General features: G+C 72.7%; 48 protein-coding genes and 1 tRNA gene (1 of these 49 cut by a window edge). 27 read left to right on the forward strand and 22 right to left on the reverse strand.

Going from position 1 to position 56,088, the window contains the following annotated elements; genetic code table 11:
• The 7 genes from FLX08_RS22865 to FLX08_RS22895 form a co-directional block, all read left to right on the forward strand.
• A protein-coding gene (locus FLX08_RS22865) for a molybdopterin oxidoreductase family protein (protein ID WP_142621127.1) crosses the window boundary here: on the forward strand, positions 1 to 166 show its end. 2,039 nt of this gene lie to the left of the window's left edge; only the last 166 of its 2,205 coding nucleotides appear in the window; its start codon lies beyond the left edge, outside the window; its stop codon occupies positions 164 to 166.
• Complete coding sequence (locus tag FLX08_RS22870; protein WP_142621129.1) at positions 163 to 1,641, forward strand: FAD-dependent oxidoreductase; 1,479 nt, start codon at positions 163 to 165, stop codon at positions 1,639 to 1,641. Before FLX08_RS22865 ends, FLX08_RS22870 begins: the two co-directional genes overlap by 4 nt.
• Positions 1,642 to 1,674: 33 nt before the next feature.
• Positions 1,675 to 3,168, forward strand: coding sequence for an MFS transporter (locus FLX08_RS22875; protein ID WP_142621131.1), 1,494 nt, complete (start codon positions 1,675 to 1,677; stop codon positions 3,166 to 3,168).
• Between the two features lie 301 nt (positions 3,169 to 3,469).
• Positions 3,470 to 4,705, forward strand: a complete 1,236-nt coding sequence (locus FLX08_RS22880; RefSeq protein WP_142621133.1) for an ATP-grasp domain-containing protein — start codon at positions 3,470 to 3,472, stop codon at positions 4,703 to 4,705.
• Complete coding sequence (locus FLX08_RS22885) at positions 4,702 to 6,024, forward strand: MFS transporter (protein WP_208761604.1); 1,323 nt, start codon at positions 4,702 to 4,704, stop codon at positions 6,022 to 6,024. Before FLX08_RS22880 ends, FLX08_RS22885 begins: the two co-directional genes overlap by 4 nt.
• Before the next feature lie 13 nt (positions 6,025 to 6,037).
• Positions 6,038 to 6,835 carry a cupin domain-containing protein gene (locus tag FLX08_RS41445; protein ID WP_208761605.1) on the forward strand — a complete coding sequence of 266 codons (798 nt, stop codon included), beginning with the start codon at positions 6,038 to 6,040 and terminating at the stop codon, positions 6,833 to 6,835.
• 183 nt (positions 6,836 to 7,018) lie between these two features.
• Entirely contained in the window at positions 7,019 to 7,981 is a 963-nt protein-coding gene (locus tag FLX08_RS22895; protein WP_142621135.1) for an aldo/keto reductase, read from the forward strand.
• A 55-nt stretch (positions 7,982 to 8,036) separates the two neighbouring features.
• On the opposite strand, the gene FLX08_RS22900 is transcribed toward FLX08_RS22895, so the two are convergent.
• The 3 genes from FLX08_RS22900 to FLX08_RS22910 all read right to left on the reverse strand — a co-directional run bounded on the left by FLX08_RS22900 (position 8,037) and on the right by FLX08_RS22910 (position 10,765).
• Positions 8,037 to 8,732, reverse strand: coding sequence for a response regulator transcription factor (locus FLX08_RS22900; protein WP_244312818.1), 696 nt, complete (start codon positions 8,730 to 8,732; stop codon positions 8,037 to 8,039).
• Positions 8,733 to 8,746: 14 nt separating this feature from the next.
• Positions 8,747 to 9,778, reverse strand: a complete 1,032-nt coding sequence (locus FLX08_RS22905; protein ID WP_142621139.1) for a sensor histidine kinase — start codon at positions 9,776 to 9,778, stop codon at positions 8,747 to 8,749.
• A 99-nt stretch (positions 9,779 to 9,877) separates the two neighbouring features.
• A complete protein-coding gene (locus tag FLX08_RS22910) occupies positions 9,878 to 10,765 on the reverse strand; it encodes a UbiA family prenyltransferase (protein ID WP_167530539.1) in 888 nt (295 codons plus the stop codon).
• A 359-nt stretch (positions 10,766 to 11,124) separates the two neighbouring features.
• Here FLX08_RS22910 and leuA point away from each other — a divergent pair, with 359 nt between their 5' ends.
• The 4 genes from leuA to FLX08_RS22930 all read left to right on the forward strand — a co-directional run bounded on the left by leuA (position 11,125) and on the right by FLX08_RS22930 (position 17,900).
• The gene (leuA, locus tag FLX08_RS22915) at positions 11,125 to 12,858 is read left to right on the forward strand and encodes a 2-isopropylmalate synthase (RefSeq protein ID WP_244312819.1); all 1,734 of its coding nucleotides are present in this window, start codon (positions 11,125 to 11,127) and stop codon (positions 12,856 to 12,858) included.
• Between the two features lie 93 nt (positions 12,859 to 12,951).
• The gene (locus FLX08_RS22920) at positions 12,952 to 15,750 is read left to right on the forward strand and encodes a helix-turn-helix transcriptional regulator (protein ID WP_142621144.1); all 2,799 of its coding nucleotides are present in this window, start codon (positions 12,952 to 12,954) and stop codon (positions 15,748 to 15,750) included.
• Positions 15,751 to 15,821: 71 nt separating this feature from the next.
• On the forward strand, positions 15,822 to 17,147 hold the full coding sequence (locus FLX08_RS22925) for an APC family permease (RefSeq protein ID WP_142621146.1): 1,326 nt from the start codon (positions 15,822 to 15,824) through the stop codon (positions 17,145 to 17,147).
• A 108-nt stretch (positions 17,148 to 17,255) separates the two neighbouring features.
• Positions 17,256 to 17,900, forward strand: coding sequence for a phosphatase PAP2 family protein (locus FLX08_RS22930; RefSeq protein ID WP_142621148.1), 645 nt, complete (start codon positions 17,256 to 17,258; stop codon positions 17,898 to 17,900).
• 36 nt (positions 17,901 to 17,936) lie between these two features.
• Here FLX08_RS22930 and FLX08_RS42975 read toward each other — a convergent pair whose 3' ends face one another.
• Together FLX08_RS42975 and FLX08_RS22950 are read right to left on the reverse strand one after the other, a co-directional pair.
• Positions 17,937 to 20,207, reverse strand: a complete 2,271-nt coding sequence (locus FLX08_RS42975; RefSeq protein WP_425280636.1) for a DUF6596 domain-containing protein — start codon at positions 20,205 to 20,207, stop codon at positions 17,937 to 17,939.
• 147 nt (positions 20,208 to 20,354) lie between these two features.
• Positions 20,355 to 20,705 (reverse strand): YciI family protein, encoded by a 351-nt coding sequence (locus tag FLX08_RS22950; protein ID WP_142621150.1) that lies wholly within the window; start codon positions 20,703 to 20,705, stop codon positions 20,355 to 20,357.
• A gap of 616 nt (positions 20,706 to 21,321) precedes the next feature.
• On the opposite strand from FLX08_RS22950, the gene FLX08_RS22955 reads away from it, so the two are divergent.
• Both FLX08_RS22955 and FLX08_RS22960 read left to right on the forward strand, forming a co-directional pair.
• Entirely contained in the window at positions 21,322 to 21,966 is a 645-nt protein-coding gene (locus FLX08_RS22955; RefSeq protein ID WP_142621153.1) for a DUF998 domain-containing protein, read from the forward strand.
• A gap of 319 nt (positions 21,967 to 22,285) precedes the next feature.
• The gene (locus FLX08_RS22960; RefSeq protein ID WP_244312820.1) at positions 22,286 to 22,993 is read left to right on the forward strand and encodes an alpha/beta hydrolase family protein; all 708 of its coding nucleotides are present in this window, start codon (positions 22,286 to 22,288) and stop codon (positions 22,991 to 22,993) included.
• Here FLX08_RS22960 and FLX08_RS22965 read toward each other — a convergent pair.
• From FLX08_RS22965 to FLX08_RS23000, 8 genes are all read right to left on the reverse strand, one after another.
• On the reverse strand, positions 22,990 to 24,339 hold the full coding sequence (locus FLX08_RS22965; protein ID WP_142621157.1) for a sensor histidine kinase: 1,350 nt from the start codon (positions 24,337 to 24,339) through the stop codon (positions 22,990 to 22,992). The genes FLX08_RS22960 and FLX08_RS22965 overlap by 4 nt on opposite strands.
• Entirely contained in the window at positions 24,336 to 25,007 is a 672-nt protein-coding gene (locus FLX08_RS22970; RefSeq protein WP_142621159.1) for a response regulator transcription factor, read from the reverse strand. Before FLX08_RS22970 ends, FLX08_RS22965 begins: the two co-directional genes overlap by 4 nt.
• 51 nt (positions 25,008 to 25,058) lie before the next feature.
• A complete protein-coding gene (locus tag FLX08_RS22975; protein ID WP_142621161.1) occupies positions 25,059 to 25,682 on the reverse strand; it encodes a hypothetical protein in 624 nt (207 codons plus the stop codon).
• Between the two features lie 284 nt (positions 25,683 to 25,966).
• Entirely contained in the window at positions 25,967 to 27,109 is a 1,143-nt protein-coding gene (locus FLX08_RS22980) for a sensor histidine kinase (RefSeq protein WP_142621163.1), read from the reverse strand.
• A gap of 64 nt (positions 27,110 to 27,173) precedes the next feature.
• On the reverse strand, positions 27,174 to 27,812 hold the full coding sequence (locus FLX08_RS22985; protein WP_142621165.1) for a DedA family protein: 639 nt from the start codon (positions 27,810 to 27,812) through the stop codon (positions 27,174 to 27,176).
• Between the two features lie 253 nt (positions 27,813 to 28,065).
• Entirely contained in the window at positions 28,066 to 28,356 is a 291-nt protein-coding gene (locus FLX08_RS22990; protein WP_142621167.1) for a hypothetical protein, read from the reverse strand.
• Positions 28,357 to 28,575: 219 nt separating this feature from the next.
• Positions 28,576 to 30,057, reverse strand: coding sequence for an N-acetylmuramoyl-L-alanine amidase (locus FLX08_RS22995; protein ID WP_142621169.1), 1,482 nt, complete (start codon positions 30,055 to 30,057; stop codon positions 28,576 to 28,578).
• Positions 30,058 to 30,062: 5 nt separating this feature from the next.
• A complete protein-coding gene (locus FLX08_RS23000) occupies positions 30,063 to 30,962 on the reverse strand; it encodes a M23 family metallopeptidase (protein ID WP_142621171.1) in 900 nt (299 codons plus the stop codon).
• A gap of 100 nt (positions 30,963 to 31,062) precedes the next feature.
• On the opposite strand from FLX08_RS23000, the gene FLX08_RS23005 reads away from it, so the two are divergent.
• The 5 genes from FLX08_RS23005 to FLX08_RS23025 all read left to right on the forward strand — a co-directional run bounded on the left by FLX08_RS23005 (position 31,063) and on the right by FLX08_RS23025 (position 39,801).
• On the forward strand, positions 31,063 to 33,987 hold the full coding sequence (locus FLX08_RS23005; protein ID WP_142621173.1) for an AfsR/SARP family transcriptional regulator: 2,925 nt from the start codon (positions 31,063 to 31,065) through the stop codon (positions 33,985 to 33,987).
• Positions 33,988 to 34,020: 33 nt separating this feature from the next.
• Positions 34,021 to 37,188 carry a formate dehydrogenase gene (fdh, locus tag FLX08_RS23010; protein WP_142621175.1) on the forward strand — a complete coding sequence of 1,056 codons (3,168 nt, stop codon included), beginning with the start codon at positions 34,021 to 34,023 and terminating at the stop codon, positions 37,186 to 37,188.
• Positions 37,181 to 37,927 carry a 4Fe-4S dicluster domain-containing protein gene (locus tag FLX08_RS23015; protein ID WP_142621176.1) on the forward strand — a complete coding sequence of 249 codons (747 nt, stop codon included), beginning with the start codon at positions 37,181 to 37,183 and terminating at the stop codon, positions 37,925 to 37,927. Before fdh ends, FLX08_RS23015 begins: the two co-directional genes overlap by 8 nt.
• The gene (gene nrfD / locus FLX08_RS23020) at positions 37,927 to 38,862 is read left to right on the forward strand and encodes an NrfD/PsrC family molybdoenzyme membrane anchor subunit (RefSeq protein WP_244312821.1); all 936 of its coding nucleotides are present in this window, start codon (positions 37,927 to 37,929) and stop codon (positions 38,860 to 38,862) included. The genes FLX08_RS23015 and nrfD overlap by 1 nt, the downstream gene beginning before the upstream one ends.
• Positions 38,863 to 39,036: 174 nt before the next feature.
• Positions 39,037 to 39,801: an alpha/beta hydrolase family protein gene (locus FLX08_RS23025; RefSeq protein ID WP_142621178.1), complete on the forward strand. Its 765-nt coding sequence runs from the start codon at positions 39,037 to 39,039 to the stop codon at positions 39,799 to 39,801.
• Between the two features lie 130 nt (positions 39,802 to 39,931).
• Here FLX08_RS23025 and FLX08_RS23030 read toward each other — a convergent pair whose 3' ends face one another.
• Complete coding sequence (locus FLX08_RS23030; RefSeq protein WP_142621180.1) at positions 39,932 to 40,531, reverse strand: hypothetical protein; 600 nt, start codon at positions 40,529 to 40,531, stop codon at positions 39,932 to 39,934.
• 153 nt (positions 40,532 to 40,684) lie between these two features.
• Here FLX08_RS23030 and FLX08_RS23035 point away from each other — a divergent pair, with 153 nt between their 5' ends.
• A complete protein-coding gene (locus FLX08_RS23035; RefSeq protein WP_142621182.1) occupies positions 40,685 to 41,353 on the forward strand; it encodes a response regulator transcription factor in 669 nt (222 codons plus the stop codon).
• A gap of 1 nt (position 41,354) precedes the next feature.
• On the forward strand, positions 41,355 to 42,689 hold the full coding sequence (locus tag FLX08_RS23040) for a sensor histidine kinase (RefSeq protein ID WP_142621183.1): 1,335 nt from the start codon (positions 41,355 to 41,357) through the stop codon (positions 42,687 to 42,689).
• Between the two features lie 22 nt (positions 42,690 to 42,711).
• Here the strand turns inward: FLX08_RS23040 and FLX08_RS23045 are convergent, their stop codons facing one another.
• On the reverse strand, positions 42,712 to 43,122 hold the full coding sequence (locus tag FLX08_RS23045; RefSeq protein WP_142621185.1) for a hypothetical protein: 411 nt from the start codon (positions 43,120 to 43,122) through the stop codon (positions 42,712 to 42,714).
• A 191-nt stretch (positions 43,123 to 43,313) separates the two neighbouring features.
• On the opposite strand from FLX08_RS23045, the gene FLX08_RS23050 reads away from it, so the two are divergent.
• Together FLX08_RS23050 and FLX08_RS23055 are read left to right on the forward strand one after the other, a co-directional pair.
• Positions 43,314 to 44,594 (forward strand): sensor histidine kinase, encoded by a 1,281-nt coding sequence (locus tag FLX08_RS23050; RefSeq protein ID WP_142621187.1) that lies wholly within the window; start codon positions 43,314 to 43,316, stop codon positions 44,592 to 44,594.
• A complete protein-coding gene (locus FLX08_RS23055) occupies positions 44,579 to 45,226 on the forward strand; it encodes a response regulator transcription factor (protein WP_142621189.1) in 648 nt (215 codons plus the stop codon). Before FLX08_RS23050 ends, FLX08_RS23055 begins: the two co-directional genes overlap by 16 nt.
• Before the next feature lie 9 nt (positions 45,227 to 45,235).
• On the opposite strand, the gene FLX08_RS23060 is transcribed toward FLX08_RS23055, so the two are convergent.
• Both FLX08_RS23060 and selD read right to left on the reverse strand, forming a co-directional pair.
• Positions 45,236 to 45,775 carry a DUF6886 family protein gene (locus FLX08_RS23060; RefSeq protein ID WP_142621191.1) on the reverse strand — a complete coding sequence of 180 codons (540 nt, stop codon included), beginning with the start codon at positions 45,773 to 45,775 and terminating at the stop codon, positions 45,236 to 45,238.
• Positions 45,776 to 45,821: 46 nt separating this feature from the next.
• Complete coding sequence (gene selD, locus FLX08_RS23065; RefSeq protein WP_142621193.1) at positions 45,822 to 46,835, reverse strand: selenide, water dikinase SelD; 1,014 nt, start codon at positions 46,833 to 46,835, stop codon at positions 45,822 to 45,824.
• A 93-nt stretch (positions 46,836 to 46,928) separates the two neighbouring features.
• Here selD and FLX08_RS23070 point away from each other — a divergent pair.
• Positions 46,929 to 47,022, forward strand: a tRNA-Sec gene (locus FLX08_RS23070).
• 82 nt (positions 47,023 to 47,104) lie between these two features.
• Positions 47,105 to 47,629, forward strand: coding sequence for a hypothetical protein (locus tag FLX08_RS23075; protein WP_142621195.1), 525 nt, complete (start codon positions 47,105 to 47,107; stop codon positions 47,627 to 47,629).
• 133 nt (positions 47,630 to 47,762) lie between these two features.
• Here the strand turns inward: FLX08_RS23075 and FLX08_RS23080 are convergent, their stop codons facing one another.
• On the reverse strand, positions 47,763 to 48,524 hold the full coding sequence (locus FLX08_RS23080) for an IclR family transcriptional regulator (protein WP_142621197.1): 762 nt from the start codon (positions 48,522 to 48,524) through the stop codon (positions 47,763 to 47,765).
• Between the two features lie 78 nt (positions 48,525 to 48,602).
• The gene (locus tag FLX08_RS23085; protein WP_142621199.1) at positions 48,603 to 49,745 is read right to left on the reverse strand and encodes a pectinesterase family protein; all 1,143 of its coding nucleotides are present in this window, start codon (positions 49,743 to 49,745) and stop codon (positions 48,603 to 48,605) included.
• Between the two features lie 198 nt (positions 49,746 to 49,943).
• Between FLX08_RS23085 and selA the strand changes: the two genes are divergently transcribed.
• Both selA and selB read left to right on the forward strand, forming a co-directional pair.
• A complete protein-coding gene (selA, locus tag FLX08_RS23090; protein ID WP_142621201.1) occupies positions 49,944 to 51,308 on the forward strand; it encodes an L-seryl-tRNA(Sec) selenium transferase in 1,365 nt (454 codons plus the stop codon).
• 13 nt (positions 51,309 to 51,321) lie between these two features.
• Entirely contained in the window at positions 51,322 to 53,136 is a 1,815-nt protein-coding gene (selB, locus tag FLX08_RS42980; protein WP_142621203.1) for a selenocysteine-specific translation elongation factor, read from the forward strand.
• Between the two features lie 54 nt (positions 53,137 to 53,190).
• Here selB and FLX08_RS23100 read toward each other — a convergent pair whose 3' ends face one another.
• On the reverse strand, positions 53,191 to 53,616 hold the full coding sequence (locus FLX08_RS23100; protein WP_142621205.1) for a PPOX class F420-dependent oxidoreductase: 426 nt from the start codon (positions 53,614 to 53,616) through the stop codon (positions 53,191 to 53,193).
• 69 nt (positions 53,617 to 53,685) lie between these two features.
• On the opposite strand from FLX08_RS23100, the gene FLX08_RS23105 reads away from it, so the two are divergent.
• Entirely contained in the window at positions 53,686 to 54,303 is a 618-nt protein-coding gene (locus FLX08_RS23105) for a TetR/AcrR family transcriptional regulator (protein WP_142621207.1), read from the forward strand.
• Positions 54,304 to 54,418: 115 nt separating this feature from the next.
• Here FLX08_RS23105 and FLX08_RS23110 read toward each other — a convergent pair whose 3' ends face one another.
• Positions 54,419 to 55,708, reverse strand: coding sequence for a cryptochrome/photolyase family protein (locus tag FLX08_RS23110; RefSeq protein ID WP_142621209.1), 1,290 nt, complete (start codon positions 55,706 to 55,708; stop codon positions 54,419 to 54,421).
• A 68-nt stretch (positions 55,709 to 55,776) separates the two neighbouring features.
• Complete coding sequence (locus tag FLX08_RS23115; RefSeq protein WP_142621211.1) at positions 55,777 to 56,025, reverse strand: hypothetical protein; 249 nt, start codon at positions 56,023 to 56,025, stop codon at positions 55,777 to 55,779.
• Positions 56,026 to 56,088 lie beyond the last annotated feature (63 nt).

Genomic DNA, 56,088 nt, shown 5'->3' on the forward strand with positions numbered 1-56,088 from the left:
CGTGCCGACAATGCGGCCCGACGTGGTCTTCCTGCCGTTCCACTTCCCGGGCGCCCAGCGCGCCAACCTCGTGACGAATCCGGCGCTCGATCCCGTCAGCCGGATGCCCGAATTCAAGGTCTGCGCCGTACGGCTGACGCCGGCGGGCGAACGGGAGGCGCGGTGACTACCAGGGTGGTGATCGCCGGCTACGGCATGGCCGGCGCCCGGCTGGCGGAGGAGATCCGCCGCCGTGATCCGGCGGGAGAGCGCGTCGCGATCGTCGCGATCGGCGACGAGCCGCACCTGCCGTACAACCGGGTCCTGCTGTCGAACGTGCTGGCGGGCGCGATGTCCGCCGCGTCGGTGCGGCTGCAGGAGGAGGGCTGGGCCGCCGCGCACGGCGTCGAGGTGCACCGGGGCCGCGAGGTCGTCTCGCTCGACCGCGCCGGGCGCGGCGTCACGCTGGACGACGGCACGCGGGTCGGCTACGACGTGCTCGTGCTGGCGACCGGCGCGCGTGCGTGGGTGCCGCCCGTGGAAGGGCTGACCGGCGACGACGGCGGGCTCGCCCCCGGCGTGGCGACGTTCCGCACGCTGGACGACTGCGCCGCGATCACGGCCGGAACGCGCGGCGGCGTGCGGGTGGCCGTGCTCGGCGGCGGCCTGCTCGGCCTGGAGGCGGCGCGGGGCCTGGCGGAGCGCGGCAACGCGGTCACCGTCGTCCATCCGCGCCGCCACCTGATGGAGCGCCAGCTCGACGACGGCGCGGGCGAGGTGCTCGCCCAGGTCCTGCGCGGCCTCGGCGTGCGGGTGCTGGTGAACTCGCGCGCGGCCCGCTACCTGCCCGGCGACGGGCTGAAGCTGGACGACGGCCGGCTGGTCGAGGCCGACCTCGTCGTCGTGGCGGCGGGGGTGCGTCCGCAGACGGCGCAGGCGTCGGCCGCCGGGCTCGCCGTCGACGGCGGCGTGCTGGTGGACGACGACCTGCGCACGAACGACCCGCTGATCCACGCCATCGGCGACTGCGCCCGGCATCCCGGCACGGTCACCGGCCTGGTGCAGCCCGCCTGGGAGCAGGCCGCCGCGCTGGCCGCGCTGCTCACCGGCACCCGCTCGCCCTACCGCGGCACGAAGGTGGTGACCCGGCTCAAGGCGAACGGGGTGGACCTGGCCGCGCTCGGCGACGTGCACGCCGGGCCGGACGACCCGCGCGCCGAGGTGCTGTGGCTCAGCGAGCCGGCCCGGGGCCGCTACGCGAAGCTCGTCGTCCGCGACGAGCGGGTCGCGGGAGCCATCGCGCTCGGCGTGCCCGACGCCGCCGCCACGATCACCCAGTTCTACGACCGCGGCCTGCCCGTGCCGCCCGACCGGCTCGCGCTGCTGCTCGGCCGGGCCATGCCGTACGGCGAGGGCGGGGCGCCCGGCGGCGGCGACGCGGCGGCGCTGCCGGAGACGAGCGTGGTGTGCCGCTGCAACGCGGTCAGCAAGAACACGCTGGTCGCCGCGTGGCGGTCCGGAGCCCGCGACCTGACCGCCCTCGCCTCGGCCACCCGGGCGACCACCGGCTGCGGCACCTGCACCGACACCGTGTGCGGCATCGCCCGCTGGCTGGCCCGGGCCGACAAGGAGGAAGCCGCGGGGGTGGCGCATGCCCGATGAGATCCCGGCGACGACGCTGACGAGGAGACCCGCATGAGCGAGACCACGGCGGCCGCCCGGCGCGGCCGCGGCTGGATCGAACACTGGAACCCGGAGGACGAGGAGTTCTGGGAGACCACCGGCCGCAGGGTGGCACGGCGCAACCTGATCTTCTCGGTCTTCACCGAGCACCTGGGTTTCGCGATCTGGGTGCTGTGGTCGGTGGTGGTGCTGAGCCTGCCCGCCGCCGGGCTGCCGATGAGCGTGTCGGAGTCGTTCTGGCTCGTCTCCGCGCCCAACCTGGTCGGCGCGGCGATCCGGATCCCGTACACGTTCGCGGTGCCGCGCTTCGGCGGCCGGTTGTGGACGGTGATGTCGGCGGCGCTGCTGCTGGTGCCGTCATCGCTGCTGGCGTTCGTCGTGCCGAGCGGGTGGCTGGCCGCGCAGGACCACGACACGACGTTCTGGATCCTGCTCGCCTGCGCCGCCGTGGCGGGCGTCGGCGGCGGCAACTTCTCCTCCTCGATGGCGAACATCTCGTTCTTCTATCCGGAGCGGCGCAAGGGCTTCGCGCTCGGCCTCAACGCGGCCGGCGGCAACCTCGGCGTCGCCGTCGTCCAGCTCCTGGTGCCGCTGGTGGTCGTCGCCGGCGTGCCCGTGGCGGCGTCGGGCACACAGGTCCACCTCGCGTACGCCGGGCTCATCTGGATGCCGTTCATCGTGATCGCCGCGCTCGGCGCCTGGCTGTTCATGGACAGCCTGGCCGAGGCCAAGGCCGACCCCCGGTCGTACGCCTCGGCGCTGCGGCACGGGCAGACCTGGGTCGTGTCGCTGCTCTACATCGGCACGTTCGGCTCGTTCATCGGGTTCTCCTTCGCGCTGCCGCTGGTGATCAGGACGACGTTCCCGGAGTTCCTGGCCCAGCATCCGTTCATCCGCGACTACCTCGCCGGGCTGGGCTTCGTCGGGGCGCTGGTCGGCTCCGTCGCCCGTCCGCTCGGGGGCCGGCTGTCCGACCGGTGCGGCGGGGCCCGGGTCACGCTGGCCGTCTTCGCCGGGATGGTGGCGGCGACGGTCGCGGCGGCGGGCGGGGTGATCCGTCACGACTTCGGCCTGTTCTTCTGCTCCTACCTGGTCGTCTTCGCCTGCTCCGGGGTGGGCAACGGCTCGACGTACCGGATGATCCCGGTGATCTTCGGCGAGCTGGGGCGCAGGGAGGCGGCCATGCGCGGTCTCGACCCGGCGCTGACCGCGCCGGACTACAAGCGCAAGGCGGCGGCCGTGATCGGCATCGCCGGGGCGATCGGCGCGTTCGGCGGGTTCCTGATCCAGCAGGTGTTCCGCCTGGCGAGCACCGAGGCGGCGAGCGCGATGAAAGGCGTGACCGGCGCCGCGGCGGCCCGCGTCGCCCAGGAGCACGCGGGCTGGTCGCTGCCCGCCCTGTGGATCTTCGTCGGTTCCTACGTGCTGCTCGCCGGGCTCACGTGGTGGACCTACCTGCGGCGCGGGCCGAGCCGCGCGCCGAGCTTCGCCTACGCCCGGGTGTGAATTTTCGTAGCACCCCGGCGTAACCAAAGTTGTAGGCCGTCTGCCTCTTACGTCATCCGGCCTGGTCATTAGGGTGCGCGGCCGTTGTGGCGGCCATACGCGCGTGCCAGCGTGCTGGTCAGAGGGCCCGCGAAACGGTTCACCCGGGAGGGATTTCGATGGCACGTCGCATTCAAGTCGGCAAGCCGGCCAGGAAGCCCCAGTCGAACGCGCCCGACCTGCGCACCCCGTCGGGCCGCCGGCTGCCCTACTGACCTATCCGCTGAACACCCGCGTCCAGGAGAAAGAAGGGAGGGACCCGGTGAGCGACCTCGTCATGGTCATGCCCTACCGGGCGTTCGTCATCAAGGCCCGTGAGGAGGGGCACCGGATCTGCGCGGTCTGGGATCCCACCCTGCAGACGCCGGACTATCTGGCCGGCATCGCCGACCTGGCCGACGCCTTCGTGCTGACGGACTTCTCCGACCCCGTCGCGTTCGACCGGACCGTACGGCAGGCGGTGCGCGACTTCGACCCCGATTTCGTCTACCACATCGGCGCCGAGGAGAGCATGCTCGCGACCTACCGCATCGCGGAGGAACTCGGCAAGGCGGTCAACCCCGCGCGCTCGATCGAGCTGCTCAACGACAAGCTGCGGCTCCGGCGGCTGCTCGCCGAGCACGACCTGTCGCCGGTGCGCTTCGCCCACGCGGCGCGCTGGCAGGACGTGCCCGCCCTGCTCGACGGCTTCGAGCTGCCCATGGTGGTCAAGCCGACGGAGCTGGCCGGCAGCCGGGGCGTCTACCTGCTGCGCGAGCCCGGCCAGGTCGCCGAATGGGGCGCGCTGCTCGACTCGTACGGCTACGCCGGGCCGGTGCTGGTGGAGGAGTATCTGCGCGGTCCCGAATACAGCGTGGAGTCGCTCAGCGACCACGGCCGCCACCAGGTGGTGGGCGTCACCCGCAAGGTGCTCGGCCCGCCGCCGCTGTTCGTGGAGGCCGGGCACGTGCACCCCGCGCCGGCCGGGCCGGACACCGAGGCGATGGCCGAGCTGACGATCGAGATGCTGCGGCTGACCGGCTACCAGACCGGCCCGGCCCACACCGAGATCATCTGGACCGCGGCCGGTCCCCGGATCGTCGAGTCGCAGGCGCGGCTCGGCGGCGACCAGATCCCGCGCCTGGTGCAGCTCGCCACCGGGCTCGACATCGAGCGGGCCGTGTTCCGGATCCTCGACGGAAGGGCGCCGGGCACGGTGGAGCGCCGTGCGGTCGCCCACATCTCCTACTTCAGCCTGACCCCCGGCGAGGTCCGCGCCGTCTCCGGGGTGGAGGAGGCCAGGGCGCTCGACTACGTCGACATGCTGGAGTTCCCGTTCCGGCCGGGTGACCGGATCCCGGAGACGGTGGACTGGCGCACCCGGCACGGCTTCGTCGTCGTGACCGGGGAGACCGAGGAGCAGGCCGTCGCGCGGGCGCGGCACGTCCACTCGCTCGTCCGGGCCGAGGCGGGCGAGCCGGTCGGGGCCGTCGCGGCCGGAGCGGGCGTGACGTCGTGAATCTGGCCGCACTCCACCCGGCAGTGCTTCATCCCAACCTGCGCATCCGCATCGCGGTCGGCTTCCTGCAGCGCCTGCTCGACTCGATGGTCATGTCGTTCATGGCCATCTATCTCGCCTTCGAGTACGGCGTGGCGGTCGCGGGCGTGCTGGTCGTGACCGTCATGGTGCTCGGCGTCGTGGGCACGCTGGCGGGCGGGCACATGTCCGACTCCCGCGGGCGGCGGCGCACGCTGCTGCTCGGCGAGACCGGCGTCTGCCTGACGTTCGCGCTCATGGCCGTCGCCGACTCGCCCTCCTGGCACAGCCCGGCGATCGTCTACTGCGGCTACCTCGTCAACAAGTTCGCCGCGAGCTTCGCGATGCCGGCGAACGACGCGATGATCCTCGACGTCACGACCCCCGAGAGCCGCAAGCTCGTCTACACGATCAACTACTGGTCGATCAACCTCGCGCTGGCCGTCGGCGCGCTGCTCGGCGGCTTCCTCTACAACGGGCACTTCACGCTGCTGCTGGCCCTGGCCGCCACGGGCACGGTCGCGATCGCCGCGGCCACGTACTTCTTCATCGCGGAGACCAAGCCGGAGGACACCGAGCCGGAGGACAACGAGCCGGAGGACAACGAGCCGACCGAGCCGGGGGAGAGCGAGCCGCGCGGGTCGATCCTGCGGGACTTCGCCAACGGCTACCGGCTGGTGCTCCAGGATCGCGCCTTCGGCCGGCTGCTGATCGCCGCCACGCTGTTCATGTCCATCGAGCTGCAACTGATCAACTACATCGGCGTACGGCTGGCCAGCGACCTGCCGGCGCAGAACCTGCTGTCGATCGGCTCGTGGTCGATCCGCGTGGACGGCGTGGAGATGCTCGGCATCCTCCGCGCGGAGAACACCGTGCTGGTCGTGGCGCTCGCGCTCGTCGCCCACGTCGTGCTGCGCCGGGTGCCCGACCGGGTCCGGATGTACGCCGGGGCGGGGCTGTTCACCGCCGGATACATGGTGCTGGCCGTCAGCGACACCGGGTGGGTGCTGCTCGTGGCCGCGCTGGTGCTCACCGTGGGCGAGCTGATGGACGTGCCGGTGCGGCAGGCGCTGCTCGCCGACATGGTGCCGGCCGCGTCCCGCACCCGCTACATGGCGGTCTACAACCTCAACATCCGGGTGGCCCTGGTGGTCGCGTCGCTGTGCATCACGGTCGGCTCGGTGCTTCCCCCGTGGGGCATGGCCGCGCTGTACGGCGTCTTCGGCCTGGTGATCATCTGGCAGTACCACGCGATCCTCACCCCCTCCGCCGCCCGTGCCGAACAACTCGCGCGGGCGTGACCAGGGAGACGCCATGAATGTGACCGTGCAAGAGGCCGTGCAGGAGACCCGGCAGGAGACCCGGCGGGAGACCGGCGTGGTGCTGCGGGGCGCGGAGCTGGAGTATCGGCGGCACGGCGACTGCTGGGTGAGCCCGGTGGCCGGCCCGCACATCGGCGCGTGGCACTCCACGGTCGAGGCGGTCCGCATCCCCGCGGGCCGCCAATGGTCGCCGCCCGGCGCGGCGGCGGCCGAGCAGGTCGCGGTCGTGCTGGCCGGCGCGGGCGTCGGCACCGTGGGCTACGAGATCACCAGGATGCGCGCCGCCTCGGCGCTGTACTCGCCCGTGGGCAGCCCCTACTCCCTGTCGGCCGGCGACCGGGAGATGACCGTCTACGTCTGGAGCGCCGTGCCGTCCTCGGACGGCACGGCCCGCCTGGGCAGGCCGGGCCCGGGCCAGGCCCGGTTCCGCTCGCTGTGGAACGGCGAGACCTGGCTGACCCCGCCCGTGGCGAGCGTCCTGTTCCGGCCGGCAGCCGGTCGCGCGGGGCTCTGCCTGCGTTGCGGGATCATGCTGCCGGGCGAGACGCTCGGGGTCCGGCAGCACGAGGAGAGCGAGACCGTGTACTTCGTCTTCGAGGGTGAGGGGCAGTTCTACCTGCACGATCGGTGGGTGGAGCTGGGGCCGGGCGACGGCGTCTTCGCGCCGCCGGGCGTCCGGCACGGCGCCCGCAACCCCCACACGGGTCACCTCGCCAGCCGCTTCGTCGTGTTCGGCGGCTCCGTGGCCGAATTGCCGTCATATCTGGGCGATAATGTGCCGGATTTGTAGCGCGAACGGTCGCAGCGATAGGGAAAACTAGGGGTGGAAAATCCGCCTTGCGCAATCTGAGTGGTATCGGGTGCATCATCGAGTTTCTCGAATCTCCATTACTTTCAGCGGTGTCCAGGTGAATGACCAAGCGATATCGAAACCCTTCGAACGGTCACGGCGACCCGGCTCGCGGGCGGCGTCATGCGGCGCGTGAACCTCGGCGGGCAGGGCCTCGTCTCCACGAGCCTCGGGCTCGGCTGCACGGCGCTGACCGGCGCGTACGGCCCGGTCGACCACGATGAGGCGATGCGGGTCGTCATGCGCGCGCTCGACGGCGGCGTGTCGCTGATCGACCTGATCGACGCCGACGGCGAGGCCGAGCGCCTGGTGGGCAAGGCCGTCGCCCACCGGCGCGACGAGGCCCTGATCGCGGCCGCGCCCCGTGGCGCCGGATGGGACCGCGCGGTCGGATGGGCCGGTGCCGGCCGATGGGAGGAGCGAGACCGCGTGTCCCGCCCTGAGGACCTCGGCCGCGCCTGCGACGCGACCCTGGCCCGCCTGGGGATGGAGCAGATCGACCTGTTCGTGGTGGACCCCGGCGCCACCAGTGCGCCGATCGAGGAGACGATGGGCGTGGCCGGCCGGCTCCAGGACGACGGGAAGATCGCGCACATCGGCGTTCGCGGCCTCGACGGAAACCGGTTGCGGCGCGCGCACGCGGCGCGGCCCGTCGCCGCCGTCGCGGTGGAGTACTCCCTCTGGCAGCGCAGGGCGGAGCTGGAGGTGCTGCCGGTGGCGCGCGAGCTGGGGATGGGCGTCGTCGCCGGCCGGCCGCTCGGCCGGGGGTTCCTGACCGGCCGGATCACCTCGCCGGTGCAGCTCGGCCCGGGGGACGTACGCCGCCTGGACCCGCGTTTCTCGCCGGAGAACCTGGAGACGGAGCTGCTGCGGCTGCGCGACGCCCAGGGGGTGGCGGCCGACATGGACATCGGCATCGGGCGGCTGGCCATCGCCTGGCTGCTGGCGCGCGGCGACGACATCGTGCCGGTGCCGAGCACGCGCGACCTGGTCCACCTGGAGATGAACCTCACCGCGGCCGGCATCCTGCTGCCCGAGCCGGTCAAGGCCCGCCTCGCCGGGACGTACCCGCTGCGGGAGGAGTGAGCACACCCCGTACAGGTCAGCCGCGGCGGGGGCCGCGGCTCAGGGGAACGAGCAGTCAGGGGAACGAGCGCTGTCCCCGCAGGCCGGGGGTGTTCGGGCGGGGGCGGGGCGCGGGCTGGTCGCGGCGCGGCGAGATGAGCGAGGCGGCCAGCGCCTTGTTGACCGCGTCGATCCGGGAGACCGCGCCGAGCTTGGTGAAGATGTTGTGCAGGTGCCGCTTGATCGTCGCCTCGGTGAGCGTGAGCCGGGTGGCGATCTGGTAGTTGCTCAGCGCCTGGGCGGCGAGTTCGAGGATCTCCCGCTCCCTGTCGGTCAGCACCACCTGCGACCCGCCCCCCTGCACCTGGGCGAAGGAGTCGCGCGAGACGGCGAGCACGAGCCGGTCGGGCTCGTCCCTGACGCTCCTGACGGCCGAGATCAGCTCCTGGCGGTGCACGCTCTTGAGCAGGTAGCCGCGGATGCCCGCCGCGAGCAGCCGGCTCAGCAGCTGCGGCCCGTCGTACATGCTGAGGATGATGATCTGCGACTCGGGCGAGATCGCGCGCATGCGGGTCACGGTCTGCGTGGCGTCGTCGCCGGGGATCTCGACGTCGAGGAGGACCACGTCGGGGTGCTCCCGCTCGACCAGGGCCACCGCTCCCTCGGAGTCGCCCGCTTCGCCGACGACCTCGAAGTCCTCCTGGGTCTCCAGGATCTCGCGTAGGCCCTCCCTGAAGAGCGCGTGGTCGTCGATGATGGCGATACTAATCATTTTGTCCGATTCGCTCATGCGCTAAGCCCCGAGAAGGGCACGTACAGTTCGACGTGCGTGCCGTGGCCCGGCCTGCTGGTGATGGTGGTCGTCCCTCCGATGATCGCGGCCCGTTCCTGCATCGACATGAGGCCCACTCCGTCCGACCTGCGGCCTCCTTCGGCGAAGCCCAGGCCGTCGTCCTCCACCGACGCCCGCAGTTCGTGGGGGGCGAAGGCGACCCGGATGAGCACCTTGGTGGGGTTGCCGTGGTTGAGCGCGTTCCTCGTCGCCTCACGCAGGATGAGGAAGGACTCGTCACGCACCGTGGGGGAGGCCCATGTCTCGTCCCCGCTGACCCGCAGCCGGATGTCGACCTCGTCCATGTCCACGGTTTCGAGGTAGTACAGCAGGGCCTTCTCCAGGCTGTTGAGCGGCTCCTGCGGGTGCAGTTCGCTGGTGACCGCACGCAGGTTCTGCATGGTCTCCAGGATGGCCTGCTGGGCGATCTCCACTTTGGCGGTCGCCGTCGCGGGCTTGGTCGCCCGGTGCAGATCGTACAGCTCCAGTTGCCGGTGGGCGACGCTGAGGCCGTGCCCGAGCCGGTCGTGCAGTTCCCTCGCGATCCGGCGGCGCTCCTCGACCTGGGCCTCGTGGACCTTGTCGAGCAGGAAGCTGGAGTAGCTGGCCGAGGCCTCCCTGATCCGTGTCGTGATGCTGCGTTCCAGTCCGAGGACGACCAGCGTGAGCAGCCGCATCGACTCGCCGTCGCCGGGCATGCGCTCCATCAGGCAGGTCACGACCGCCTGGAACCACACCGACGCCGCGCGGAGCGACTCGTCCGGGTGGACCCCGCTCGCCGCCCTGGTCGCCCCCACCTCCCACGCGATCATCTTGTGGGAGTCGCCCACCTTGATGGTGCCGGCCCGCAGCGTCTCCGCCACGTCGTCGAGGATCTGCTCCGCGTTCGCCATCGCCTGCCGCAGCGCGATCGGGTCGCGGCTGATCGGGCTGTCCAGGGCCGCGAGGTTCCGTGCGTACGCTTCCAGAATCTCGGAGCGATGCACTTCAAGGAATGCCTCGAAGTCCGGGACCGCCGGTCCGAGTTCTCCGTCTCCCGCCAATGGACCCTCCGAGAGGAAGCGGACGAGTGCCTCCATCCTGGACTAAGCCGCACGCCCAGACAATAAGAATTGTGACACCAGTGGGAGAAGGACGGCCAAATGCACAGCGTATTGCGTTGTCATGAACGCCCGGTAGGGCAGTCGGCGGCGCACCCGGGACCCCTGGGAAAGCGGGGTAAGGGTCACCACGACGAGCAGCGAGGCGCCGGTGAGCATCGCGATCGGCGCCATCCCGAGCGGCACTCGCATTAGCACCGCGACGCCGCAGAAAGCGAGCGCGACGGACGCGGCGACCGCCGACAGCAGCAGCCTGACCGGCCATTCTCCGCGGCTCACCGCGAACGTCGTGCGCCCGGCGGAGCGGTCGCCCGCGATGTCGGGCAGGTCCTTCGCCGGCGAGCCGACCAGACCCATCCACAGCGAGGCCGCGACGGCGAACGCGGGCAGCGCCATCGCCTCCCGCCCGGAAGGGCCGGTCCCGCACGAGGTGTAGCCCGCGCAGTAGGACAGCAGGCCGGACACCCCGCCGATCACCACGGTGGCGCTGGACCACTTCTTCAACTGGAAGGGCGGCGCCGAGTAGAGGTAGCCGAGCACGAGCACCGCCGTGACCAGCCAGATCATCGGGCCGCCGAGCAGCAGCGCGCCGAGCAGGGCGGCCGCGGCGGCGGCCCAGGCGATGACCCGGGCCTGGGCGGGGTCGAGGTCGCCGCGGGCGATCGGGCGGTGCGAGCCGTTGACGCGGTCCTCCCGCACGTCCATCACGCCGTTGAACAGGTAGACGAAGAAGATCGCGCACTGCCACACCAGGGCCCCCGCCACGAGGCGGAACGGGTCGGCGGGGGCGAGCCCGGCGTCCAGGGCCGCGCCGGCGGCGAACCGCAGGAAGAAGATGGCCAGAACGGACGGGCGCGCCTCGGTCAGGCACATTCCGAGGATTCGGAAAGGCGAAATGGAAATGGCCGGGAACGCCGCTCTGCTGATCGACATGAACCGGAGTATGTGTCCGATTCAGGGGGGCGTTAAGGGGGCCGCCCGGGAGGTTGTACCGGGACTACAACTTTCGATACCCCTACCGATCGTACGGGTGATACGGGGCGCACTCTAGTTGCTTCTCTCTTGCCCCTTGACCAGGGCGCTTGTAGCTTCGGCAACGTACCGGTCAGCGAATCACCGGCCATTTGGACGGGCTTCCGGAAGGAAGTGGGCGCGATTCGCGGACAGCTTTTCGGAGAAACGGTCGGTCGCGAATTCGGTGGCATGGTCGCCGGATGAGAAAGGAATTCCTCATGAGCAGCTCTCCTTCCCGTTACTCGGCCTTCACCCCCGTCCGCCTGGCGGACCGGCGCTGGCCGGACCGGACGATCGAGGCCGCCCCGCGATGGCTGTCCACCGACCTGCGCGACGGCAACCAGTCGCTCGTCAACCCGATGAGCCCGGAGCGCAAGCTCGCGATGTTCGACCTGCTCGTACGGATGGGCTACAAGGAGATCGAGGTCGGGTTCCCGGTGGCGAGCCAGGACGACCACGACTTCGTGCGCATGCTGATCGAGCAGGACCGGATCCCCGACGACGTGCGGATCTCGGTCCTGGTGCAGGCGCGGGACGAGCTGATCCGGCGGACCGTGGAGAGCCTGGCCGGCGCGCCCCGGGCCAACATCCACCTCTACAACGCCACGGCCCCGCTCTTCCGCCGGGTGGTCTTCGGCATGACGCGCGACGAGTGCCGGGACCTCGCCGTCGAGGGCACCCGCCTGATGATGAAGTATGCCGAGGCCACCCTGGGCGACTGCGACCTGGGGTTCCAGTATTCGCCGGAGCTGTTCAACGAGACCGAGCCCGAGTTCGCGCTCGAGGTCTGCGAGGCGGTCATGGACGTCTGGCAGCCGGAGGAGGGCCGGGAGATCATCCTCAACTTCCCGACGACGGTGGAGCGGTCGCTCCCGCACGTCTTCGCCGACCAGATCGAGTGGCTCGACCGCAACCTGTCGCGCCGCGAGCACGTCTGCCTGTCGATCCACCCGCACAACGACCGGGGCACCGGCGTGGCCGCCTCCGAGCTGGCGCTGCTGGCCGGCGCCCAGCGGATCGAGGGCTGCCTGTTCGGCAACGGCGAGCGGGCCGGCAACGTCTGCCTGGTCACGCTCGGCCTGAACATGTACACGCACGGGGTCGACCCGGGCATCGACTTCTCCGACATCACCGAGATCCGGCGCACCGTCGAGTACTGCAACGAGATGCAGGTCAACCCCCGCCACCCGTACGGCGGCGACCTCGTCTACACGGCCTTCTCCGGCTCCCACCAGGACGCCATCAAGAAGGGCTTCGACGCACTGGCCGTGGAGGCCGCCGAGGCCGGCGTCAGCGTCGACGACCTGCCGTGGCGCATGCCGTACCTGCCGATCGACCCCAAGGACGTCGGCCGCACGTACGAGGCCGTGGTGCGCATCAACAGCCAGTCGGGCAAGGGCGGCGTGGCCTACATCCTGAGCGCCTGGCACGGGCTGAACCCGCCCAAGAGCCTGCAGGCGGAGTTCGCCCGCGTCGTGCAGGCCCACGCGGACGGCTCGGGCGGCGAGATCACCCCGGCCGTCGTCCGCGACCTGTTCGACGAGGAGTACCTGTCGCGGACCGAGATCACCGTGCCGCTCGGGCTCGGCGGCCGGCCGCTGCAGACCACGTTGTACATCGACGGCGCGCGCTTCGACGTCACCGGGCCGCGGGCCGACGCCATCCGCACCCTGGGCGCCCGGCTGGCGGTCTGGAACGTGGACGTGCAGATGGTGCACCGCACCGGCGTGGAGGCCGCGGCCGGCAGCGCGGAGGACCGCGAGGTCGCGGTCTACGCCGAGTGCGTGATCGACGGACGGCAGGTCTGGGGCGTGGGCCTCGACCACGACGTGGTCGCCGCCTCCTTCGCGGCCGTCCGCTCGGCGCTGGCCCGCGCGGGCGAGTCGAACGCGGAAGGCGCGGCGGAGCGGGCCGGCGAGAGCGTTTCCGCTCGAATGACGCTGGTCGGCTGACCGAGGCCAAACACCGAAGTTTCACAGATAAGTCACGGCAATTGTGAACCCGGTCGTTCGGCCGGGAAACGAACGGAATTCGGGAGGCTCATTATGGCCCTGGTGGAGCGGGAAGAGGTGTTGGCCTCCCTTGAGGACATGCTGGCCGACGCCGTCACCGGCAGAGGGAAGATCGCGATCGTCGGAGGTCCCGTCGCGACGGGCAAGACCGCACTGCTCAACACGCTGGTCGAGGACGCGCTGGAGCACGGCGCCCTGCCGCTGACCGCGACCTGCTCGCAGTCGGAGTCGGGACTGGCGCTGGCCGTGCTGTCGCAGATCCTGCACAACGCGCCGCTCACCCCCGAGGAGGAGGAGCGCACCCGCAACCTGCTGCACGAGGGCGCCCGCTGCGCCATGTCGGCCGACCCGCTCGCCGACTACGTCGACCAGGTGGACGCCCACATCGTGCACGCCCTGTGCATGGTGCTCCTCGAACTCGCCGAGCGGCACCCCCTCATGATCGTGGTGGACGATATCCAGCACGCCGACCGCGCCTCGCAGCTCTGCCTGGCCTACCTCGCCCGCAGACTGCGCTTCGCCCACATCCTGGCGATCTTCAGCCAGTCGGAGGAGTCGTGGAACGCCCCGTCGCTGTTCCAGACCGAGCTGCTGCGCCAGCCGCACTGCCGCCGCCTGCCGCTGTCGGCCCTGTCCCGCGAGGGCGTCGAGATCATGGCCGCCGACATCGTGGGCGACGACGTCGCCCGGCGGTTCGCCGCGGACTGGCACGCGGTCAGCGGCGGCAACCCGCTGCTCGTCGGCGCGCTCATCGAGGACCACCTCGCCGCGGCCGACGCCGGAGGAGCCCCGGCCGGGAGCGAGACGGACACGGGAATCGACGAGATCGTCACGGGCGACGCCTACCGTCAGGCGGTGCAGTCGTGCCTGCACCGCGGCCACCCGCTCGCGGCCCGCGTCGCCCGGGGCCTGGCCGTCGCCGGCGACCCCGGCCACCTCGACCGGCTGCTCGACCTCGACGCCGGCGTCGTCGTCCAGGCGCTCAACGCGCTGCACAACGCCGGGCTGGTCGGCGCCGACCTCCACCTGCGCCACCCCCAGGCGCGCGCCGCCGTGCTCGCCGACCTCGACCGGCACGAGCGGACCGACCTGCACCGCAGGGCCGCCGAGCTGGCGTACGGCCAGGGCGCCCCGGCCGCCGTGATCGCCGAGCACCTGCTGGCCGCCCAGCACAACGGGGGGCCCTGGGCCGTACCGATCCTGGAGGAGGCGGCCCGGCAGGCGCTCAGCGAGGGCCGCGTCGAGCCCGCCGTCGACTACCTGCGCCTGGCCGACGGGGCGTGCACCGACGACCAGCGCCGCGCCACCATCAAGACGACGCTGGTGCGGGCGGAGTGGCGGCTCAACCCCAGCGCCCCCGCCGCCCACCTCGACGAGCTCACCGACGCCATGCACCGCGGCCACCTGCGCGGCTCGGACGCGGTCGTGCTGGCCAAGGCGCTGCTGTGGCACGGCCGGTTCGACGACGCCCGCGACGTGCTCGACCACCTGGGCCGGATCGGCTCGATCATGGACGCGGAGACGGTGGCCGAGATCCGCGCCGCCCGGCCGTGGCTGCGCTGCTCCTACACGCCGTTCCTGGCGCACCTTCCGAGGGTCACCGACATGAGCACGCAGGCGCCGCCGTCCGCGCCGGTCATCGGCCGGCTGGAGGCCGCCACCGCGCTCGCGTCGGTGCTGACCAAGGGCCCGCACCCGCAGACGCTGGCCGACGTGGAGCGCATCCTGCGCGGCTCCCGCCTCGACGACATGTCGATGGACGCCGTCGAGTGCGCCCTGCTCGCGCTGATCTACGGTGAGCGGCCCGACCTGGCCGCCCCCTGGTGCGACCTGTTCTTCGAGGAGGCCGCCAGCCGGCGCGCCCCCAGCAGGCAGGCCCGCCTCGCGGCGCTGCGCGCCGAGATCAGCCTGCGGCAGGGCGACCTTGAGGGCGCCGAGAGCCTCGCCCAGATGGCCGTACGGCTCATCCCGCCGACGAGCTGGGGGGTCGCGGTCGGCGCCCCGCTGTCGGTGCTGCTCACGGCGGTGACCGCGATGGGCCGGCTCGACGAGGCGGTGCAGCTCGTGAACCAGCCCGTGCCCGAGGCCATGCTCCAGACCCGATACGGCCTGCACTACCTGAACGCGCGGGGCCGCTACCACCTGGCGACGGGCGACCTCGGCATGGCGCTGCGCGACTTCCAGACGTGCGGCGAGCTGATGGGCTCCTGGAGCCTCGACTCGCCGGGGCTGGTCTCGTGGCGCACGGGCGCGGCCGAGGCGCTGATCGGCATGGGCCGCGCGGAGCGCGCCCGGCCGCTGCTGGACGAGCACGTGGCGCGCTGCGCCCCCGGCCCGGTCCGCGCCCGCGGCACCGGCCTGCGGCTGACCGCCGCCGCGAGCGAGCCCCGGCAGCGTCCCCCGCTGTTGCGCCGCGCCGCCGACATGCTCCAGGCGAGCGGCGACCAGTATGAGCTGGCCCGCGCCCTGGCCGACCTGGCCGACGCCTACCAGGCGGTGGGCGAGCTGCGCCGCGCCCGTACGGTCGCCAGGCAGGCGCAGCGGATCGCCGAGGAGTGCGAGGCCGTTCCGCTGGTCAACGCGCTCACCCAGGGCGGCCCCGGGCAGCCGGCCGAGCCGCCCCGCACGGAGAGCGGCCCGTCGACGCTGAGCGAGGCCGAGCGCCGGGTGGCCGCGCTCGCCGCGGTCGGATACACCAACCGCGAGATCGCCGACAAGCTCTACATCACGGTCAGCACGGTCGAGCAGCACCTGACCCGGATCTACCGCAAGCTCAACGTCACCCGCCGCTCCGACCTGCCCGCCAGCCTCGAGTTCAGCACCTCCGCCTGACACGGCTCCACGCCCTGGGCCGGCCGGGAAACCCCCGGCCGGCCGCTTCCCTGACTGGAAGGTGAACGCGCATGACTCAGACGAGCGTCCCACCTGCTGCCACACCTGCCGCCACACCTGCCGCCACACTGGCGGGCCGTCTCACGGCGGCCCAGGGCACCGCGATGTACGTCGGCGCGGTGCTCGGCACGGGCGTCATCGCCCTGCCCGCGCTCGCGGCCCAGGCGGCCGGACCGGCGTCGCTGCTGGCCTGGCTCGGCCTGGTCGTGCTGTCGGCCCCGCTGGCCGCGGCGTTCGCCGCGCTCGGCGCGCGTCATCCGGACTCCGGCGGCGTGTCCACCTACGCCCGCCTCGCCTTCGGCGACCGGGCCGCGCTCGTCGTCGGCTGGTGCTTCTACTTCGCGATCCCGCCGAGCGCCGCCGCCGCGGCGCTGTTCGGCGGCGAGTACGTCGCCGCGGCGGTGGGCGGCGGGACCGGCACCGCGACGCTGACGGCGGCGGGGCTGATGGCGGTCGTGACCGTGTCGAACGCCTCCGGCCTTCGGGTGACCGGCCGGGTCCAGCTCGGGCTGGCCGGGCTGCTCGTCGCGTTGCTCGTCGTCGCCGTGGCGCTGTCGCTCCCGCACGCCGACATGGCCAACCTGCGGCCGTTCGCCCCGAACGGCTGGACGGCCATCGCCCCGGCGGCGGCCCTGCTCGTGTGGAGTTTCGCCGGCTGGGAGGCGATCACGCACCTCGCCGCCGACTTCCGCAGGCCGTCCAGAGACCTGCCCAGGGCCGCCGCGGCGGCCGTCGTGCTCGTCGGCGTGCTGTACCTGTCGGTCGCCTTCGCCACCGTCGCCGTCCTCGGCCCGGCCGCCGGAGGCGCGCGGGCGCCCCTCGGCGACCTGCTGGCCCTCGGCCTCGGCGGCAACGCCCGGCTGCTCGCCGCCGCCGCCGCGCTGCTGCTGACGCTCGGCGCGATGAACGCCTACTGGGCCGGGGCGGCCAAGCTCGGCGCCGCCCTCGGGCGCGACGGCGCCCTGCCCGGCTGGCTGTCGCGCGGCAGCGTCGCGGGGGAGGTGCCGCGGCGCAGTCTCACGGTCGTCGCCGTGCTGTCCTTCCTGGCGCTCGCCGTCGTGTACGCGGCGGGGACGGGCATCCGGCCGCTGGTGCTGATGACCAACGGGTCGTTCGTGGTCGTCTACGCGATCGGCGTGGCGGCCGCCATCCGGCTGCTGCCGCGCGGCCGGGCCAGGGCCGCCGCCCTGCTCGCGCTCGTGGCGGTCGCCCTGCTGGTCGCCGCGTCGGGCGTCTACCTCGTCTGGCCGCTGCTGGTCGGCGGCGCCGCCCTGGCGTACGCGCGGTTCGTCCGCGGGGAGGAGGCCGTCCCTGGGGGTGAACAGGCCGGGCATTGACGAAAGTGGAGGGTCACCGGCGACCTTCCGCGTGTGCCCGCCGTGCCGTCCGGTCTCTAGGGTCTAAGGGCCGGACGGACCGGCGAGCAGCGGCACGGAGGGAAAACGGTGGGGAACCAGATCGAGGACGTCCCGGACATCAGCGCCGAGTGGTATCGGGAGGTCACCGGGTTAGCCCTGCACACCCCCGCATGGGTGCGCGACGCGGCGGCGGTCGCGACGGACGCCGTCCCCGCGATCCTCTTCGCGTTCCTCGTCTTCGGCTGGTGGCGGGCGCGGCGCGGGGACGACCGCATGATGGCGCTCGCCCTGCTCGCACCGGTCGCGGTGGTGACGGCCTACCTCGCGAGTGAGGGCGTCAAGAGCGTGTTGCGGCTGCGCCGCCCCTGCTGGGACATGACCGACGTGGTCACGGTGGCGCACTGCCCGCCGTACGGCGACTGGTCGCTGCCGAGCAACCACGCGACCTTCGCCGCGGCGGCAGCCGTCGGGCTGGTCGCTTTGTGGCGCGGTGCGGCGGCGGTCGTGGCACCGGTGATCGCGCTGCTGGAGGCGTTCTCCCGGGTCTTCGTCGGCGCCCACTATCCCCACGACGTGGTGGCGGGGCTGCTGTTCGGCGGCCTGATCGCGCCGGTGGTCCTGCTGGCCATGCGGAGCCCGGCGACCGCGCTGGTCTCCGCGATGCGGCGGCGCCCGGCGCTGGCGGTGCTGGTGGCTACCGGCCGCCCGCCAGTCCTGCCTCGTGGGCGATGACCGCCGAGGTGCAGGCGGGCGGCGATGCCTCCCCGCTCAGGCAACGGTATCCGCAGGTCGTGGGACCCGGACGAACCCGTGCAGGGTGCGGGCGCTGGCGTGGCCGGACAGGGACATGAGCATCGGCGCCGACCAGCCGTCCTCGCCGAGGTGGGCCAGGCGCGAGTGGCGCAGGCGGTGGAGGGTGTAGCCGCCGCCCTCCGGATCGAGCTCCGCGGTGGCCCGTTTGAACAGATACTCCGCCCGCTCGTACGACAGGCGGCCCCGGCCCGTGTGGGGGCACAGGTCGGCCGCCGCCGGCCTGCGGCCCGGCCCCGGCCTGCGGTCGGCGAGGAACAGCGGACCCCGGCGGCGGTCGCCGACGAGGAGGGGAAGGAGCGCGGCCGTGCCGGACTGCCAGCGCAGCCAGTGGCCCCTCGCCTTCACCTCGCCGCGCATGCCGGGCAGGTCGAGGTCGTCCACGTTGAGCGAGAGCGCCCATTCCGCAGGGGCCGCGCTCTCGTACAGCAGCAGCCACAGCGTGCGCTCGCGCGGCGGGAGGTCCGGCCGCTGCCACAGGCTTTCCAGGAGCGAGCGGTCGATGGGGCGGATGCGGCCACGGGGCTCGGGCCGCCGATCGAGCGGGGCGGCGAGGCCGGCGGCGGCCCAGCCGCGCTCTGCCGCCCACGCGGCGAACGACCGCAGCGCCGCGCGGTGCCGGTTCCAGGTCGCGCCCGCCGCCGTGCCCCACGTCGCGGCGAAGACCTCGGCGACCCGGTGGGACGTCACGTCACGCAGCGGGACGTCCTCGCCGAGGTGCCGGCACAGCCGCGTCAGGGTCTGGTTGTAGGAGCGGACGGTGTCGGCGCTCAGACCGGGCCGGGTGAGGAAGAGCGTCATCGCCCTGCCCAGGGTGACGTCCCCGCCCGTCGCTCCGGCCTCCGCGACCTCGTCCCGGCCGACCCCGGCTTCCGCCGCCTCGTTCCGGCCTTCCCGGGCCTCTCGGCCTTCCCGGGCCTCTCGGCCTTCCCGGGCCTCTCGGCCTTCCCGGCCTTCCCGGGCTTCCCGGGCTTCCCGGGCTTCCCGGGCGGCATCTTGGGCTTCCTGGGCGCAGGTCGCGGCGCGGCGTAGCAGCACCGCCCGTTCCGCGGTGTTGCGGGTGAGGGACGCGGCGCGTTCGAACTCCGTACGGGCCTCGTCGTGCCGGCCGAGCCGGGCCAGCATGTCCCCGCGTACGGCGGGCAGCAGGTGATAGCCCTTGAGCGCCGGTTCCCCGGTCAGCGCGTCAACGAGCGTGAGACCGGCGCGCGGACCGTGGGCCATGGCGAGCGCGACCGCGCGGTTGAGCTGGACGACCGGCGTGGGCAGCACCCTGACGAGGGCCTCGTAGAGCGCGGCGATCTGCGGCCAGTCGGTCTCCTCCGGGGTGGCGGCCCGCGCGTGGCAGGCCGCGATGGCCGCCTGCAGCACGTACGGGCCGAGGGGGCCGCCCGCCTGCCGCGCCCGCAGCAGCGCCGCGAAGCCGCGCCGGATGAGCAGCGGGTCCCAGCGCCCCCGGTTCTGCTCGTGCAGCACGACCGGCTCCCCCGACGGGCCGGTGCGCGCGGCGGAGCGCGACTGCTGCAGCTCCATCAACGCCACCAGGCCGTGCACCTCGGCCTCGTCGGGGGCCAGCTCGGCCAGGACGCGGCCCAGGCGCAGCGCCTCCAGACACAGGGACGGGCGCATCAGGTCGTCGCCCGCCGTCGCCGAATATCCCTCGTTGAACACGAGATAGACCACTTCGAGCACCGACGACATCCGGGCCGCCCGCTCGGGACCCGACGGGACCTCGAAGGGAACGTTCGCGTCGGCGAGCGCCCGCTTGGCCCGCACGATCCGCTGCGCGACGGCGCTCTCGGAGACGAGGAAGGCCCGCGCGATCTCGTCGGTGCGCAGGCCGCCGATCAGCCGCAGGGTGAGCGCGACCCGGGCCTCGGTGGACAGCACCGGGTGACAGGAGACGAACATCAGCCGCAGGACGTCGTCGCCGACCTCCCCGTCGAGCGCGTCCACCACCTCGTCCACGTCGCGCTCGCCCTCGTCGGGGCGGGTGGCCAGATCGCGGGCGAGCAGCTCCTGCCCGCGGTCCCGCCGTTCCTCCCGGCGCAGGTGGTCGACGGCCCGGCGCTTGGCGACGGCCATGAGCCAGGCGCCCGGGTTGTCCGGGACGCCCGCCTCGGGCCACTGCTCCAGCGCGGCGAGGACGGCGTCCTGCGCCAGCTCCTCCGCCAGGCCGACGTCACCGATCATCCGCACCAGGCCGGCGACGATCCTCGCGGACTCCATCTTCCAGACGGCGTCCACGACCCGATGGGAGTCCAGGGAGGTCACCCGACCGATGACAGCACCGGCCCGTCCGCCGCGCAACCCGGCGCGTACGCCGCCGGAGGCCGGACGCCTGCCCGGTCACGGCCTCGCCGGCGTTCTCCGGTGTCAGCGGGGGCCGCCTCCGGGGGCGTCTTCGGGGCCGAACACCTGCTGGATCGAGCCCTCGCCGTCGCCGACGATCTTCCAGAAGCGGCGGGCCAGCTCCACGGCCTCCTCGCGGGAGCGCGCCTCGATCAGGGCGAAGCTGACGATCGCCTCCTTCGCCTCCGTGAAGGGGCCGTCGGTCACGGTGATCTCACCCCCGGAGGAGATCATCCGCAGGCCGCCCGGCTCCAGCCCGCCGGTGGCCAGCAGCACGCCCGTCCTGGTCATCTCCTCGATGAAGGCGCCCATCTCGGCCATCATCTCCGCATCCGGTGTGCGGGAGCCGCCCTTGGTGGTCATGAGAAACCGCATCGTCGTTCTCCTTCTTTCCGATCCTCTGTCCGGCCGGGCCGTTCGCCGGTCCCGCCGTCACCTCCACGTCGTACGGGACGAGCCGGAATCGACCGGCTCCGATCCTGACACGCCGTGACCTGGGCCGACGTCTCGATGTGACAGGGAATGCGCATGTGACAGGGAATGCGCACCCGTGGCCGACGCCGCAGGTCGGCGGGGTGGACGGCGGGTGGACGGCGGGCGGGCGTCGGGAGCGGGCGCGGACGGTCGAATCGCGCCGCCGCCGTTCGACGCGTGAGCGAGGCCGGACACCACACCGGCCAGGACAACCCAAGCCCCGGACCACCCAAACCCCGCAGCGCCCAAGCACGGGAAGGCCGAAGCGCCGGAGTCCGGGATACACCCGAAGCCCGCCTGGAAGACCAGGACACCGAAGAAGGGAACGGCCATGACCGCCACGCAGGACACCACCCAGCTCACCTCTCAGCCCGTGTCTCAGTCCGTGTCTCAGCCCGTGTCTCAGTCCGTGTCTCAGTCCACGCACCGGCTCACCGGGGGGCCGGCTGCGCGGCGTTCCGCGCCGGGCGCGCCGGGTGCGACGGGTGCGACGGGTGCGACGAGCCCGGCGGTCTCCATGGGATCGACGCGTGCGCTGCTCACCTGCGCGGTGCTCACCACGCCCGTCTTCGGGATCGTCTCGCTGACGCAGGCGTTCACCCGCGAGGGCTTCGACCTGCTCCGTCACCCGCTCAGCATGCTCAGCACCGGCGACCTCGGGTGGCTGCAGATCGCCAACTTCTGGATCACCGCCGTCCTGACGGTCGCCGGGGCGATCGGACTGCGCAGGGTCATGCGCGGCACGCCCGGAGGGACGTGGGCGCCCAGGCTGCTGCTCGTCGAGGGCGCCGGACTCGCGGCTGCCGGGGTCTTCAGCATGGACCCGGGTGACGGCTTCCCCGCGGGCACCCCGCTGGGTGCCCCGGCCGGGATGAGCTGGCACGCGATGCTGCACATGGCGGCCGGCTCGGTGGCCTTCACCGCGCTCATCGCGGCCTGCTTCGTCCTCGGCCGGCACTTCGCCCGCGCCGGGCGGGCCCGGCACGCGGTCGCCTCCCGGCTCGGCGGCCTGGCTCTCCTGCTGGGCAACGGGTGGGCCATGTCGGGCGGGCGGGCCGGTTCCCTCACGCTGTGCGTCGGCGTGCTCGTCGCGATGGCCTGGGTCTCGGTGGTCGCCGCCGCAAAGCGCGCGAATCTCACGGGCGACGCCGCACGACGCTGACCGCCAGACGTCGACCCTGCCAGACGTCGACCCTGCCGACGGGGAACCGCCGACGGGAAAACCGCGCAGAGCTCCCGGTGATAAACCACTGGGGGCTCTGCGTGGTCTGGTGATACCTTCGGCGTCGTCCGTGCATCGCCGTGACCCGAGGAGGTGAGACCGATCAACGCTGTGTCAGGTCGGGGCTCCCTCCGTCGCATGGTCTAGGGAGCGCCCGCAGAAGGCATCCCGAAAGGCGTGTAACGCTTTGCGCTTCATCTCTCGGACGTCGTCGGACGGCGTCGTTGAACAGCAGTTTCTTCTCGGCGAGATTCCCGGTGTGCTGTGGACGCCGGAAGGCGCCGCAGGGGCTCGTCCCCTGATCCTGATGGGCCACGGCGGCGGGCAGCACAAGAAGGCCCCCGGCATCGTGGCCCGCGCCCGCCGCTTCGTCACCGAGGGCGGTGTCGCGGTGGTCGCGGTCGATGCGCCCAACCACGGCGATCGGCCGAAAACCGAGGAGTTCGCCCGGGTGGCGGCCGGGCTGCGGGCCGGCATGGCCGCGGGTGAGGACGTCGCCCCGCATCTCGCCACGATGCACACGTTCCTGGCCGGTCCCGCCGTGCCGGAATGGCAGGCCGTGGTGACCGCGGTTCAGGAGCTCGACGTCGTCGGCGCCGGCCCGGTGGGCTACTTCGGCATGTCGATGGGCTGCGGGCTCGGCGTGCCCTTCGTCGCCGCCGAGCCCCGGGTCCGCGCGGCGGTGCTGGGCCTGCTGGGCGTGGACGGGCTGACCGAGGCCGCCGCCCGGGTCACCGTCCCGGTGCGGTTCCTGCTCCAGTGGGACGACGACAGGGTGCCGCGAGACCGGGGCCTGGCGCTGTTCGACGCTCTGGGCTCGGCCGACAAGACGCTGCACGCCAACCCCGGCAACCATGGGGAGACCCCCGAGTCCGAGACCGACAGCTCGCTGCGGTTCTTCGTCCGGCATCTCGGTCAGGGCCGCCGGGTGCGGGGAACCCGAGGCACATCACCGGACACTCCCTAGGGTTCCGCCTGCTCGGCACACGCCGGCAGGCGCAGCCGCAGTAACGCGCCGCTTCGGCACGGTACGGCCTCGGCCGTCCCGCCGTGCGCCTCGGCGACCTGCCGGACGATGGCCAGGCCCAGTCCGGAGCCGGGGTGCGCGCGGGCCGCGGGTGATCGATAGAAGCGGTCGAAGACGAATGCGAGATCGCTGTCGGGTATCCCCGGCCCGGTGTCCGCGACCTCGACGGTGCCCGCCTCGACGCTGATCCTGATCCGGCCGTCGGGCGGGCTCCACTTCACGGCGTTGTCGACGAGGTTCGCGACGGCGCGTTCCAGGGCGTCGGGGTCTCCGTGGACGAGAGTGGGCGCGCAGGTCAGCTCGAATCCGATCCGCGGGGCCCGGCGCGCCGCGCGGGCCGCGACGCGCTCGGCGACGAGGTCGAGGCGGACGTCTTCCGTGTGGAACGGCGCCTGGCCATAGCGGGCCAGGTCGACCAGGTCGTTGACCAACGTCGTGAGTTCCCCGGCCTGGCCGAGCGCTTCGGCGGCGAGGAGTGGAGCCTGCGCGTCGGCCGGGTTCTCCGACAGCAGTTCGAGGTTCACCGTCAGGCTCGTCAGCGGTGTGCGCAGTTCGTGCGAGGCGTCGGCCACCAGACGGCGCTGGGCGCCGATTGCTTCGTCCAGGGCGGCGGTCATCGCCGCGAACGCCGAGGCGAGCCGGCCGATCTCATCCCGGCTCTGGGCGGAGATCGGGATGGACAGGTCGCCGGTCGTGCGGATCAGTTCGACGGTCTCGGTGAGCTGGTGCACCGGGCGTAGGACGCGGCGTGCCGCCAGGCGTGAGACCAGTGCCGCCAGGAGTCCGGCGGCCACCGTCGAGCCGGCGAGCAGCCAGGCGAGTTCGCGGAGTGTGGGCGCGGGATCGGATTCCGGGATGGCTGTGCGTACGAGCGTTCCCGGTGATCCGGGCAGCCGGGCCGTGTAGACCCGGTAGGCGATTCCGTTGTAGGTCGCGTCTCGGAAGTAGGCGCCGGCGGTGCCGTCCGCGACGGCGACGTCGCGGGCCGTGAGGTCGACGAACTCCGCCGACGGCCCGGCTCGGACCGGGGCCGGCACGATCTGCAGCTGGGTGCTTCCGATCCCCAGCGGAGCAGTCGGGAAGCCCGGATCCCCGTTGACGTCCCTGAGCTTGGCGTTGATGGCCGCGGCCACGCTCGGTGCCCGGCCGGCGGCCGCGATCAGCGCGTTGTCCATCTGGCCGCGAAGGTTGGCGTTCACGGCCGGATAAAGGACCACCGACACGAGCACCAGGGCGCCCGCGACCACGGAACCGCCGGCGATGGCCAGCCGGGTGCGCAGGTTCATGGTTCCTCGCGCAGGACATACCCCAGGCCGCGCACCGTCTGGATCAATCGGCTGCCGCCGTCCGCTTCGAGCTTGCCGCGCAGGTAGCTGATGTACACCCACAGCGCGTTCGACTCCGGGCCGAAGTCGTAGCCCCAGACGGACTCGAAGATCTGGGTCCGGCTCAGCACCCGGCCGGGGTTGCGCAGGAACAGCTCCAGCAGGGACAACTCCGTCTTGGTCAGATCCAGGCGCCGCCCGGCCCGCTCGGCCCTGCAGCCGCTCACGTCGAGGGCGACGTCGGCGAAGCGCAGCACCTCGGCCCTGGCGCCGCTGCGCCGGAGCAGGGCTCTCAGCCGGGCCCGCAACTCCTCCAGGGCGAAGGGCTTGGCCAGGTAATCGTCGGCCCCCGCGTCGAGCCCGGCGACCCGGTCGACGACCAGGTCCCGGGCCGTGAGCATCAGGATCGGCGTGTCGTGCCCGCCCTCGCGTAGCGCACGGCACACCTCCAGCCCGTTCGGTTCGGGCATGAGGACGTCGAGCACCACCGCGTCCGGGCGGAACACGCCGTGCTCGGCGAGGGCGGACGCCCCATCGGCGGCGGATGACACGTCGTAGCCGTCCCGGCGCAACGCATGCTCCAAGGACCGCCGCACGGCCGCGTCGTCGTCCACCACGAGTATCCGCATGGTCGCCCATCCTCACCCTCGATGCCGCAGTTGTGTGAGACGCGGTGGCTGTCAGCCCTGGCTCAGCGACCGCTTCAGCTCGCGCAACGCGGCATCGAGCCGGTCGGAGCCCACCCCGAGCGAGGCGGCGATGTCACCGAAATCCGTGGACGTCGGACGGACTCTGCCCAATGCCACCAAAGCGGCCAGGGCGTCCTTGGCCTTGGCCTGATCGACACCGAGCGCCGCGGCCAGGGACGCCGCCGCGGCGTCGGTGGTGAACGGCGAGTCCTGTGAGCCGTCCCGGGCCTTCGTGCCCGTGCTGTCTGCCCTGCCCTGATTGTCGCCATCGGGCGCGGGCTTGGCGACGATCGGTCCCAGAGCGTCCCGAACCTGCGAGACCGGCAGCCCGAGGTCGGCCGCGACCGCCGTGACGAAGGACCCCGGCGGAACGTCCTCCATCTTGGCCGCGACCAGCGCGGAGTCGAGCCGCTCGGTCGTCACTCCGAGCTTCGCCGCGATCGCCGCCAGATCGGCGTCCGCATCCGCCCCGGCCCTCGCGCCTGACTTGATCGTCGCGTCGCCGGATTTCACGGCGCCGGGTGCCGGGGCCGTATCGGCCGCCGCGGCCGTACCGGCCGCGGCCAGCGTGGTGAGCGTGAGCGCGGCCACGAGCAGCCGTGTGCGTTTCATCATCGTGATGCCTTTCGTCCACAGAGCGCGCCGGACGGGTGCCGGCGTCCTGGGACAACGCAAACATCGCGGCCTCTGGCGTGGTTTCACCCACCTTTAAGGGTTCCTTAGAACGGCCGCGTTCTCCCCAGCGAGCGATCGATCGGTCATGCCGCCGACGATAGCGCCGCACGGGGAGCGGTCACCGGTCCGAACGAGACGGCCATGCGCCGCGCGTACGCCGGCTGATCGTTGCCCGTGCTCGCCGGGTGGCCGGACGAGCCCCCTATCGAAGGAGGATCCGGGGGTCACTCGCGGGGGAGCTCCGCGCTCACGGTGGTCGGGCCGCCGGGCGGGCTGTCCACCTGGAACCTGCCGTCCAGCGCGGCGACCCTGCGGGCCAGCCCGGACAGGCCGCCGCCGCCGGGGTCGGCGCCGCCCCGCCCGTCGTCGCGCACCCGCACGACGATCGTGTCCCCGTCCTCCAGGATCTCCACCCGCACCTGCTCCGCCGCCGCGTGCTTGGCGGCGTTCGTCACGGCCTCCCGTACGACGAAGTAGACCGCCGTCTCCACCTCGCCGGGTGGGCGGGCGGTGAGGCCGTACGCGACGGTGACGGGCATCCCGGCCCGCTCGGCGACGGCGGACAGGGACTCGCGCAGCCCGAGCGTGTCGAGCTCGGCCGGGTAGACCCGCCAGGCGACCTCGCGCAGCTCGCGCAGGGCCTCCTGGGCCTCCTCGTGGGCCTGGTGGAGCAGATCGTCGAGGAGCTGGGGACTTCGCCCGCGCCGGGCCCGCCCGATCAGCACGGCGAGGGCCACCAGCCGCTGCTGCACGCCGTCGTGCAGGTCGCGCTCGATCCTGCGCCGCTCCTGGTCGACCGCGCTCACGATGCCGGCACGGGTCCTGGCCAGCTCGTCGATGCGGCGCTCCAGCAGCTCGGTGGGGCTGGGGCCGAGGAAGCGCCGGGCGACCCGCAGTTCCAGAGCGGCGACGCCCTGGATGCCCATGATGTCGAGGAACAGCAGGACGAGCCCGGCCACTCCGAAGTAGACGAGGATGCCGGGGGTCGGCGGGATGCCGTCGGGGTTCTCCCCGTGTGCCCAGCTCCACACCATGTAGACGCACACGCTCACACCGATGACCAGCAGGAGGAGCACGAGGCCGCCGAGCAGGCCGATCGGCCACCGGGCCGCGAGATACCCGGCGACCCGGCCGGTCCCGACGGCGTGGTCGAGGCCGCCGAGCAGGCCGAGCCTGCGCATCTCGAGCCGGGCCAGCGGCACGGCGACGGCCCGCAGCAGGCGCTCCCCGGCGCGCCGCGCGGCGGGATGCGGCAGGCAGAGCAGGGCGAGCGGCGCGGCCACCAGCAGGAAGGCCAGCTCGACGACCGCCGTCAGCGTGCCGATGACGAGCGCCGTGAGGATCCTGAGGGCGCGCGCGACGTTCATCGGCTCCTTCGCGGCGGTTCGCGCCGCTCTGGGCGGCAGGCGGGCCCGCCCGGGGAGCGGCTGGTCAACGGGCATGGCGTCCGTGGCCGTGCCGTTCCCGCAGCCGTACGGCCACGAACCAGGCGACGACGAGGTCGACGGCCGCCACGACCACCTTGGAGACGATCCCCATGTAGTCCTCGACGAGGTGCCAGCTCTCGCCGAGCAGATAACCCGCCAGCACGAACACGGTGTTCCAGATCAGGCTGCCGAGCGTGGTGAACAGCAGGAACGTGCCGAGCGGCATGCGTTCCACACCGGCGGGCACCGAGATCAGGCTGCGAAAGATCGGGATCATGCGCCCGAAGAACACCGTCTTCACACCATGCCGGGCGAACCACGCCTCCGCCTTCTCGATGTCGGAGATCTTGACCAGCGGCAGACGTGCCGCGATGGCCACCGTACGCTCCCGGCCGAGCAGGGCGCCGACGCAGTAGAGCGCGAGCGCCCCCACGACGGAGCCCACGGTCGTCCACAGGAGCGCCGCGATCAGGCTCATGTCCCCCTGCGAGGCGGTGAACCCGGCGAGTGGCAGGATGACCTCGCTGGGCAGTGGGGGAAACAGGTTCTCCAGGGCGATCGCGACGCCGGCGCCCGGCGCGCCCAGGCGTTCGGTGAGCTCCATCGCCCACCCGGCGATTCCTCCGATTTCGGTGCTGTTCATGGGGATTGACGCTAGAAGCCGGGCGGCGCGGTCACCATGAGGGGCGCCGCCCGGCTTCCTGCGGTGCGCTTCACATCATGGGTGCGGAAAACCGCAGCTCCGGACAGTCATCCACAGGCTGTGGATATCGACGTGGCGCTCGGCCGCCGCTCCTTCGCCGCGCCGCCGCTCCCGCCCGGCCGCCACTTCTGCCGCGCCTCTTCTGCGCTGCGCCGCTCGTATCCTGCCGCCTTGGGGCCGGAGGCGCACCGGCTCAGAGATCGTCCTTCGGCGTCTGGGACAGCACCCGGTCGGCGGTCGCCGTGACCACCGCCGCGGCGGCCGAGATGTCCCTGACCTGCTCCGCGGGGAGCTCCCGCAGCACCTTCTCCAGCGCTTCCAGGTCGGCCTGGTAGGCCGCCGCCATCGCGGCCTGGGCCTTGGCGGTGCGCCCCGCCTGCTCCACCGCCTTGCCGAGGGCCCGGCCGGCGCGTTCGACGGCCCTGGCCGCCTCGATCGCCGCCTTCTCAAGATTTCTCGCCCACTCGGGCGGCTGGTCGCTCATCGACGTCCTCTGCGTGAGGGTGGTTCCGCGGGCACGGATCGCCCGCGAAGCGGGCTGCATCAGGCCCTTATTGCCCTCCCTGCGGGCTCTACACTCCACGCGGCCCAAGCTCTCGCAGATCTCCCCGGCAGCGGCAGGGCCCCCGCGCGGTGCGGCGCGCGGAGGCCCTTGATCGTGTCCGGGGATCATGCCCGGATCATGAACCGATGCCGGAGGAGGTCAGCCGCAGTGCTCGAAGGGGCTGTCGTAGGTGTTCGAGCCCGCCTTGCCGCCCCACTTCACGCACTTGTCGGCCGCTGCCGCCCGTACCGGCCCGGCGTAATAGCCGTAGTCGCCCGAGTCGGTGACCCGGCTCTTGCCCTGCACCTCCAGATAGGCGGTGGTCGCGGTGGGCGTGCCCAGTGAGGTCTTCTTCATCGTGACGACGCAGTTGTATCCGTTGCCGGAGTTGTAGAGCAGATAGACGGTGCCGGCCGTGCCGAGGGCGGCCGAGTCGATCACCGAGTAGCCGGCGCCGCACACCTGCTCCGGCGTGTACGGGTTCCCGGTTCCGCCGCCGCCCGTGACGTACTGCATGTACGTGTTCCAGTTCCAGTTGGGCCCGGGATCGGTGTGGTCGGAGCCGGGTACCTGGTAGTGCCCCACGATGTGGGAGCGGTCCGTGGGGATGCCGTACCGCGCGGCGATGGAGCGCACGAGGGCGGCCGAGGAGCGGTACATCGCGTCGGTGAACCAGGACGCGTTGTCCACGTATCCCTCGTGCTCGATGCCGACGGAGTGGTGGTTGTAGTCGGAGTTGCCCGCGTGCCAGGCCCGGTCCTTCTCCCGCACCATCTGGGTGATGGCGCCGTCGGACGACCGTACGACGTAGTGCGCCGAGACCTGGGCGGCGGGGTTCTGGAACCAGGAGATCGTCCCGGCGTACGAGCCCTGGGTGACGTGGATGACGATGCGGTCGATCGAGTCGCTCGCCGGCCGGTTGGACACCGCGTAGTTGGCGCTGCTGGCCGCCACCCACGTCGCGCCGGGGTAGTCGACGGCCGCCGCGGCGAGCGTGCGGTTGTTCTCCGGCGTGCCGAGGTCGCGGGCGTTCGCGAGCGCTCCCCGGTCCGGACGCGCCGGGCGGGCGGCCACCGTGATCGTCTCGCCCGCCGGCGTCCGCGCGGTGAACCCGGCCGACAGCAGGTCGTAGACGGCGTCGGCGTACAGCCGGGCGACCTCGGGCGTGCTCGCCCCGCCGTAACGCGCGACGGCGGTGTACCAGCGATCGGCGTCGGCGCGGGCGGCGGCGTCCAGGCCCAGGGCGTCGGCCCTGGCCCGCAGGACGGCCGCCGCGCCCGCCACGTTGGCCGCGTCGTCGGCCTTGAGCGAGGCGACCGGCGCTCCGGTGAGCCCTGCCGCCTCTTCCAGGGTGTGCAGCGTGGGATTGCTGACCAGGTGTGCCACGCCATAGCCGCCGCTCGCGCTCGGCCTGCCGTCGTGGCCGTCGAGGTGGGTCTCGGCGTAGGCGAGCGCGACGAGCAGGTCGCGGGGGACGCCGTGGGCCGCCGCCGCCTGCGTGAAGGCGGTGGCGAGCGGGCCCTCGGCGGCCGAGGCCGGCCCGGCCGGGACGAGCCCGGCCAGGCACAGCAGGAGCGTCACGACGCCCGCGGCGGTCAGGGCCGTACGCCGGGGCGCGCGGACGATCAGGGATGCGGTCATGGGGATCAGCCGCAGTGCTCGAAGGGGCTGTCGTAGGTGTTCGAGCCCGCCTTGCCGCCCCACTTCACGCACTTGTCGGCCGCTGCCGCCCGTACCGGCCCGGCGTAATAGCCGTAGTTGCCGGAGTCGGTGACCCGGCTCTTGCCCTGGACCTCCAGATAGGCGGTGGTCGCGGTGGCCGTGCCCAGTGAGGTCTTCTTCATCGTGACGACGCAGTTGTAGCCGTTGCCGGAGTTGTAGAGCAGATAGACGGTGCCCGCTGTGCCGAGGGCGGCCGAGTCGATCACCGAGTAGCCGCTGCCGCAGACCTCCTGCGGGGTGTAGGGGTTGGTCGACGCGCCGCCGCAGTTCTGCGAGGTCACGGTCTGCGCGGGGTAGCCGAAGGTGACCCCGTTGAACACCGCCTTCTGGATGTTGGCGGGGTAGGACGTGTCGCTCGTGCGCACCTCGTAGTGCAGGTGCGGGGAGATGTTGTTGCCCGGCTTGCTGGTGTTGCCGACCTCGCCGATCTTCTGGCCCTGGCTCACGCTGGCCCCCGCGCTCACCGAGCGCAGGCTCAGATGGGCGTAGTAGGTGAACCAGCCGCCACCGTGATCGATCTTGATGAGGTTGCCGAAGCCGTTCGTCGAGCCCTGGTGGGCCGAGATGACGACGGTGCCGGCCGCCGCGGCCACGACCGTGTCGCCGTAGTCGGCGTCGGCCGTGCTGCCCCGGTTGAAGTCGATCTCGTACGACTGGTGGGCGCTGCTCGCGCTGGAGTTGCCCGTCCACGTCTGGCCACAGGGGAACGGCATCTGAAAGTTCGGGCGCGGACCCGCCGCGGAGGCCGCTGGGGCGGTGGCGGTGCTGAACGCGAGGCCCAGGACCACCGCGAGGCCCGCCGTGACAAGCGATTTGAGTCTCATGACCAAAAGAGTCGGAATCTGCCGCACAAAAATCATCAAGAGTTGGGTACAAAGATTGCGCGAGTCATGGCGAACCGGTCCTTCGAGGAGCAACGCGGTCATGACAGTCGATCGGCCTATGTTCAACGTGCTCGGTCCCCTGGAGGTCCGCCTGCCGGGCACGGCGCCACGGCTCGGCGGGCCGAAGCCCCGCATGCTCCTGGCCACCCTTCTCCTCCACGCCAACCACACCGTCGGCGGCGACGAGCTCGCCGAGGTGCTGTGGCCGGACCACCGGCCGCGCTCGGCCGCGGCCAACCTCCGCACGTACGCGAGCGCCCTGCGCGCGGAGCTCGGGCCGGCCCCGGCCCGCATCCGGGCCATCGGGTCGGGGTACGCGATCGAGCTGCCGCCGCACGAGCTCGACCTGCTGCTGTTCGAGGAGCGGGTGGCCGCCGCGCGGGAGCGCCGGGCGCTGGGCCGGCCCGACGAGGCGGCCGACCTGCTGGCACGGGCGCTGGCGCTGTGGCAGGGCGTCCCGCTGTCCGACCTGCCCGGCAGCCCGCTGTGGGACCGCAGGCTCGGACGGCTCGCCCAGGCGCGGCTGCGCGCCGCGGAAGACCTGGTCGAGCTGCTCATGGCGGCCGGAGAGTACGGCGAGGCGGCCGGGGAGCTGCGCGCCCTGCTCGCCGATCACCCCTTCCGCGAGGACCTGTGGAGCAGGCTCATGCTGGCCCTGCACTGGTCGGGGCGGCAGGGTGAGGCGCTGCGCGCCTTCGGTGCGATCCGCGAGCATCTCGTGAGCGAGCTCGGCGTCGGGCCCGGGCCCGAGCTGCGCCGGGCGCACGCGGCCGTGCTCGCCGGGGAGCCGCCGCCACGACCGCCCGCCCCGGGCGGCCTTCCCGCCGAACCGCCGGTTCCCGTCGCGCCCACCGCCGCCTCCGGTTTCCCGACCGGCCGCACTCACGCCGTTAACCCCGTCGTGCCGCGTCAGCTGCCGCCGGACCTGGTGGACTTCACCGGGCGGGCGGCCGAGGCGGCGGAGCTGACCGGGGCGCTCGCCCCCGGCGGGGTCGCCGTCGTCACCGGGCCGCCGGGCGTCGGCAAGACCGCGCTCGCGGTGCGCTGCGCCCACGCCGTCCGCGAGGCGTACCCGCACGGCCAGCTCTTCCTGTCGCTCGGCGGCACCGACCCCCGGGACGGCGCGGCGGGATCACCGGCCGAGCCGGGAGAGCTGCTGGCCGAGGCGCTGCGCGCGCTGGGCGCGGCGGAGCCGCTGCCGCCCACCGTGCACGAGCGCGCCGCGCTCTACCGCACGCTGCTCGCCGTGCGGCCGATGCTGGTCGTGCTCGACGATGCGGCGGGCGCCGCGCAGGTGCGGCCGCTGCTGCCGGGCGGCGGCAGCGCCGTCGTCGTCACCGGCAGGCGCCGCACCGAGCTGCCCGGCGCCGCCCGGATCGACCTCGACGTCCTGCCCCACGCGGAGGCGCTGGAGCTGCTGACGGCGATCGTCGGCGCGGAGCGGCTGGAGCGGGAGCCGGAGGAGGCCGCCGCCATCGTGCGGGCCTGCGGCCGGCTGCCGCTCGCGATCCGGGTGGCAGGGGCGCGGCTGGCCGCCCGTCCCGGCTGGTCTCCGGCCGTGCTGCGGCGGCGGCTCGACGACGAGACGGTCAGGCTCGCCGAGCTGCGCGCCGGCGACCTGGTGGTGCGGGAGTCCTTCGACCGCAGCTATCGCCTGCTGCCCGACGACGCCGCGCGCACGTTCCGCGCGCTCGGCCTGCTCGGCGCCCGGCCGCTGCCCGGCTGGGTGGTCGACGCCGTGCTCGACCGGCACCGCAGCGACGCCGTGACCGACGTGCTGGTCGACGCGAACCTGCTGCGCCCGGTGGGGACCGACCCCCTCGGCCAGCCCCGATATCGGCTGCCCGACCTGCTGCGCGTCGACGCCAGGGACAAGGCGGGCGAGGTGGACATGCCGGCGCTGGCGCGCGTGGTCGCGGGCTGGACGGCCGCCACGGAACACGCCACGGCCCGCCTGCCCACCACGGTCTTCCGCCTGACCTCGCCCGCGGCCCGGCGCTGGCGGCTGCCCGACGACGCCCTGCGCCGGGTCGGCGCCCATCCCGTCTCCTGGTTCGGCGCGGAGCACGAGACCCTGGTCGAGGCCGTACGGCTGGCCGCGGAGGCGGGGCTGACCGGCGCCGCCTGGGGCCTGGCGGCGGCGCTCGTGCCGTACTTCGACCTGCGCTGTCACCTCGGCGCGTGGGAGGAGACCCACCGCGTCGCCCTGGAGGCCGCCCGCGCCGCCGGAGACCGCGCGGGGGAGGCCGCCATGCTGCGCGGGCTCGGCCAGGTGGCCCTCTACCGGGACAGGTACGCCCAGGCGGCCGGCATGTTCCGCCGCTCGCGCGTGCTCTTCCGCACGCTGGGGGACCTCAGGGGCGAGGCCGTGTCGGTCTGCGGGCTGGGTGCGGTCGGCCAGTTCAGGGGCGACCACGTCGCCGCGTCCCGGCACTTCCGCCGCGCCCTCGGGATGTTCGTGTCGCTGGACGATCGGTCGGGCGAGGCGTACGCCCGGCAGGCGCTCGGGCGCAGCCGCCTGAGCGCGGGCGACCTGAACGGCGCCGCCGACTGGCTCGGCGGCGCGCTGCGCATGGCGCGGGAGCTCGGCGACGCCCACCGGGAGGGCTGCGTGTCGCTCCAGATCGGCCGCCTGCACGACCTCGCGGGGGAGACCGGGCGGGCGATGCGCGCCCAGGGCCGGGCGCTGACGATATTCGAGGGCTTCGGCGACCGGCACTGCGCGGCGTACGCGATGCAGGGCTTGGGCGGGCTCCAGGCGGCCAGGGGCGACTGGCGGAACGGCTCGGCCCGGCTGGAGAGCTCACTGGCGATCTTCCGGCAGCTCGGCGACCGGAGCGGGGAGGCGGCCACGCGGCGGCTGCTCGGCGAGCTGCACCGCTCGTCCGGTCGTCGCGCGCTCGCCCGCGGTTATCTCCACGCGGTCACGTCGCGGCAGGTGGTGGGAGACGGCGATATCTCGTGATTAGACCGGCATGAGCGGGGCATCAGAGGCGTCGTGGGCGGTGGATGGCTCTCCCGCTGGCCGGTGATCCGGCAGCTCAGGGGAGAGGACGGCAGAGGGCGGGCGGCGCGCTCGGCGCGTACGGACGCCCTGCGGCCCCGCGTCGAGGAGGCCGAGACCGTCGCGCGTTCCGTCTGCCCCTACTGTGCGGTGGGCTGCGGCCAGCTCGTCTACGTCAAGGACGGCAAGGTCACCCAGATCGAGGGCGACCCCGCCTCGCCGATCTCGCGGGGACGGCTGTGCCCGAAGGGGTCGGCCAGCAAGCAGCTCGTCACCCACCCCGGCCGTCAGACGACGGTCCTCTACCGCAGGCCGTACGGCACCGAGTGGGAGCCGCTCGACCTCGAAACCGCGATGGACATGATCGCCGACCGCGTCGTGCGGACCCGGCGCGAGACCTGGCAGCAGACGCACGAGGGACAGGAGGTCAGGAGGACTCTGGGCATCGCCAGCCTGGGCGGGGCGACGCTCGACAACGAAGAGAACTACCTGATGAAGAAGCTCTACACCGCCCTCGGCGCGATCCAGGTCGAGAACCAGGCGCGCATATGACACTCCTCCACCGTCCCCGGTCTGGGGACCAGCTTCGGGCGTGGCGGCGCGACCCAGTCCCAGCAGGACCTGGCCAACGCCGACTGCATCGTCATCCAGGGCTCCAACATGGCCGAGTGCCATCCGGTGGGCTACCAGTGGGTGATGGAGGCGCGCGAGCGCGGCGCGAAGGTCTTCCACGTCGACCCGCGCTTCAGCCGTACGAGTGCGACCGTGGACAGGTATCTGCCGATCCGCGCCGGTACTGACATCGTGCTGCTCGGCGCGCTGATCAACTACGTGCTGGCGAACGGGCTCGACTTCCGCGAGTACGTCCTCGCGTACACCAACGCCGCGACCCTGGTGAACCGGGACTTCCGCGACACCGAGGACCTCGACGGCCTGTTCTCCGGCTACGACGAGGAGACCGGCAGGTATGACCCGTCGAGCTGGGCGTACGAGGGCGACGTGCCCGAGGAGGAGGAGCCGGTCGAGGGCGGCGCGCGCCACGCGGAGGCGGCGGGGTCCGACTCGTACGGCGCGCGCGGCGCGGGCGCGAGCGCGACGCCGCCCCAGGACCCGACGCTGACCGACCCGCGGTGCGTCTACCAGATCGTCAAACGGCACTACGCGCGCTACACGCCGGAGATGGTCGAGGAGCTGTGCGGCATCCCGCCGGAGGGGTTCCACGAGCTGGCCGAGGCGATCACGGCCAACTCCGGCCGGGAGCGGACCACGGCGTGGGTCTACTCGGTGGGCTGGACGCAGCACTCGGTCGGCGTGCAGTACATCAGGGCCGCCGCGATCCTGCAGCTCCTGCTGGGCAACATGGGCCGGCCGGGCGGCGGCATCATGGCGCTGCGCGGGCACGCGAGCATCCAGGGCTCCACCGACATCCCGACCCTGTTCAACCTGCTGCCGGGATACATCGCGATGCCGCACGCCCACCGGCACGGCGGCCTCGACGACTACCTGGAACGCGAGGGCGCCGACACCGGCTGGTGGGGCAACCGGCGGGCGTACGTCGTCAGCCTGCTGAAGGCGTGGTGGGGCGACGCGGCGACGGAGGCCAACGACTACTGCTTCGGCTACCTGCCCCGGCTGACCGGCGACCACGGCCACTACGCGAGCGTGATGGGCCAGATCGACGGCACGGTCAAGGGCTACTTCGTCGTGGGCGAGAACCCCGCCGTCGGGTCGGCCAACGGCAAGGCGCAGCGGCTGGGGCTGGCCAACCTCGACTGGCTGGTGGTCCGCGACCTCGTTCTGGTGGAGACCGCGACGTTCTGGAAGGACGCGCCCGAGATCGAGACGGGGGAGCTGCAGACCGAGGAGATCGGCACCGAGGTCTTCTTCATGCCCGCCGCGAGCCACGTGGAGAAGGAGGGCACGTTCACCAACACCCAGCGGCTGCTGCAGTGGCGCGAGAAGGCCCTCGACCCGCCGGGCGACTGCCGCAGCGACCTGTGGTTCTACCACCACCTCGGCAAGCGGATCAGGCAGCGGCTCGGCGACGACGACATCGACCGGCCGGTGATGGAGCTGACCTGGGACTACCCGGAGATCGGCGCGCAGCGCGACCCCGACGCCGCGGCCGTGCTCCGCGAGATCAACGGCAGCGCCGCCGACGGCCGCCTGCTGGCGTCGCTGCGCGAGCTGAAGCCCGACGGCTCGACGAGCTGCGGCTGCTGGATCTACTGCGGGGTGTACGCCGACGGGGTCAACATGGCGGCCCGGCGCACCCCGCACACCGAGCAGGGCCCGGCCGCGCTCGAATGGGGCTGGGCCTGGCCGGCGAACCGGCGCATCCTCTACAACCGCGCCTCCGCCGACCCGCAGGGCCGTCCGTGGAGCGAACGGAAGAAGTACGTCTACTGGGACGGCACCAAGTGGACCGGGCCCGACGTGCCGGACTTCGAGGAGGACAAGGCGCCCGACTACGTGCCGCCCGAGGGGGCCAAGGCCGAGCACGCGCTGGCCGGCACCGACCCGTTCATCATGCAGTCGGACGGCAGGGGCTGGCTGTACGTCCCGTCCGGCCTGTCCGACGGGCCGCTGCCCACCCATTACGAGCCGCACGAGTCGCCGGTGCGCAACGCCTTGTACGGGCAGCAGGCCAACCCGGCCCGCCGCACCATCGACCGGCCGGAGAACCCGTACAACCCGGCGCTGTCGCCCCGGTTCCCGTACGTCTACACGACGAGCAGGCTCACCGAGCACCACACGACGGGCGCCATGAGCAGGCCCCTGCCCTACCTGGCGGAGCTCCAGCCGGAGGCGTTCTGCGAGATGTCGCGGGAGATGGCCGGGGAGCTCGGCCTGGACAACGGCGACTGGGCGACGATCGTCACCGCGCGGACCGCGATCGAGCTGCGCGTGCTCGTCACCGGCCGTGTACGGCCCCTGCGACTGAACGGGAAGGTCGTCCACCAGATCGTCATGCCGTACCACTGGGGATACAGCAGCGGCGGGCTCATCACCGGGGACATCGTCAACGACCTGCCGTCGATCGTGCTCGACCCGAACGTCTACATCCAGGAGAGCAAGGCAGGCACCTGCGACGTCCTGCCCGGACGGCGCCCGCGCGGCCCCGCGCTGCTCGACCTGACCGAGAGGTATCGCCATGGCTGAGCGGGTGGGGTTCTTCACCGACACAACCGTCTGCATCGGGTGCAAGGCCTGCGAGGTGGCCTGCAAGGAGTGGAACGACGTGCCCGACGACGGGTTCGTGTTCCGGGCCACCTCCTACGACAACACCGGCGCGCTCGGCGCGAGCACCTGGCGGCACGTCGCCTTCGTCGAGCAGGACGGCCGGTGGCTGATGTCGTCGGACGTGTGCAAGCACTGCACCCACGCCGCCTGCCTCGACGTCTGCCCCACCGGCGCGTTGTTCCGCACCGAGTTCGACACCGTCGTCGTCCAGCCCGACGTCTGCAACGGCTGCGGCTACTGCGTGCCCGCCTGCCCCTACGGGGTGATCGACCGCAGACAGGACGACGGCCGGGCCTGGAAGTGCACGCTCTGCTACGACCGGCTGCGCGGCGGCATGGAGCCCGCCTGCGCCAAGGCGTGCCCGACGAAGTCCATCCAGTTCGGGCCGCTCGACGAGCTGCGGCAGCGGGCAGAGGAACGGGTCGAACGGCTGCACGCCGAGGGCACGACCGAGGCCCGGCTGTACGGCGCGGACCCGGACAACGGGGTGGGCGGCACGGGCGCGTTCTTCCTCCTGCTGGACGAGCCCGAGACGTACGGCCTGCCGCCGGATCCCGTGGTGACCACCCGCGACCTGCCCGCGATGTGGCGCTGGGCCGGCGGCGCCGCCCTCGCCCTCGCCGCCGGCGTCGCCGTCTCCTTCCTGAGGAGGGCCTGATGCCGAGGCGGCGCGACGAGATGGTGCCGGACGCCGAGTTCCGGTCCTACTACGGCCAGCCGGTCATCAAGCAGCCCCTCTGGCACGAGCCCCACATGCCGGCGTACCTCTATCTGGGCGGGCTGTCCGGCGCGGCGGGCGCGATGGCGGCCGCTGCCCGCCTCACCGGGCGGGATCGGCTGGAGCTGGCCGCCCGCATGGCCGCCTTCGCCGGGGCCGGCGTCGGAACCGTCTTCCTGGTGGCCGAGCTCGGCCGCCCGATGCGCTTCCTCAACATGCTGCGGGTGTTCAAGCTCACCTCGCCGATGAGCGTCGGCTCGTGGACGCTGGCCGCACACAGCGGGCTGACCGGCGTGGCGGCGGGCTCCGCGGTGACCGGCCTGCTGCCCCTCGCGGGCGACGCCGCGTCGGTCGCGAGCGGCCTGAGCGGTATGGCGATGGCCACCTACACGGCCGTCCTGCTGGCCGACACCGCCGTCCCCGCCTGGCACGAGGGCATGCGCGAGCTGCCGTTCCTGTTCGCCGGGAGCGCGCTCGCATCGGCCGGCGCGGCCGTCATGCTCACCACGCCCCGGGCGCTGGCGGGGCCCGCCCGCACCGCCGCGGCGGCGGGGGCCATGGCCGAGATCGTCGCGGGCGGGCTGCTGGAGCACCGTCTCGGCCTCGTCGGCGAGCCGTACCGGACGGGCAGGGCGGGCAGGCTCATGCGGGCCTCCCGCGTGCTCACCCTCGGCGGCGGCCTGCTCGCCACGGTCGCCCGGCGCAGCCGGGCCCTCACCGCGCTGTCCGCGATGGCGATCACGGCCGGAGCCCTGTGCACCCGGTTCGGCGTGCTGGAGGCGGGCCGGGCCTCGGCCAGGGACCCCAAGTACACCGTCGTGCCGCAGCGCGACCGCCTCGACGCGGGCCGCCCCGCCTCCGTGCCCGGCCGCTGAAAAGGGTTCGAGAGACGACCGGCGACCCTGGTAGCGTGCCGGTGACCGTGACCGGCCGAGGAGGTGAGACCCATGAACGCAGGAACCACGTGGGTGCTCCCCCTTCCCGTCACGGCCGGGCGATCGACGTAGGTGTCGCCGGGAGCGCCGAGGCTCTCCCGAAAGGCAACACCTGTGCACACTCTGCGGTTCACCGCCGAGTCGTCCTCGGACGGCATGATCGAACGCGACTTCACCGTGGGCGACGTCCCCGGAGTCCTCTGGTCGCCGGCTCCCGGCACCGGCCGCGCGCCCCTGGTCCTGATGGGCCACGGCGGCGGCAATCACAAGAAGCATCCGGCGATGGCCGGTCGCGCCCGCCTCCTCGCGACCGGCTGCGGCTTCCACGTCGCCGTCATCGACGCGCCCGGTCACGGCGACCGGCCGCGTACGGCGCACGACGAGCAGGAGATCGCCGAGCTGTTCCGGGCGAGGGCGGCGGGCGAGCCGGAAGGGCCGATCGTCGTCCGCTACAACGCCCACCTGGCGGAGCTCGCCGTGCCCGAATGGCAGGCGGTCCTGGACGCGCTCCAGGAACTTCCGGAGATCGGCGCCGACGGGCCGGTCGGCTACTTCGGCATCAACATGGGCACCGCGGTCGGCGTGCCGTTCGTGGCGATCGACCCCAGGATCACGGCCGCGGTCTTCGGCCAGCACTGGCCCGATGTCCTGATCGAGAAGGCGAAGCAGATCACCGTCCCGATCGAGTTCGACATGCAGTGGGACGACGAACACATCCCGCGCGAGGCCGCTCTCGCCCTGTTCGACGCCTTCGCCTCGAAGGAGAAGACGCTGCACGCCAACGCGGGCAGGCACAAGGAACTGCCCAGGTTCGAGGCCGACAGCGCGGTCCGCTTCTTCGCCCGGCACCTCCGCCGGCCGCTCACCCCGCCGGCCTGACGTACGGTCGCGGCGTCCGGCGATCCGGGCGCCGCGACCCCGGCCTCCGCCCTGTCATGGCTCAGGCGGGAGCGGCTGGTGGACCTCCGTCACGCCGTGGGATCGGTCGGCGCCCGCGGCGAGCCGCGGGTCAGTTCGGCGTGATGATCACGGGAGTGTCGTCCCCGGCGTGTACGTCGTCCATGCCCTTACCGGGCTTCTTGGGCAGGGGGCACTTGGCGTGCGCCGGCCTGACGTCGACGTGGATTCTCTCGTCGCTCGTGCCGAACCCGCCGCTCGCGTCGCGCTTCTTGTGCACCATGCAGACGGCGCCCTTGCCGGGCAGCGGGAGCTTCTTGCAGAGAGCGCTCCGCTTGTTCTTCGGGACCTCCTTGCCGTCCACGAAGACCCTGCCGTTCCTGATCTTGACCCTTCTGATCGTGTCCCCCCTGAACGTGCCGCCCTTCTTGTGCACCATGCAGACGACGCCCTTGCCGGGCAGCGGGAGCTTCTTGCAGAGAGCGCTCCGCTTGTTCTTCGGGACCTCCTTGCCCTCCACGAAGACCTTGCCGTCCTGGTCGACCTTGACGGTGGTCTTGCCCTTTTCCATGGCCGCCGGCCCGCTCTTCACGGCGCAGCCGATCCCCGGCTTCGGGGCACCGGTGGAGGTCGCGGACGCGGCCGTGCTGCCGCCGATGCCGAGGCCCACCGTCATGATGACCCCCGCGAGGATCATGCTCCTCTTCCTCATTCTCTGGTCACTCCCTGGACGCCTGCCCGTGGGGCCGGCCGTGATCGGTTGACGGAACGCTCAGCAGTCTGGGGTCCCACACCTGAAGCGACCCTGAAGAGGTAAAGGTCGATCTTCATGTTCCTCTTAGGTGCGCACCTTCACCCTGTTGACGTGCGCCTACTTCTGGTGGAAGACGAACGCAGGCTGACCGAGCTGCTCAAAGACGGCCTGACCAAAGAGGGCTTCGCGGTCGATCTCGCTCACGACGGGCGCGAGGGCCTGTGGATGGCGACCGAGCATTCGTACGACGTGATCGTGCTGGATGTGATGCTGCCGCTGCTGCACGGCTACGGGGTCTGCGCGAAGCTGCGGGAGGCCGGAAACTGGACGCCGATCCTCATGCTCACCGCGAAGGACGGGGAGTACGACGAGGCGGAGGCGCTGGACACCGGCGCGGACGATTATCTGACCAAGCCGTTTTCGTACGTCGTATTGCTGGCGCGACTGAGAGCACTGGCCCGGCGCAAGGTGCGGGAGCGGCCGACGACGCTGACCGTCGGGGACCTCCGGGTCGATCCGGCGGGGCTGAAGTGCAGTCGCGGGGACGTGCAGATCGCGTTGACGCCCAAGGAGTTCGCGATCCTGCACTGCCTGGCGCGGCACGCGGGCGAGGTGGTGACCAAGGCCGAGCTGCTCGCCCAGGCATGGGACTTCGCGTACGACGGCGATTCGAACGTCGTCGAGGTCTATATCAGCGCGCTGCGCCGCAAGATCGACAAACCGTTCGGACGGACGACGCTGAAGACCGTGCGGGGCGTGGGCTATCGGTTGGAGGGCTGACATGGGAGTGCGTCTGAGCACGACGCTGACGGCCACCGCGGCGGTGGCGGCGGCGCTCTGCCTGGCCTCGATCGCGCTTTTCGCCGCGCTGGACTCGAGCCTGACGGCCTCCACCAAGGAGTTGGCGGCGAACGACGCCAAGGAACAGATGCACGTTCTGAAGGCGGAGTCGGGGCCGGGTGACGCGGTGGGCGAAAAGGGAACGGTGTCACCGTTCGGAAAGGGAGCGCTGCCGCCGGGCGGGAAGGGACCGATGCCGGGCTCGGCCGCCGCCGGTGAAGACGACGGCCTTCCGGTGCCCGACGAGGCCATGTTCATGGTCAGACGGACGTTCGAGACCGAGAACGGCCCGGTCACCGTCATCGGAAGAGCCTCGATGGCCCCCGCCACGGCGGCGATGGCCACGCTCAGGAATCTGCTGATCCCGGGGGTTCCGGCGCTCCTCGCGGTGGTCGCGCTGTTCACCTGGCTGGCGGTCGGCCGGGTGCTGCGCCCGGTCTCCGCGATCAGGGCGAAGGTCGCCGACATCACCGCGAACGGTCTGCACGAACGCGTGCCGGAGCCGGACACCCGAGACGAGATCGCGGCACTGGCCCGCACCGTCAACGCGACCCTCGACCGGCTGCAGACCTCCGTCGACGCGCAGCGGCAGTTCGTCGCCGACGCCGCACACGAACTGCGCAGCCCACTGGCGATCCTGCGAACCCGGCTGGAGCTGGCCCGGCCCGCCGAGAAGCCGCTGGCGACCGCGGCACTGGACGATGTCGCACGCCTTCAGTCCCTTGCCGCCGACCTCCTCCTGCTGGCCCGGCTCGACGCGGGCGAACCCCTGTCGCGGGCCGGGGAACTCGACCTGGCCCAGGTGGTCGCCGAGGAGGCCGTCCGCAAACGCCCTCGTCCGGACGTCCACGTGTGCCTCGACCTCACCCCCGGCCTGCTCCTCGACGGCTCCGCCGACCAACTGCGCCGTCTTGTGGCGAACCTCGTCGACAACGCGGTCCGCCACGCCTCCGCGTCGGTCCACGTCACCCTCATGTCTTCGGGCGACCACGCGGTCCTCGACGTCGTGGACGACGGCCCCGGAATCCCCCCGGAACACCACACCACCGTCTTCGAGCGATTCGCCCGCCTGGACCACGCCCGCACCCGGGACACGGGAGGCTCGGGGCTGGGGCTGCCGATCGCCCGGAACATCGCGCGGGCTCACGGGGGGACCGTGCAGGTGGTTCCGCACAGCCCGGGCGCGAGGCTACGTGCGGTCTTCCCGTTGCCCGAGCGGTCTGTCGCATCTGTTGCGTACCCGCCGGGTGACCTCGCGGTGCGGGCCCGCGTGTAGGAGACACGGAGGGCCTGACCGGTCAGCGGGTCTTGGGGAAGGCGGCGCGGGGGCCGGAGCCGTTGAGGATGAATGCGACCGCGACCAGGGGCAGGACGCTCACGGCCTGCAGCACGGCGTACCACATCGGGCAGATGCCCGGGATCAGGTCGACGCCGATGATCGCGATCGGCGTGGTGACGGTGAGGACGCGCATACGCTCGAAGCTGCGCCGCGATCCCTGTGAAGCACGCACGATCATCCGGTGAAGCATCGGGACGATGGCGAGCAGGACGACGGCTCTGGCCCACATGAACGGGGTTCCCGGGTGATCGGCGATCGACGTCACGACGACCGCCGCGAGTGTGACGGCGCAGATCATGCCGGAGAGCGTGACGCACTTCTTCGCCAGGTCGAAGGCCTCGTTGGTGTGGGTGTTGTCGATGGTGGTCATGTCTTTTCCTCCTTGGTGTCGTGGTCTCGACGCTAGGGAGGGCATGGGCGGCGCGGTATGCGTCTGGACGTACGGAGGGGTGGGGCCAGACCCACTCCGGGGCCGAGCCGATGGTGACCGGGCTCCGCGCGGTGCACAGTGGAGACACCACGCCACACCGGCGCATTGCGGGACGTTTCGGAATCGGGGTCATGGAGCGCGAAGGAACAAGGACGCGACAGCCGCTGTCGTGGGCGGCGAGCGCCGCCGTGGGGTTCGTGCGATCGTGCGTCGTGCTGGTCGTGAGCATGCTGGTCCCGGCCGTGTGGGCCGCCGCCGCGGGGTTGTGGATGTGGTGGTGGGGCGGCAACCCGTGGCCGGCGATCGCGCCGGTCGTGTGGGCGTGCGTCGGCACGCTCGCCCTGGTGCGCCCGATCTGCCGGATGACCCGCTTCCTCGTGGCGAAGTGGACGGGCACTGTCATTCCGCCCGGATATCGGCAGGCGGGGCCGGTGATGCGCATGTCGACCGGATATTGGTGGAACGGGTTCTCCTACGAGCGCACGAGCCGGGACGCGCGCCGGGACCAGCGGATGCGGCTCTGGTGGAGCGATCCCGCCACCTGGCGTGACCTGCGGTTCGCGCTGATCGCTCCGTTCACCATGGGGCTGGTCGCGGCCGTTCCGCCGGCCGGAGTCGTGGCGGCGGTCGTCGGGTTCGGCCACCCGGCGCCCTCCATGCGCCTCATCGGGGCGCTCGGCGTGGTCGTGGCGATCGCCGCCGCGCCGTACGCCTGGCGGCCGGTCCGGCCGGTGGCCGTCCGGTTCCTGCGGCCGTCGCCGGCGATGGCGCTGGCCGACCGGGTGGACGAGCTGACGGCCCAGCGCGCGGACACGACGGTCGCGCAGGCCGCCGAGATCCGGCGCATCGAACGCGACCTGCACGACGGAGCGCAGGCGCGCATGGTCGCGCTCGGCATGTCCCTGGCGACCGTGGAGAAGCTGATGGAGACCGACCCCGACCGGGCCAAGGCGCTGCTGCGGGAGGCCCGAGCCGGGGCCACCGCGTCCCTGGCCGAGCTCCGCGACCTGGTCAGGGGCATCAGCCCGCCGCTGCTGACCGAGCGCGGGCTGGTCGACGCCGTCCGCGCTCTCGCCCTGGACAGCCCCCTCGAAACCGCGGTCAGCGTCGACCTCGGCCTGCGCCTGGACCCGCCGATCGAGTCCGCCCTCTATTTCGGCGTCGCCGAACTGCTCACCAACGCGGCCAAGCACGCCCGCGCGACCCGCGCAGGGATATCCATCGCCCGCACCGACGCGGGCATCGTCGTCGACGTCGCGGACGACGGCACGGGCGGTGCCGGGGCCCGGGCGGGCGGCGGGCTCGACGGCCTCCGCCGCCGCCTCGCGACCTTCGACGGCACCCTGGAGATCACCAGCCCGGCGGGCGGTCCGACCCACGTCAGAATGGTCGTGCCATGCGAATCGTTGTAGCCGAAGACCTCTACCTCCTGCGCGACGGGATGGTCCGCCTCCTGGAGGCGTACGGGCACCAGGTGGTGGCGACGGCGACCACCGGGCCCGAGACGCTCGACGTGCTGCTGACCCAGCGGCCGGACGTCGCGGTCGTCGACGTCCGCATGCCGCCGACCCAGTCGGACGAGGGCCTGCGGGCGGCTCTCGACGCCCGCCGCCGGGTGCCCGGACTGCCGATCCTGATCCTTTCGCAGCACGTCGAACAGCTCTACGCCCGCGAGCTCCTCGCCGACGGCACTGGCGGCATCGGCTATTTCCTCAAGGAGAGCGTGTTCGACGCCGATCAGTTCGTGGACGCCCTGGAGCGGGTGGCCGGCGGCGGGACCGCCATGGACCCGGCCGTCATCGCCAAACTGCTGTCCAGCGGGACGTCCAACCGGCGGCTCGAACGGCTCACCGAACGCGAGCACGACGTGCTCGGCCTCATGGCGGAGGGGCTGTCCAACCAGGCCATCGGCCAGCGGCTCTTCCTCAGCGAGAGCGCCATCAGCAAGCACACGACGTCCATCTTCGGCAAGCTCGGCATCACCGACGACGGCAACAACAACCGCCGCGTGCTCGCCGTCCTCACCTATCTGAACAACGCCTGACGCGCTCGGCTAAGCCGGCCGGGGGCGGGCGTTGCGGAGGCGGATGCCGCTCCAGCCCAGGGAACTGGTGGTCACCGCGTCCCAGAACGGCCAGAGGTTGTCCAGCACCCTGAGCTGGATGCCGGCCTCCTCGTGCAGCCGCAGCAGGTCGCCGACGGGTTCGGGCGGCCCGAGGGGCGTGACGGGTTCGGTGGCGACCACCGCGTTCGGCACCGGCTCCCCGAACGGGACGAACCTCTCCGCCGGGAAGCGGTAGGCGTACAGGCGGACGCTCAGGAACGCCTCCAGCCAGCCGTACTCGATGGCGTGGACCCGCTCGCCGCAGCCCGGCCCGATGATCCGGTCGCGGTCGTCGCCGGTGGTCGCCGGGGTCGTCCAGGCCATGGCCCGCGGACACTGGCGGGGAAACCAGTAGTCGGGGCAGCGCTCGGAGGTCACCGCCCAGACGTACGCCTCCGGCTGCCGCGCGGTGGCGGCGACGTGCGGAACGAATCGGGTGATCTCGGGGTCCTCGGAGAAATGCAGCACCTCGCCGGGCTCAGGTCGCATGTCACCGGGTCTACCACGTCACCGCCGTTCCGGGCGGCCAGGGATGTCAGGAGAGCCGGATCGCGGCGTTTCCGGCCGGGACGAGTTCGCCGACGACCGGCGCGCCGGGGACCTCCCCCGCGACCAGCAGGCCGCCCGAGGTCTGGGCGTCGGCCAGCAGGAGCAGGTCCTCCTCACCGAAGCGGCCCGGATCGAGGTGGGGGCGGACCCAATCCAGGTTGCGGCGGGTGCCGCCGCTGACGTAGCCGTCGCGCACCGCCTGCCGTGCGCCCTCCAGGTAGGGCACGGCCGCCACGTCGACCACCGCCGTGACGCCGCTCGCCCTGGCGAGCTTGTAGAGGTGGCCGAGCAGGCCGAATCCGGTCACGTCGGTCGCGCACCTGGCCCCGGCCGCCAGGGCCGCCCGTGAGGTGTCCCGGTTGAGCGTCGTCATGACCTCGACCGCCTGCGGGAACACCTCTCCGGTCGCCTTGTGCCGCGTGTTGAGCACGCCCACACCGAGCGGTTTGGTGAGGGAGATCGGCGTTCCCGCCCGTCCGGCGTCGATGCGCAGCAGCCGGTCGGGGTCGGCCAGGCCGGTGACCGCCATGCCGTACTTGGGCTCGGGGTCGTCCACGCTGTGCCCGCCCGCGACGTGGCAGCCCGCCGCCCGCGCCACGTCCAGGCCCCCGCGCAGCACCTCCCTCGCGAGGTCCATCGACAGCGTCTCCCTGGGCCAGCCCAGCAGGTTCACCGCCACGAGCGGTTCACCGCCCACCGCGTACACGTCGGACAGCGCGTTGGTGGCCGCGATGCGCCCCCAGTCGTACGGGTCGTCCACGACGGGGGTGAAGAAGTCGGCGGTGGCGACAACCGCCCGGCCCCCCTCGATCCTGACCACGGCCGCGTCGTCGCCGTCGTCCAGCCCGATGACCAGTTCGTTCGCGTACGCAGACGGACCGGGGGCCACGAGCCCGGCCACGATGCTCTCCAGCTCACCCGGGGGAATCTTGCAGGCGCAGCCGCCTCCGTGCGCCTGCTGGGTCAGCCGGATCCCGGCCCGATCCGCCGTCTCGGTCATGCCGCACCCGTCCTCGCGTCGTCCGTCCGTCCACGCCGCCTACCGCGGGGCGTCGCCCAGGGTCCCTACCCCGTACCGGTTAGGTTTCTTCCTGGAGGTGTGTGGGCGCCTGGTGGCCCCCGCGGTCTTCAAAACCGACGAGGCCGAGGTCCTCGGCCTGGCGGGTTCGATTCCCGTCCACCTCCGCTCACCGTTCGCCTTCCTCTGGCAAGCCTCCGGTCTGGCCTCGGCCCGGCGCCAGTCGAGCCAAGGGGCGACTACTGGTTGTAATGGGCTCCATCGATCTGCGCCCTGACGTCGTGATCATGGTCGGCCCCCGGCACTCTCCCCTTCACGCGATCGTCGTGGAGATCCAGCAGAAGGAGGAGCCGGGCAAGCTGCAGGCGCTGCCCCGATATGCCGCCGCACTGTGGCTGCAGCTCACCTGCCCGATCACCGTTCTGATGGTCTGCCCGAAGGCCCGTACGGCCAAGTGGGCGGCCGCGCCGATCCGTACCAGCCTGCCCGGCTACACGCTGACCTGCCGGGTGATCGGCCCGGATCAGATCCCGGCTGTCACCGATCCTGCGGAAGCCGCGGCCCACCCCGAGCTGGCCGCGTTGCCGGTGATGGCTCACGGCCAACATCCGCCGGTGATGGAGGCGTTCGTGGCCGCGCTGCGACGCCTACCGGATGAATACGCTCCGCACCGCGCTTTCATCAGGGCCTGTACGGATGTGGGCCTGCTTGACGAATGGGTGCGGCGTGCCGCCACGGCGACCTCGGCTGCCGACCTGTTCGCCGAGGAGTCCTAGCCGCTACGAGCGGCCGTCTCGGCGGGTGGTGACTCATCCGCGAGTCCACCCGGAGCATCGGCTCCCTCGCACGTACGGCCTCGATGCGGTGTCGGCGGGACGACCTGGGGGAGGAAGCAGCGGGCCGGGGACGTCAGGTGCGGCCGAGGTTGCGGGTGATCTCCCGCGACGCGCGCAGCACGAGTTCGGTGAGCCCGGCCGGCACTGCCGGTCGCACTGCCAGCGCGCTGATGGACGCGACGATCTCGCCTTCCGGGCCCCGGACCGGTGCGGCCACGCAGCAGACCCCGGGCATCACCTCGTGGTGATCGACGGCGACCGAACCCGACCGGCGGAGGGACGCCTGGGCCCGCCGCCATTCGGTGAGCGTGAACCCCGGCGGCGCGGCGTCGCCGTCCGGTCTCTGCGTCAGCAGCACCCGGCCCGCGGCGGTCGCCTCGGCAAGCTCGGAGCCCGGCAGGATCGGCGGCACCTCCTTGATCTCTCCCCGCGCCGCCGTGATCACCTTGACTCGGTCTCCTTCCAGCACGGTGAGGAACACGACGGTCGTGGTCAGCGCGGACAGCAGGCGTACGGGTTCGCGGGCGGCGGCCCGCAGCCGCGGGTCGGGTTGCCAGGCGTCGCCCAGGAGGGCGAGCCGCCGCCCCACGAAGTAGCGCTGCCCGTCCTGGTGCACCGCGCCGAGGCTCGTGAGCTGCCGCAGCAGGCGATAGGTGGTCGCCTTCGGCATGCCGGCGTCGCGGGCGAGCTCGGACAGACCGGCTCCCTCCTCGGCCGCCGCCAGCACGTCGAGCAGGTGAAACGCCCCTTCGAGCACGCCGCGCCCGTTCGCCGTACCGGCTCGAATCGCCGGCTTCCGGTGAGGTCCGGCAGCGGCGTGGTCCCGCACGTCCATGGGGCTCCCCTCCAAGGCGGTCACCAGGAACTCGCGGACGAGCACTCCGCCGTTACCGTCGCGGCAGGGAGAAGGGTGTCACCTGCCCGAGGGACGGGGGAGCAGGGCGGGGCCGGGGCGCCAGTCGCCGAGGTAGCTTCGGGGGGTGTGCTCGGCGGCCTGTTGCGGGGTGAGCTGCGGCCGGTTCTCGGGGACGGGGATCGCGGCGCCCGGGCCCGTGTTGTGGAACTCGCCGAAACGCGCGTCCTGCCAGTGGAATCCGGAGCTCATGTCCACGTACGGCGTGGCCGCGTCGATCGAGGGGCCCATCCAGGTCTCGCGTACGACGAGCGACGGGAGGGCGGTCGGGTCGCTGCTGGGCCGCCAGGGCCGGGCCAGGCCGAAGGACGCGTCGGCCGCGGTCCCGTTGATCACGCAGCGCACCGCGAGGTAGCCGAGCGGGTTGGCGGCGGCCGTGCTCGGTGCGAACACGAAGCCGTACGGGCGGAACGTCTCGTCCCTGGCCAGGGTGCTCAGCTCGCACCGCTCGAAGACGGCGGTCGCGCGGCCGAAGACGAAGTCGACGTCTCCCTCGATGTGGCACGCGCGGTAGTACTGCCGGGCGAAGGTGTCCAGGCTGCGGGTGTCGGCATACAGCGTGTCCTGGTGGCCGAGGAAACGGCACCTCTCGAAGTACGACCGGTCGCCCATGACCTTGGCCGCCACCGCCTGGGTGCCGGTGATGTCGGGGTGGTCGGCCCGCAGCCAGTCGTTGGCGAACGTGACGTGCGCGGCGGTGAAGCCGTCGGCCTGGATCGTGGTGGTGGCGCTGCCGCTGGTGCCGTACGTGCCGCCCTCGGGCTTGGGCGTGCCGGCCGCGTTGTCGTAGACGATCACCACGTCGCGCGCGTCGCCGGTCGCGCCCAGGAAGCACAGCCCGGTCTTGGCCTGCGGCACGAGGACGGTCTCCCGGTAGGTCCCGGCGGCGATCACCAGGGTCCAGCCCTCGGCCGGGCCGTCCGGCGTCGCGTTCACGGCGGCCTGGACGGTGGCGTGGTCGCCTCGCCCCTGGGTGTCGACGTACAGGGTGCGGTCGTTCAGCCGCCGCCGGGGCGAGCCGTACCGGCCGAAGGGGAGCACGTGGGCGGCGCGTGCGGGCGACGCGACCGCGAGGCCGAGGATCGCGGCGGCCGCGCCGGCCAGCGCCTGCCGCCGGCCGATCAGCGGGGTAAGGGACGACATGGCGGCTCCTGTGGTCACATACATGAACTGGTTCCTCAGGTGCGAACAGAAGCACCGTAAGATTCGCCTCCGAACCTGTCAACGACGACGGAACGACCAAGCCCGGCCGGTGGCGTGAATCGCCCGGCCCCCGGCGAAGAACCGGCGTGCCCGGCCCGGCTCATCGGGCGGCCGGGCGCCGCCGCTGTAATTTGAAGTGTGGATCCACGGAGGCGGGTGCCGCGCACCGACGCCGTGCTGGCCGATCCGCGGCTGGTCGCCGCCGTCGAGCGGCTCGGCCGACCGGCCGTCAAGGACGCGGTCGTGCACGCGCAGCAGCGGGTGCGGCAGGGCGAGATCGAACCGGAGGACGTCGCCGACGTCGCGCTGGCGGCGCTGCCGCGCCGCGCCACGAGCCTGCGGCCCGTCGTCAACATGACCGGCGTGCTGCTCCACACGAATCTGGGCCGTGCGCCGCTGTCCCCGGCCGCCGTCGAGGCGGTGACGGTGGCGGCGGGTGCGACCGACGTGGAGTTCGACCTGGAGTCGGGAGCGCGGGCGCGCCGGGGACGCGGCGCGATCGAGGCGCTCGCCCGGGCCGTGCCCGACGCCGAGGGCGTCCATGTGGTCAACAACAACGCCGCCGCCCTCGTGCTGGCCGCCACCGCGCTCGCCGCCGGGCGGGAGATCGTGATCAGCAGGGGCGAGCTGGTCGAGATCGGCGACGGATTCCGCATCCCCGACCTGCTCGTGTCGACCGGCGCGCGGCTGCGCGAGGTGGGCACGACCAACCGCACCGCCCTGGCCGACTATCGGGACGCGATCGGGCCGCAGACGGGGTTCGTGCTCAAGGTCCACCCGTCGAACTTCCGGGTCGAGGGCTTCACCGGCTCCGTCGAGGTGGCCGAGCTGACCGGGCTGGGCGTGCCCGTGGTCGTCGACATCGGTTCGGGGCTGCTCGACCGTGATCCGCTCCTGCCGGAGGAGCCCGACGCCGCGAGCGTGCTGCGGGCCGGTGCCGACCTCGTCACCGCGAGCGGCGACAAGCTGCTCGGCGGCCCGCAGGCCGGTTTGCTGCTCGGCCGTCGCGACCTGGTCGAACGGCTCAGGCGGCACCCGCTCGCCCGCGCGCTCCGCGTCGACAAGCTGACGCTGGCCGCGCTGGAGGCGACGTTGCGGGGCCCGGAGCCGCCCGTACGGCAGGCTCTCCATGCCGACCCGATCGTCCTGAGGGAGCGGGCCGAGGCACTGGCCAAGGCGTTGTGCCAGGCGGGTGTGGACGCGGCGGCCGTGTCCGCGGAGGCGACCGTGGGCGGGGGCGGGGCCCCCGGAGTGCGCCTGCCGAGCGTGGCGGTGAGCCTGCCGGAACGGCTGGCCGCACCGCTGCGGCGCGGCGAGCCGCCGGTCGTCGGCCGGGTCGAGGGGGGACGCCTGCTGCTCGACCTGCGCGCCGTGCCGCCGGACCTGGACGGCGAGGTCCTCGCGGCCGTCCTGAAAGCGGCCGTCCCGGATGCCGCCGTCCCGGATGCCGCCGTCCCGGACGCCGCCGTCCCGGACGCCGCCGTCCCGAAGGCGGGCTTCTGATGGGGAGTCTCTGATGGCCTCGGGCACGCACGTCGTGGCCACGGCCGGACACGTCGACCACGGCAAGTCGACGCTGGTGCGGGCGCTGACCGGGATGGAGCCCGACCGGCTGGCGGAGGAGCGGCGCCGTGGGCTCACGATCGAGCTGGGCTACGCCTGGACGACGCTGCCCTCCGGAGATCGGGTGGCCTTCGTCGACGTGCCCGGGCACGAACGCTTCCTCGGCACGATGCTCGCCGGTGTCGGGCCGGTGCCCGCCGTCATGTTCGTCGTCGCCGCCGACGAGGGGTGGATGCCCCAGTCACAGGAGCATCTGGTCGCGCTGCGCACCCTCGGCGTACGGCATGGCCTGCTCGCCGTCACCCGTGCGGACCTCGCCGACCCCGCCCCCGCCCTGGATGACGCGCGCGCCCGGCTGGTGGAGGCCGGACTGGTGGAGGCCGGGCTGGGCGAGGTGGAGGCCCTGGCGGTGAGCGGGCGCACCGGCGAGGGACTCGACGGGCTGCGGGCCGCCCTCGACCGGCTGGTGGCGGCGCTGCCCGCGCCCGATCCGCAGGCCCCCGTACGGCTGTGGATCGACCGGGCGTTCAGCGTGCGCGGCAGCGGCACGGTCGTGACCGGCACGCTGCCCGCCGGCCGCGTCGAGACGGGCGACGAACTGGAGCTGGACGGCGAGCCGGTGCGGGTGCGCGCCCTGGAGTCGCTCAAGGAGCACGTCGAGTCGGTCACCGGGGTCGCGCGGGTGGCGCTCAACCTGCGCGGGCGGATCGCGCCGCAACGTGGCCACGCCCTCGTCACGCCCGGCGCCTGGACGGCGACGAGCCTGGCCGACGTACGCGTGACGATGGCGGAAGGCGCGCGCGGGCCGCTTCCGGCGCGGCTCACCGCCCACATCGGCTCGGCGGCGGTGCCGTGCGAGGTGCGCCCGCTCGGCGGCGAGGCCGAGGGTGGGGCGGCCCGGCTGCGCCTGGCCCGGCCGCTTCCCCTGCACCTGGGCGACGCACTGCTGCTGCGCGACCCGGGCCGGGGACAGGGTGAGCTGCGGGTGCTCGCGCGGGCCACCGTGCTCGACGTGCGCCCTCCGGAGCTGCGCCGCCGGGGGGCGGCCAGGGAGCGGGCGAAGGCGCTGGCGGACGCGTCGGCGGACGCCGCGTCCCTCCTGCGTACGCACCTGCTGCTGCGCGACGGCGAGCTGCTCGTGATGGGCTGCCCGCCCGGGGGACGGCCGGTGGCCGCCGGCTGGCACGCCGACCCCGATCACTGGGCGGAGTTGTCGGCCCGCCTCCCGGAGGTCGTACGGCGGTACGCCGCCGATCATCCCCTGGAGCCGGGCATGCCGGTGGAGGCCGCCCGCCACGAGCTGGGCCTGCCCGACCGCCGGCTCGTGACGGCGCTCGTACGGCCGCCGCTGACGGTGGCCGACGGGCGGATCACCACGGCCGGCCGCGTCGTGACCGGGACGGCCGGGCTGCCCGCCCCCGTCGCCCAGGCGGTGCGGGCCCTGCTGGACGACCTGGCCGAGGCCCCGTTCCAGGCGCCGGACGCCGGGCGGCTGGCCGCGCTGGGGCTCGGGCCGCGCGAGCTCGCCGCCGCCGTACGCGCCGGGGCGCTGCTGCGCGTGGCCGAGGGCGTGGTGCTCGCGCCGGGCGCGGACGCAGGCGCGGCGGCGCTGCTGGCCCGGCTGCCGCAGCCGTTCACGGTCAGCCAGGCCAGGAGCGCGCTCGGCACCAGCCGCAGGGTCGCGGTGCCGTTGCTGGAACACCTCGACCGCAAGGGCCTCACCGAGCGCGTGGACGAGGTCCACCGCCGCTGCCGGCCCACCGGCTGATCTGTGCTCAAAAGGCCGCGCACGCCTGCCGGGCCGCTTACGTCTGCCGGTCGCTTACGCCTCCCGGTCGCTTACGCCTCCGGGGACGTCGCGCTTGCCGGCCTCGGGGTTGCCGGGGTCGATGCCGAAGCTGATGACCCGCCGCGGATGGACGCGGATGATCGGGCCGGGCAGCGGGGCGTTCGAGTCGGCGGCCTCGGTGAGCGCCTCGCCGCGCCCGCGTATCTCCAGGCAGCGCACCTGCCATGGATCGACGGACGGGATGTCGTCCACGACGAACGCCACCTTTCCGTTGGCCAGCACGTTGCGGAACTTGCGGCTGGCCGCCATGTTGTGCCCGGCGATGTCGATCGTCCGGAGCTCCGGGTTGTAGCGGAACCCGACCGGGCTCACCTGGAGCGTCCCGTTCGGCTGGAGCGTGGCCAGACGCCCGATCCGCTGACTGCCGAGGTATTCGATTTCGCGCTCTGTGAAGATCATGTGCCCATCCTATTCAAGTGATTGATTGATTTTTGTTACTCAAGCACATGATTGGCTAGGGTGCGACACATGGCTTCATCAGGGCGGCGCGCACCGCAGGAGCACGGGAAGGCGGCGGAACGGACCCGCGAGCGGATCCTGGCGGCGGCGGTCGAGGAGTTCGGCGCCAAGGGGTACGCCGGAGCCCGGACGGCCGCCATCGCGGCGCGAGCGGGCGTCAACCAGCAGCTCATCTCCTACTACTTCGGTGGAAAACAGGGCCTCGTCGAGGAGCTGCGGCGCAGGTGGGCGCGGGCGCAGGAGAGCGTGACGCCGCCCGGCGCGACGTACGCCGAGAGCGTGGCGGCCCACCTCGACGCGACGCTGGACAACCCGGACTGGTCCCGGCTGGTGATCTGGCAGGCGCTGGGCGACGGCTCGTCCCCTGAGAGCGACGACGAATGGGCGGCGGCGCAGCGAGACCGGCTGCGCCAGGCCGTGGAGCGGACCCGCCGCCGTCAGGAGGAGGGCGAGATCACCGGCGAGCTGGACGCCGAGTTCGTCCTGCTGGTCGCCTACGCGCTGGCCTTCGCGCCCATCGCGCTGCCCCGCATGGTCGAGGGGATCGCCGGCGCCGATCCGCTGTCGAAGGACTATCGCGAATGGGTCGTCGGACAGCTGGCCAGGATGACGGCGAGACAGCCGTGATGTGCTCCGCCCATCGCCGTACGGAAGCGCAGTAGGGCGGGCATGATCAGGGTCTGGGCGCGGCCGGCCCCCGACGCCGGATTCTGACCGGACGGCGGTGCGGGCTCATCGGTCGTCACGCACTGAGCTCGCCGCCGAGGGGAGCGGAGGGGTAGCCCGGCACCGCGCCGCGTACCTTCCACGGCTCGTGGACCAGGTGGCCGGGCAGCGCCGCGAGCTCGGGGACGTAGCGCCGCACGTACTCCCCCTCGGGGTCGAATCTCTTCGCCTGGCGCAGGGGATTGAGCGTGCGGTAGGGCCGGGTGTCGTTGCCCGTGCCCGCGACCCACTGCCAGTTGCCGCAGTTGTTCGGCATGTCGCCGTCGAGCAGCCACTCGGCGAAGTGCTCCAGCCCGGCCCGCCAGTCGATCCCGAGCCGCTTGGTCAGGTAGGAGCCGGTGACCAGGCGCACCCGGTTGTGCATCCAGCCCTCGGCGCGGAGCTGGCGCATGCCCGCGTCCACGATCGGAACCCCGGTCGCGCCCTCCCGCCAGGCGGCCTCCGCCTCCTCGTCACGCCGCCACTCCACGTCCCTCGGCCGGTAGTCGCGCCGGCCCATGTCGGGGAACGCGTCGACGACCTGGTAGTGGAAGTCGCGCCAGCACAGTTGCCTCACATACTCCTCGCCGCCGGGCCGTTCGCAGGCGCGGGCCACCACCTCGGACGGCGACAGGCAGCCGAAGTGGAGGTAGGCGCTCAGCATCGAGGTGCGCCCCGCCATCCGGTCGCGCGTCTCGGCGTAGGAGGCCAGGCCGTCGCTCACCCACCGCTCCAGCCGCCGCCGCGCCTCGCCCTCCCCGCCCCGCACGATCCCGTACGGCGTGGGGGACGTCTCAGGCAGGACGCCGGGATCGACACCACGTGGCAGGGGCAGGCGGTGGGGCGCGCCGAGGACCGGCCGTCTCGCGGTGGCCGACCAGGCCCGCCAGTAGGGCGAGAAGACGCGGTAGTGGCTCCCGCCGCCGGGTCGCAGCGCGCCGGGGGGCACCACGGTCACACCGGGGAAGAGACGGAACTCCAGCCGGTGGGCCCGGCACTCCTCCGCCAGGCGCCGTTCGCGCCGCCGCGCCAGCGGGCTGACGTCCTCGCTCGCCCAGATCGCCGCCGCGCCCGTCTCCCCGGCCGTCCGTACGGCGTGGGCCACCGGGTCGCCGTGCCGTACGACGAGGTCACCGCCGAGCGCGCGCAGGGACGACCGCAGGTCGTCGAGGGACGCGAGGAGGAAGTCGCGGCGGTGCCGGGCCCCGATGGCGGGGTCGAACACGAACAACGGAACGACGTGCCGGGCCACGGCGCACGCTTCGGACAACGCCGGGTGATCGTGAATGCGCAGGTCCCGGTTGAACAGCACGACGACGGCCTCCACGCACGTCTCTTCGTGGTCCCCGGCACCGGTGGTTGCGGGTGGGCGGGTGATGACGGTGATCGTGACGATCAGGCGCGCAGGGTGGGTACGGCGAGGACCGCGAGCGAGGCCCAGGCGATGGTGACCGAGACCCGCTGGAGGGCGGGGAGAGCAGGCCCGCGACGACGAAGTCGGCGGTCTGGGTCCGTCCGCGTTCGCCGAGGGCGGAGGCAGCTCACCGGATGGCGTAGCGGCTTGTAGCGGGCGCGTGCGGCGCCGTCGGCGAGGTATGTGACGGTGAAGACGGGGCCCACGACCAGCCCGCCGGCGAGCAGCACTGATCGGCCATCCGTCAACGTAGGTAGACGCCGACCGGGTGTCAATCCGAATCGGCACGTGCC

The organism is Microbispora hainanensis, assembly GCF_006874475.1.
In the GTDB taxonomy this organism is placed as follows: domain Bacteria; phylum Actinomycetota; class Actinomycetes; order Streptosporangiales; family Streptosporangiaceae; genus Microbispora; species Microbispora hainanensis.

Coding starts and splice junctions, on each gene's coding strand:
- FLX08_RS22875 (WP_142621131.1), top strand. CDS start 1,675: ATGAGCGAGACCACGGCGGCCGCCCGGCGCGGCCGCGGCTGGATCGAA.
- FLX08_RS41445 (WP_208761605.1), top strand. CDS start 6,038: ATGAATGTGACCGTGCAAGAGGCCGTGCAGGAGACCCGGCAGGAGACC.
- FLX08_RS22895 (WP_142621135.1), top strand. CDS start 7,019: ATGCGGCGCGTGAACCTCGGCGGGCAGGGCCTCGTCTCCACGAGCCTC.
- FLX08_RS22900 (WP_244312818.1), bottom strand. CDS start 8,732: ATGATTAGTATCGCCATCATCGACGACCACGCGCTCTTCAGGGAGGGC.
- FLX08_RS22910 (WP_167530539.1), bottom strand. CDS start 10,765: ATGTGCCTGACCGAGGCGCGCCCGTCCGTTCTGGCCATCTTCTTCCTG.
- leuA (WP_244312819.1), top strand. CDS start 11,125: ATGAGCAGCTCTCCTTCCCGTTACTCGGCCTTCACCCCCGTCCGCCTG.
- FLX08_RS22920 (WP_142621144.1), top strand. CDS start 12,952: ATGGCCCTGGTGGAGCGGGAAGAGGTGTTGGCCTCCCTTGAGGACATG.
- FLX08_RS22925 (WP_142621146.1), top strand. CDS start 15,822: ATGACTCAGACGAGCGTCCCACCTGCTGCCACACCTGCCGCCACACCT.
- FLX08_RS42975 (WP_425280636.1), bottom strand. CDS start 20,207: ATGGAGTCCGCGAGGATCGTCGCCGGCCTGGTGCGGATGATCGGTGAC.
- FLX08_RS22950 (WP_142621150.1), bottom strand. CDS start 20,705: ATGCGGTTTCTCATGACCACCAAGGGCGGCTCCCGCACACCGGATGCG.
- FLX08_RS22955 (WP_142621153.1), top strand. CDS start 21,322: ATGGGATCGACGCGTGCGCTGCTCACCTGCGCGGTGCTCACCACGCCC.
- FLX08_RS22965 (WP_142621157.1), bottom strand. CDS start 24,339: ATGAACCTGCGCACCCGGCTGGCCATCGCCGGCGGTTCCGTGGTCGCG.
- FLX08_RS22970 (WP_142621159.1), bottom strand. CDS start 25,007: ATGCGGATACTCGTGGTGGACGACGACGCGGCCGTGCGGCGGTCCTTG.
- FLX08_RS22975 (WP_142621161.1), bottom strand. CDS start 25,682: ATGATGAAACGCACACGGCTGCTCGTGGCCGCGCTCACGCTCACCACG.
- FLX08_RS22980 (WP_142621163.1), bottom strand. CDS start 27,109: ATGAACGTCGCGCGCGCCCTCAGGATCCTCACGGCGCTCGTCATCGGC.
- FLX08_RS22985 (WP_142621165.1), bottom strand. CDS start 27,812: ATGAACAGCACCGAAATCGGAGGAATCGCCGGGTGGGCGATGGAGCTC.
- FLX08_RS22990 (WP_142621167.1), bottom strand. CDS start 28,356: ATGAGCGACCAGCCGCCCGAGTGGGCGAGAAATCTTGAGAAGGCGGCG.
- FLX08_RS22995 (WP_142621169.1), bottom strand. CDS start 30,057: ATGACCGCATCCCTGATCGTCCGCGCGCCCCGGCGTACGGCCCTGACC.
- FLX08_RS23000 (WP_142621171.1), bottom strand. CDS start 30,962: ATGAGACTCAAATCGCTTGTCACGGCGGGCCTCGCGGTGGTCCTGGGC.
- FLX08_RS23005 (WP_142621173.1), top strand. CDS start 31,063: ATGACAGTCGATCGGCCTATGTTCAACGTGCTCGGTCCCCTGGAGGTC.
- FLX08_RS23015 (WP_142621176.1), top strand. CDS start 37,181: ATGGCTGAGCGGGTGGGGTTCTTCACCGACACAACCGTCTGCATCGGG.
- nrfD (WP_244312821.1), top strand. CDS start 37,927: ATGCCGAGGCGGCGCGACGAGATGGTGCCGGACGCCGAGTTCCGGTCC.
- FLX08_RS23030 (WP_142621180.1), bottom strand. CDS start 40,531: ATGAGGAAGAGGAGCATGATCCTCGCGGGGGTCATCATGACGGTGGGC.
- FLX08_RS23040 (WP_142621183.1), top strand. CDS start 41,355: ATGGGAGTGCGTCTGAGCACGACGCTGACGGCCACCGCGGCGGTGGCG.
- FLX08_RS23045 (WP_142621185.1), bottom strand. CDS start 43,122: ATGACCACCATCGACAACACCCACACCAACGAGGCCTTCGACCTGGCG.
- FLX08_RS23050 (WP_142621187.1), top strand. CDS start 43,314: ATGGAGCGCGAAGGAACAAGGACGCGACAGCCGCTGTCGTGGGCGGCG.
- FLX08_RS23055 (WP_142621189.1), top strand. CDS start 44,579: ATGCGAATCGTTGTAGCCGAAGACCTCTACCTCCTGCGCGACGGGATG.
- FLX08_RS23060 (WP_142621191.1), bottom strand. CDS start 45,775: ATGCGACCTGAGCCCGGCGAGGTGCTGCATTTCTCCGAGGACCCCGAG.
- selD (WP_142621193.1), bottom strand. CDS start 46,835: ATGACCGAGACGGCGGATCGGGCCGGGATCCGGCTGACCCAGCAGGCG.
- FLX08_RS23075 (WP_142621195.1), top strand. CDS start 47,105: ATGGGCTCCATCGATCTGCGCCCTGACGTCGTGATCATGGTCGGCCCC.
- FLX08_RS23080 (WP_142621197.1), bottom strand. CDS start 48,524: ATGGACGTGCGGGACCACGCCGCTGCCGGACCTCACCGGAAGCCGGCG.
- FLX08_RS23085 (WP_142621199.1), bottom strand. CDS start 49,745: ATGTCGTCCCTTACCCCGCTGATCGGCCGGCGGCAGGCGCTGGCCGGC.
- selB (WP_142621203.1), top strand. CDS start 51,322: ATGGCCTCGGGCACGCACGTCGTGGCCACGGCCGGACACGTCGACCAC.
- FLX08_RS23100 (WP_142621205.1), bottom strand. CDS start 53,616: ATGATCTTCACAGAGCGCGAAATCGAATACCTCGGCAGTCAGCGGATC.
- FLX08_RS23105 (WP_142621207.1), top strand. CDS start 53,686: ATGGCTTCATCAGGGCGGCGCGCACCGCAGGAGCACGGGAAGGCGGCG.